Raw genomic sequence first — 57,507 nt, 5'->3', positions numbered from 1 at the left:
TCCCGATGTTCGAAGATGACGGCGAAGGCGGCCTGGCGGCGATGCACCACCCGTTCACCGCGCCGCGCGATATGTCGCCGACAGAACTGGAAGCCAACCCGACAGCCGCTATCGCCAATGCGTACGACATGGTGCTGAACGGTTACGAAGTCGGCGGCGGTTCGGTGCGTATTCACCGCAGTGAGATGCAACAGACGGTATTCCGTATCCTTGGTATTGACGAGCGGCAGCAGCGCGAAAAATTTGGCTTCCTGCTGGATGCCCTGAAGTTCGGCACCCCGCCGCACGCCGGTCTGGCTTTTGGCCTCGACCGACTGGTGATGCTGCTGACTGGCACCGACAATATTCGCGACGTGATTGCGTTCCCGAAAACCACGGCGGCCGCCTGCCTGATGACCGAAGCACCGAGCTTCGCGAACCCGTCCGCGTTGGATGAGCTGTCCATCGCGGTGGTGGGCAAGGGGAAAGCCGCTCAGGACGCAGAGAATCAGTAAGATGAACTATAAGCGACCCGTTTCGGTGCTGGTGGTGATTTATGCCCGGAATACCGGACGGGTGCTCATGCTTCAGCGGCGCGATGATCCGGATTTCTGGCAGTCGGTCACCGGCAGCCTGGAGGAGGATGAAAGCGCGCGATGTGCCGCACAGCGTGAAGTGAAAGAAGAAGTTAACATCGACATCGCTGCTGAGGCGCTGACGCTGGTTGACTGTCAACGCAGTGTGGAGTTTGAGCTTTTTGCTCATTTGAGACGTCGCTATGCCCCTGGTGTCACGCATAATCTGGAGCACTGGTTTTGCCTGGCGTTACCTGATGAACGCCCGGTGGAGATCAGTGAACATCTGGCTTACCAGTGGCTGGGTGCGCCCGATGCGGCGCGGTTGACCAAATCCTGGAGCAACCGGCAGGCGATTGAAGAATTTGTTATTTGTCCAGTCTAGCCCGATAGATTTCGCGTTGCGGCAAAGCAGCGACCGAGTAAATCCTGGTGCTTACCCGTTGTAAGCGAGCAGGGTAAACGAGGGTGCCAACGCCACGGCGGCTCGAAAGATGAAGGGAATTACAGGCTTTTTTCGGAGATTTTTATGGCAGGTCATAGTAAGTGGGCCAACACTAAGCATCGCAAAGCAGCACAGGACGCCAAACGCGGCAAGATTTTTACCAAGATCATCCGCGAACTGGTTACCGCAGCCCGTTTGGGCGGCGGCGATCCCGGCTCCAACCCCCGCCTGCGTGCTGCCATTGATAAAGCGCTGTCCAACAACATGACGCGTGACACCTTGAACCGGGCGATTGCGCGCGGCGTGGGTGGCGATGAAGACAACAACATGGAAACCATCATTTATGAAGGCTACGGTCCGGGTGGCACCGCGGTGATGGTTGAGTGTCTGAGCGACAACCGTAACCGTACCGTGTCTGAAGTGCGTCATGCCTTCACTAAATGCGGCGGCAACCTGGGAACCGACGGTTCTGTGTCCTACCTGTTTGCCAAAAAAGGCGTGATTTCCTATGCGCCGGGTCTGGATGAAGATACGGTGATGGATGCGGCACTGGAAGCAGGCGCTGACGACGTGGTGTCCTATGACGATGGCGCGATCGACGTGTTTACGCTGTGGGAAATTTTCGGACAGGTAAAAGATGCGCTGGACGCCGCCGGTCTGGTGGCTGAGTCGGCCGAAGTGTCGATGATTCCGTCCACCAAAGCGGACATGGACGCGGACACCGCACCGAAACTGATGCGTCTTATCGACATGCTGGAAGACTGTGACGACGTGCAGGAGGTTTACCACAACGGTGAGATCTCCGACGAGGTAGCGGCACTGCTGTAATGGCCGTTTTCCTGGCTCAGCAGGTAACCGGGGGAGAGCGATGAGTATTATTCTTGGCATCGACCCCGGTTCTCGCATCACTGGCTATGGCATTGTCCGTCAGCAAGGACGGCAGATTAGTTATCTGGGTAGCGGTTGCATCCGTACCGCGGTGGATGATCTGCCCACTCGCCTCAAACTGATTTATGCCGGTGTCAGTGAAATTATCACCCAGTTTCAGCCGGATTATTTCGCTATCGAGCAGGTTTTTATGGCACGCAATGCTGACTCGGCATTGAAGCTGGGGCAGGCGCGCGGCGCGGCGATCGTCGCGGCGGTGAACCAGTCGTTGCCGGTGTTTGAATACGCCGCGCGGCAGGTGAAACAAACGGTGGTCGGCACCGGTGCGGCAGAAAAAAGCCAGGTGCAACACATGGTGAAAACGCTGCTCAAATTGCCCGCCAGCCCGCAGGCCGACGCCGCCGACGCCTTGGCGATTGCCATTACGCATTGCCATTTCAGCCAAAATTTGTCACGTATCAGCCATGACAAACTGACGCTGGCACGTGGGCGTCTTCGCTGACGGTGATATTTCAGTTCCGGCGGTTGTCTGAAACGCAGTTTTCCATCAGATAACCGCCGGTTTTATTACTTCTCTTCTCCTGATGTATTTCTCTTCTGATGTGCTCCTCAGCTATTTGTCGTAACCGTTTCCTGTTTTGATCTGGGATAACACCGCGTTGTATGAACAATTTATAAAATCTCACACTCGCAATTTACCCGACGGCGCAAATCCGCCGGATTGATACTGAGGTATTGCATGTTATCGCTTTTGTTCAGGAATAATCCCCGTGCTGTGGTGATAGTCGGCGGCCTGGTGGTGGTTAACGTGATGGTGTGGCTGCTGGCGTGGGGGATATTCCATGACCACGCTACCTTGATGGCGACCAGCTTGCTGGCCTGGTGCTACGGTTTACGTCATGCAGTAGATGCGGATCATATCGCCGCTATCGACAACGTTACCCGTAAAATGATGCAGGAAGGGAAGACGCCGTTAGGGGTAGGTGCCTGGTTCTCATTGGGGCATTCCTCCATTGTGATTTTAGCGTCGCTGGCGTTGGCGGCGACAGCTGCCGCATTACAGGACGACATGGCATGGTTTCATGATGTCGGCGGTGTTATCGGTACATCCGTTTCCGCCGGATTCTTGCTGCTGATGGCCCTGGTGAATATGGTGATTCTGCGCGGGGTTTGGGCGCGTTTTCAGCAGTTCAAGCAGGGGAAACGGGAAGCGCTTAGCCAGTCCGATGATGTGCCGGTTGCCGGTGTGATGGGGAGGATATTTCGCACCACATTTCAGCTGGTGAACAAAAGCTGGCATATGTATCTGGTTGGTCTGCTGTTTGGACTGGGGTTTGATACCGCTACCGAGATAGGTGTATTGGGAATATCCGCTGCGGGCGCTTCGCAGGGGATGTCGATCTGGTCAATCATGATTTTTCCGGCGTTGTTTACCTGTGGAATGGCATTGGTGGACACACTGGACAATGTATTGATGGTAGGGGCATATGGTTGGGCGTTCAATAAACCTCAGCGTAAGCTCTATTACAACCTGACCATCACGGCGACATCGGTTGTCGTGGCGATGGCTATCGGTGGTATGGAAGCACTTGGATTACTGGCGGATAAACTGGATCTACACACCGGATGGTGGCGTGTGGCTGATGCTTTCAACGAGCAACTCGGCAACGCCGGGTTCTATGTTGTGGCACTGTTTGTCGCCTGCTGGGTGATCTCATGGTGTAACTACCGCTGGAAAAATTACGATGCGTTGAATAGCCCGGTGGTGTAATCGTGTTCCCGGCCGGTTTCTTCGGCCGGATGAGAAACGGCTCGTACATTTTCGCCGGTGTTGCACGGTTCTCAGGTCGACACTGGAGATACTTCACTGCGCTGTCTATATCTGGATATGCATCCAGCTTTTCTGTATCCACCTCTTTTTTTGTGTTATAAGCTATACGCCAACGTTTTGGTGCTAATGAAAAGGAAACATCGCGTGATAGGTCGTCTGAGAGGCATCGTATTAGAAAAACAGCCGCCGCTGGTGCTGATTGAAGCCAACGGTGTGGGATATGAAGTTCATATGCCGATGACCTGCTTTTACGAGTTGCCGGAGCTCGGCCAGAAAGCGGTGATTTTTACCCACTTTGTAGTACGTGAAGACGCACAATTATTGTTTGGCTTCAACAATAAACAAGAGCGCTCTCTGTTCCGTGAACTGATCAAAGTCAATGGCGTAGGGCCGAAACTGGCGCTGGCGATTTTGTCCGGCATGTCGGCCCAGCAGTTCGTCAGCGCGGTAGAGCGCCAGGAAATCAACGCGCTGGTGAAATTGCCGGGCGTGGGCAAGAAAACGGCAGAGCGTCTGGTTGTGGAAATGAAAGACCGCTTTAAAGGGTTGAACGGCGATCTGTTCAACGTCGCCAGCGATATTGCCTTGCCGACCGCGACGGGCAACACAGAGCCGGACGCTGATCCGCAGGCAGAGGCCGAAGCGGCGCTGGTTGCCCTAGGTTATAAACCGCAGGAGGCCAGCCGAATGGTCAGCAAAGTGGCGCGGCCGGGGGCCGACTGTGAAACCTTGATCAGGGAAGCGCTGCGCGCTGCGCTGTGAGGTATGTATGATTGAAGCCGATCGTCTGATTTCACCTGGTGTTGTTGCTGACGAAGAACTACAGGATCGCGCGATCCGTCCAAAACAGCTGTCAGAGTACGTCGGGCAGCCGGTAGTCCGCGAGCAGATGGAAATTTTTATCGAGGCGGCCCGCAAGCGCGGTGATGCGCTCGATCATCTGCTAATTTTCGGGCCGCCGGGGTTGGGTAAAACCACGCTGGCTAACATCGTTGCCAACGAAATGGGTGTGAATTTGCGCACAACCTCTGGTCCGGTGCTGGAAAAAGCGGGTGATCTGGCAGCGCTGCTCACTAACCTTGAACCGCACGACGTGTTGTTCATCGACGAAATTCATCGGCTGTCGCCAGTGGTGGAAGAAGTGCTCTACCCGGCGATGGAAGATTACCAACTGGATATTATGATCGGCGAAGGGCCGGCGGCGCGTTCCATCAAACTGGATTTACCACCGTTTACTCTGGTCGGGGCGACAACACGTGCTGGCTCACTGACGTCTCCGTTGCGCGATCGTTTCGGCATTGTGCAGCGCCTCGAATTCTATCAGGTTGCCGATTTACAACATATCGTACAACGTAGTGCCCAGTGTCTGGGGCTGGAGATGACGGAAGAAGGGGCATTGGAAGTGGCCCGCCGTTCGCGCGGTACGCCACGCATCGCCAACCGGTTGTTACGCCGGGTACGAGATTTCTCTGAAGTGAAATCAGATGGGGTCATTTCGGCTGAAGTGGCAATTCAGGCGCTGGATATGCTAGCGGTTGACGCCGAAGGGTTCGATTACATGGACCGCAAGTTGTTGCTGGCGGTGATCGACAAGTTTATGGGCGGCCCAGTGGGGCTGGACAACCTGGCGGCGGCGATCGGCGAAGAGCGTGAAACCATTGAAGATGTGCTGGAGCCCTATCTGATCCAGCAAGGGTTTCTGCAACGCACTCCGCGAGGCCGCATTGCTACGCAGCACGCCTATCGCCATTTTGGCCTGACCCGCGAAGAGTAAGACAAAGTAGGAAGCGTAGCAGGTCGCCTTTCATTGTTATCGCCAGCCCGTCGGCGGGCTGGCGATAAGTCCGATAACGTTAAAACACATCGATAGACTGATTTGTCTCTTTACTGATAGAAGATAATACGGTTGCATCAGGCCGCTTGTTTTTTCAGCAGACTAAGCATAAACAGCAGCGAAGCGCACAGGACCACGGAAGGACCGGCTGGCGTATTGGCTCCGGCTGAAAAAGCCAGTCCGCCGGTGACAGCCAGAATGCCGACGCCCATCGCGCAAATGGCCATTTGTTCTGGTGTGCGGGCAAATCGGCGTGCGGTAGCCGCTGGAATAATCAGCAGCGACGTGATGATCAGCGCGCCGACAAATTTCATCGCCAGACCGATGGTTAACGCGGTGACTAGCATTAACACCAGCTTGGTACGGGCGATAGCCACGCCGTCGACATGCGCCAGTTCCGGGCTGATGGTCATGGAGAGTAGGGCGCGCCATTGCCACCCCAGCACGCCGAGCACCAGCAATACGCCGGGAACAATCAGCCATAAGTCTTCACTGGTGACAGAGAGCAGATCGCCAAACAGGTAAGCCATCAAATCGACACGGACGTTATTCATCAGGCTGACCACTACCAGACCGAGCGACAGCGCGCTGTGCGCCATGATGCCGAGTAGGGTATCGATCGCCAATCCGGGGCGTCGTTCCAGCCAGACCAACCCGACGGCCAGCAGCAGAGTTATCGCAATCACCGCATAGAACAGATTGATGTCCAACAGCAGACCCAATGCAACGCCAAGCAATGAGGCGTGGGCAAGGGTATCGCCAAAATAGGACATACGACGCCACACCACGAAGGAACCGAGCGGCCCTGCCGCCACCGCCAGACACACCCCTGCCAGCCAGCCGGGCAACAACAACTCAATCATGCGTGATTACCATCCTGTCGTTTTAAAATGATTTTTCCGTTCAGATCGTGACGGTGATTGTGATGGTGCCGGTAGATTGCCAGTTGCCCGGCACCGCGATGACCGAACATAGCCAAAAACTCCGGGTGCAAGGACACCACTTCAGGCGTACCGGAACAGCAAATATGTTGATTGAGACACAGTACCTCGTCGGTTTTCGCCATCACCAGATGCAGGTCATGAGAAACCATCAGCACGCCGCATTGATATTCCTGCCGTAGCTGGTTGATCAACTCATACAGTGCCAACTGACCGTTGACGTCGACCCCCTGCGTGGGTTCATCCAATACCAGCAATTGCGGGCGGGCGAGGATGGCACGCGCCAGCAGAACTCGCTGGGTTTCGCCACCCGAGAGCTTTTGCATCGGTTGCTCAAGTAGATGTCCCGCCTGTACGCGCTTCAATGCTGGCATGATGTCCGACGTATTGACGCCGGGGCGCAACTGCATAAAGCGTTTGACGGTTAATGGGAGAGTTGGGTCCAGATGCAGTTTTTGCGGAACGTAGCCGATGCGAAGATTCGCCGCTCGGGTCAGCGTACCACGGGTTGGTGCCTGTAATCCCAGCACCACTCGGACCAGCGTGGATTTTCCCGCGCCATTAGGTCCGAGCAACGTCAGAATACGACCAGCCTGCAATGTGAGAGAAATATCATTAAGTACAGGTTTGTTGCCAAACTGCACGCCAATATTTTCCAGTGAAACCAGCGTTGACATAGAATTCTGTTTGCAGAGGGTGTGTGACGTTATAATATAACGCGTTTTTATTAATAAATCGACGGATGATTGGGTATGTTGCGAGTGACTCACTATAAATGGCTAAACATCGTACTTGCGGCTGGTGCGTTATTGGCTTCCTTGTTTGCTACACAGGCTGCCTCTGCTGCTGTAGTCACCTCTATTCGCCCGCTGGCGTTTATCGCTGCGGCAATCGCGGATGGCGTTACGCCCACAGAAGTGCTCTTGCCGGATGGCGCATCGCCACATGATTATGCACTACGTCCATCTGATATGCAGCGTCTTAAATCGGCAGATCTGGTGATTTGGATTGGGCCAGAAATGGAGACTTTCTTGCCAAAGGCGCTGCAATCGCTGCCAGCAGAGCGCCAAATTGCATTGGGGCTACAGCCTGCCGTCAAATCGCTATTGTTACGAGAGTCACATCCTGAGCAGACGGATGTGGAAAACGGTGAGCATCATGATTCCGATCATGATAGCCACGCCGATAACGGGCATGATCACAGTAATGATCCTGAAAATCATCAGCATAGCGACGATGACGGGCATCATCATGGTGAGTTCAATATGCATATCTGGCTGTCGCCGGAAATGGCACAGGCTTCTGCCGTCGCAATTCATGCAAAATTGCTGGAACTTATGCCGCAGAATAAAGACAAACTAGATGCAAATCTGCGTAAATTCACTGAGAAACTTGCGCAGACAGATAAAAATATTGTTAATATGCTGACGCCTGTGCGTGGCAAGGGTTACTTCGTGTTTCACGATGCCTATGGCTACTTCGAACAGCATTATGGGTTGGCTCCTCTGGGGCATTTTACTATCAACCCGTCAATTGCGCCCGGCGCACAGCGCTTAAACCAGATACGAACACAGTTGGTTGAGCATAAAGCGGTTTGCGTTTTTGCTGAGCCACAATTCAGGCCAGCAGTCATCAATGCTGTCGCCAAGGGAACTGACGTGCGCATTGGCGTGCTGGACCCGTTGGGAAGTGACATTGCTCCAGACAAGGACAGCTATACGCGGTTCCTGTTGCGACTGTCTGAACAGTATTTGAGCTGCCTGAAGGAAAAATAATGAGGATAGGAACAAGTGCAGCAGATAGTCCGAACTATCGCTCTGGCGTATAACAGCCTACCCCGGCCTCACCGCGTGATGCTGGGATCACTGACTGTCGTCACACTGGCCGCCGCGGTTTGGCGGCCGATGACATATCCCCCGGTCAATGACGCACCTGTTATCGTAAAAGACGCGGAAAGTGAAAAAAGTCAAATCCAGACTCTGAACCCCCCGGCCAGTGAACCTCTGGACAGCAATCCATTACCACCGGTAGCGACTTCACAACTCGCTGGTTCGGCACCGACGGCGGATGTTACCGAAGCCAACAGCGAACCCTTGGATCAGCCATCCACCACCAATGGCATTATCAAAGACGAACTCGACGATAAAGACGCCGACGACACCCATGAGTATGTGGTGTCTACCGGCGATACGCTGAGTAGCATTCTGACGCAATATGGTATTGATATGTCGGAGATTGCGGCGCTGGCGGATCGTAATACGGCGTTGCGGAATCTGAAAATCGGTCAGCAATTGACCTGGACGCTGGATAGCGATGGTGCACTACAAACCCTGACCTGGCAGGTGTCTCGCCGGGAAACCCGCACCTACACCCGTAGTGGCGATACATTCCGTGAAGAAATCGAGAATGTGGAAGGGGATTGGCAGAACAAGGTGCTGGTCGGTCGTCTGGATGGCAGTTTCGCCAGTAGTGCTCAGGCCGCCGGGTTGACCAGCAGCGAAGTGCGAGAGGTAATTCGTGCGCTGCAATGGCAACTGGATTTCCGCAAACTGCGTAAAGATGACAGTTTTGCCGTGCTGATTTCCCGTGAAATACTGGATGGTCGTAGCGAGCAGAGCGAACTGCAGGGGGTGCGGTTGCGTACCGGCGGGAAAAACTACTACGCGTTCCGCGCTGAAGACGGTAAATTTTATGACCGCGAGGCTTCCGGCCTGACCCGTGGCTTCTTGCGTTTCCCTACCATGAAGCAGTTCAAGGTATCCTCCAACTTCAATCCGCGCCGTCTTAATCCGGTAACCGGTCGTATCGCCCCGCATCGTGGCGTAGATTTCTCCATGCCAGTGGGAACGCCGGTGCTGGCTGTCGGTGATGGCGAGGTCGTGGTGGCTGAACGGGACAGTGAAGCTGGCAACTTTGTGGCTGTGCGACACGGGCGGCAATACACCACCCGTTACATGCACATGAACCGTTTGTTGGTTAAACCGGGGCAGAAGGTCAAGCGAGGCGATCGTATTGGTCTGTCCGGCAATACCGGGCGCTCCACCGGCCCGCATCTGCATTATGAACTGTGGGTTAACCAGCAAGCCGTCAATCCGCTTACAGCGAAACTGCCGCGCTCCGAAGGGCTGATGGGTAAAGAGCGTCGTGATTATCTGGCGCACGTGCGCGAAGTATTACCTCAACTGCAACTGGACTAATAATCGTTGTGGATAAGTGACAGTCGGCAGTTTGCGCTGCCGGCTGTTTTTTTTATGTCGCACGGGTAATATCAGACCAGTGCGTGTTCAATTGCAAAACGTCGGGTAGCGATTATCATTAACCCGATTTTGTGATGAAGAGTGGTTGCATGGAACAAGAGAAAAAAGAGAAGAAAACCAACGCCGAGTTTATCCCGCAATTTACGTCTGCCTTCTTTCACCCGCGTTACTGGGCACTCTGGCTGGCGGTGGGCGTGACCGCGTTGCTCGTCTGTATCCCCGCCCGCTTGCGTGACCCGATACTGGGTGCGTTAGGTCGATGGGTCGGGCGGTTTTCCAAAGGCGCAAGACGGCGTGCCCGCATCAATTTGCTGTTGTGTATGCCACAACTGTCAGAAATTGAACGCGAGCATATCATTGATCAGATGTTTGCGACCGCGCCGCAGGCGATGCTGATGATGGTGGAACTGGCGATATTACCTGCTCGTCGGGCTGAGCAGCGTGTCCGCTGGCATGGTATGGAGATTGTGGATGCATTGCGTGAACAGCAGCGTAACATTATTTTCATGGTGCCTCACGGCTGGGCCGTAGACGTTCCCGCCATGCTGATGAGCCTGCGCGGCCAGAAAATGGCTGCCATGATGCACAACCAGAAAAACCCGTTGCAGGATTATCTTTGGAATACCCTGCGCCGCCGTTTTGGTGGCCGTCTGCATACCCGTAACGATGGCATTAAGCCTTTTATCAGCTCAGTACGCGAGGGCTACTGGGGGTACTATCTGCCGGATCAGGATCATGGTGCCGAGCACAGCGAGTTCGTCGATTTTTTTGCGACGTATAAAGCCACATTGCCCGCAATTGGTCGGCTGATGAAGGTATGCCGTGCTGAAATCGTGCCACTGTTTCCTGTCTATGATGGCAAGACCTCTCAGCTACATGTCTATATTCGCCCCCCCATGAGCGATATTAATGGTGCCGATGATCACACGATTGCCCGCCGCATGAATGAAGAGGTCGAGCATCTGGTTACACCCAACCCGGCACAATACACCTGGATTTTAAAACTGTTGAAGACCCGTAAGCCGGGGGAAACCGAGCCTTATCTGCGTAAGGATCTGTACCCGCGCAAAAAATAGTGAAGCGTAAAGCGGCTACACAGTACAACAACAGAGGCGGAGCTGAAGCTCCGCTTTTTTTATCGGTGTCCGTTGCGGTATATACCAAGATAATTCGAGTTGCAGGAAAGCCAACACACCCCAGCGTTTATGTATTGCATAATCAATCTGTTATTTATTCAGATTCGATGAAACCTTGTCGGGAATTCATAACCTGTAACAGTTAAGTCTTATTTCATTTTATCCATGCCGGAACTTATAAAAAACTTTAAAAATAGCGTTGTTTACCCCTGATCTTTTCTCGGAGTATTCCATATTCTTTTTGTTATTGCTTTTGATTTAATAGCCCCCGAGGTCACTGCATGTATGACTTCAACCGTTAGCCACTGTAAATAACGCGTGATAGTTTATCCGCTTATTTAATTCAGGCTAATAAAAGAATCTTTGCTGAAGGATTTATATCATGAATCTGAAACCACTGTTTTTAGGCGTTTTACTGGCAACAACCTATGCAACTGCCAACGCAGCGACCACCACGGTGGAAAAAAGCGCAACTGACGCCACGGCAACCAGCGTAGTCCCGGCATCGGCCGAATCCGCGTTGGGCAAGGCGGTGGATAAAGCCAACACTGATGCTGCAGCCAAGGCTGAACGTGACGTTTCAGCGGTGAAAGCGAATGTCGACGGAAGTAACGTGGCGAAGACTGAAAAGGTTGCTGCGGAAACTCACGTGAAAGGTGAAGAGAAAACCGCGAAAAAGGTAGTGAAAAAGCATCACGCCGATAGCGCTAATACTAAGGGAAAAACCAAAGCCAGTACCGGGGAAAAGATGGACGATACGAAAAGTAAGAGTAGTGACACCCAAGAAAACCGTCCGCCAGTCAATGTACAATAAGATGAACATCGCGCGATAATAAAAGGAGTAGTAGTATTCGCGCAGATGCTAATTGTTGAACCGGTCAGGAAATAACAATATGGGTATTGTAAGATAACCAAAGCGTTATTCCTGACCGGTGAATCTGATTTATTCCTTTTGGAGAAAGGTTAAGTTTTATGAATAAATCACTTTTATGTCTTGCGTTACTGACTGCACACATTCCTTTTTCCCAGGCGGACAGCTGCCGGGCCAATTTGTCCGGTGGTCAGGACTGCCGTTATAGCGATGGTTCGACATCCACCAGCCGTGCCAACTTATCGGGTGGGTTTGATACCCGCTACAGTGATGGACGCACCAGCACCAGCCGGGCCAATCTGTCTGGCGGGTATGACACCCACTTTAGTGACGGCACCAACAGTACCAGCCGAGCCAATCTAGCGGGCGGGTTGGATACCCATTATAGCGATGGCAACACCAGCACCAGTCGGTCCAATCTCTCTGGCGGTTATGATGTTCGTTATAGTAATGGCAAGACCAGCTCCAGCCGGGCTAACCTGTCTGGTGGGCTGGATAGTCAATAAGCAGATGATTCGCGGCAGGTAGGGCATTAAGCCGCCAGAACACGATGTGTGATAACAAAGCAGGTGATAACAAAAACAAAGCGGGGCGATAATCGCGCCCCGCTTGAACGTTGTGGTATCGCGATTGCTACGCGATTATTCCACCCGCAGTACACGCACCGTATTGGTGGTGCCAACCGTTCCCATCACATCCCCCTGGGTCACGATAACCAGGTCACCGGACATCAGAAAACCCTTGTCGCGCAGCAGGAGCACGGCGTCGTTAGCCGCCGCTACGCCGTCAGTGTAGCTGGTGAACTGCACCGGGGTAACACCACGATAAAGCGCGGTCAGGTTCAGTGTGTGCTCGTGACGAGACATGGCGAAAATCGGCAGGCCGGAACTGATACGCGACATCATCAGTGCGGTGCGGCCGGACTCGGTCATGGCGATAATCGCGGTAACGCCGTTGAGGTGGTTGGCCGCGTACATGGCAGACATGGCAATCGACTCTTCCACGTTGTCAAACTGCACATCCAGACGGTGTTTGGATACGTTGATGCTGGGGATCTTTTCCGCGCCCAGACACACTTTCGCCATCGCGGCGACGGTTTCCGCTGGGTATTGACCGGCAGCAGTTTCCGCTGAGAGCATCACTGCATCGGTGCCATCCAGCACGGCGTTAGCGACATCCATCACTTCAGCGCGGGTTGGCATCGGGTTGGTGATCATCGACTCCATCATTTGCGTAGCGGTAATCACCGCACGGTTCAACTGACGAGCACGGCGAATCAATTTTTTCTGGATACCGACCAGTTCCGGGTCGCCGATTTCTACACCCAGATCGCCACGCGCGACCATCACGATATCGGAGGCAAGAATGATATCGTCCATGGCTTCGTCGGTTGACACTGCTTCTGCGCGTTCCACTTTAGAGACGATTTTGGCGTTGCTGCCCGCTTCGCGTGCCAGACGGCGAGCATAGTGCAGGTCTTCGCCGGTGCGCGGGAATGAGACAGCCAGAAAATCCACGCCGATTTTAGCTGCGGTAATGATGTCGGCCTTGTCTTTTTCAGTCAGCGCTTCCGCGGATAGACCACCACCCAGCTTGTTGATGCCTTTGTTGTTGGACAGCGGGCCGCCGACGGTGACTTCGGTGAACACTTTCATGTCATCCACTGCCAACACTTTCAACTGCACACGGCCATCATCCAGCAGCAGAACGTCACCGGGGACCACGTCGTTGGGCAATCCTTTGTAGTCGATTCCAACTTTTTCTTTATCGCCTTCGCCTTTGCCAAGGCTAGCGTCCAGCAGGAACTTGTCACCTACGTTAAGGAAGATTTTCCCTTCTTTGAAGGTGGACACTCGGATTTTTGGACCCTGGAGGTCGCCCAAAATAGCAACATGACGGCCAAGTTTAGCCGCAATTTCGCGAACTTTGTTGGCACGCAGAAGGTGATCTTCCGGCGAGCCATGAGAAAAGTTCAGGCGGACTACGTTTGCGCCTGCGGCAATGATCTTTTCCAGATTATTGTCGCGGTCCGTAGCCGGCCCCAGTGTAGTAACGATTTTGGTTCTTCTGAGCCGTCTGGACATGTATAACTCCGTTGACTGGTGAAGCTTGTTGTAATGTGGTAATGCCGTCAGGAGAGGACATAACATGGGTGCCGTCTTTGCCGCTCTGCACTGTCCGGATGCCGTGCCTGTAATTATGATTGAGTGACAGGATCTCTTCCCGCGGGCATCACCCCTTGCCACCCGATGTTATAACATAATTAGTTAAACGGGTTGCTGAATCGTTCTTCCTTATCAAATCGCGATTCGCGCAATGCTTCCTTGACCCGCTTCAAGTTATCACGGAATTTTGCGCCGCGCCGCAGGGTAAAACCGGTGGCTAACACATCAATCAGCGTGAGCTGGGCGATACGCGATACCATCGGCATGTAAACATCGGTGTCTTCCGGCACCTCGACGCGCAGCGTCAGCGACGCTTCCCGCGAGAGCGGGGAACCGTCCGAGGTAATGGCGATAACCGTGGCGTCGTTTTCCCGTGCCAGCCGCGCCATATCTACCAGACTTTTGGTTCGCCCGGTGTGTGAAATCAGCACCACCACGTCGCCTTCGCCGGAATTCATGCAGCTCATGCGCTGCATAACCAGGTCATCGAAGTAGACTACCGGAATATTGAAGCGAAAAAATTTGTTCATCGCGTCGTGGGCCACCGCTGCCGACGCGCCGAAGCCGAAGAAGGAAATCTTGCGCGCCTGGGTGAGCAAATCCACCGCGCGGTTGATAGCCTGAATGTCCAGGCAGGATTTCACATGTTCCAGCCCCGCCATGGTGGACTCGAAGATTTTGCTGGTATAAGACTCTACCGAATCGTCTTCTTCCACGTTGCGGTTTACATAAGGCGTGCCGTTGGCCAGACTCTGCGCCAGATGCAGTTTAAAATCGGGAAAGCCTTTGGTGTCCAGTCGGCGGCAGAAGCGGTTGACCGTCGGTTCGCTAACCTCAGCCACGCCAGCCAGAGTAGCGATACTGGAGTGGATGGCTGTTTGAGGTGAGGCCAGAATGACTTCTGCCACTTTGCGTTCCGATTTACTCAACAGTTCCAGATGACCCTGGATTTTTTCCAGCATATTCATATGACAACGACCATCTATGGTATTTTGGATTTCAGCCAAAGGTGAAACCGATGCGGATTTTGTGAAATATACTACGAGCCTGTAACGGTTGGCAGAGGTCGACACAATAAGTCATCGGCTTTTTTTGTCAGAATATGACCTGTGTCTAACTTTCAGAATAGTAACTGGCTGTCAGAAACGACGGAAAATTTCTCTTTTAGGCAGATGCCAGACCCGTTTTCTTCATCGGCACAATAGGTTCTAAGGCCTTGTGGTATCAGAATCAGTCGATAATGTGGTTTTATTACGGGTTTACTGGTTTGTGTCAAAAAGAGTACATTATTAATGTAATAAAATTACAGCGTCCTGCAATGAGGAGATTGAAAATGGCGGTAACGTCAACAGCCCAGGCGTGTGACCTGGTTATTTTCGGTGCGAAGGGCGACCTTGCACGCCGCAAATTGCTGCCTTCACTGTATCAACTGGAAAAAGCAGGCCATATTCATCCGGAAACCCGCATTATCGGTGTGGGACGGGCAGAGTGGGACCGAGACGCCTATATCAAAGTGGTGCGCGAAGCGCTGGAAACCTTTCTTAAGGAACCGCTCGACCCAGCATTGTGGACAACCCTGAGCGACCGGCTCGACTTTTGCAACCTGGATGTCGAAGACACCGAAGGGTTCAATCGACTGGGAACGATGCTCGATCAGCAAAATCGCACCACCATTAATTATTTCGCTATGCCGCCGAGCACCTTTGGTGCGATTTGTCGCGGCTTAGGGAAGGCTGGCCTGAACAAGGAGCCAGCACGTGTGGTAATGGAAAAACCACTGGGCACCGACCTGGCGTCGTCACGTGTTATCAACAATCAGGTGGCGGAGTTTTTCAACGAATGTCAGGTCTACCGCATCGACCACTATCTCGGCAAGGAAACCGTGCTGAATCTGCTGGCGCTGCGTTTCGCTAATTCCCTGTTTGCCAACAACTGGGATAATCGCACTATCGATCACGTGCAGATTACCGTGGCGGAAGAAGTAGGGATTGAAGGGCGTTGGGGATATTTCGATCAGGCTGGGCAAATGCGCGACATGATCCAGAATCACCTGTTGCAGATTCTGACCATGATCGCCATGTCGCCGCCAGCGGATCTGAGCACTGACCGTATCCGTGACGAAAAGGTTAAGGTGCTGCGTTCGCTGCGCCGTATCGATCGTTCTAATGTGCATGAAGTGACGGTACGCGGCCAGTACACCGGTGGTTTCGTGCAAGGCAAAAAAGTGCCGGGCTACCTGGAAGAAGACGGTGCCAATAAGACCAGCAATACCGAAACCTTTGTGGCCATCCGCGTTGATATCGACGACTGGCGCTGGTCCGGCGTGCCGTTTTACCTGCGTACCGGCAAGCGTCTGCCGTCAAAGTGCTCCGAAGTGGTGGTCTACTTTAAAAACCCGGCGCTCAACTTGTTCCACGACTCTTATCAGCAGTTGCCGCAGAACAAGCTGATCATCCGCCTGCAGCCGGACGAAGGGGTGGAAATTCAGATTTTGAACAAGATTCCGGGGCTGGACCACAAACATCGGTTGCAGACCACCAAGCTTGACCTGAGTTTCTCGGAAACCTTTAACCAGCAGCATCTGGCGGACGCTTATGAGCGCCTGTTGTTGGAAACCATGCGCGGTATTCAGGCACTGTTTGTGCGCCGCGACGAAGTAGAAGAAGCCTGGAAATGGGTGGACTCCATTATGGATGCCTGGGCAATGGACAATGATTCACCCAAGCCGTATCAGGCAGGAACCTGGGGGCCGGTTGCGTCCGTCGCCATGATTACCCGCGATGGCCGTTCCTGGAACGAAGTGGAATAAGCGGTTTTCCCCCGTCGTCAGGCGGGGGAAAACCGTTAGCGTTTTTTGGCTGACGGTGCGGTCGGACGTCCGTGGGTAACTGCGGATCCCTGTGGCAGGGGCGCGCCAGATCATTAATCGATGCCCGTTGGGCATGACTGGAGATTACCCTCGATGAAAAACTGGAAAACCAGTGCGGAACAGATTCTGACAGCCGGTCCGGTTGTTCCTGTGATTGTGATTAACAAACTGGAACACGCGGTGCCGATGGCGAAAGCCCTGGTAGCGGGTGGTGTGCGTGTACTGGAGTTGACGCTGCGTACCGACTGTGCGGTAGAGGCAATTCGCCTGATCGCGCAAGAAGTACCGGACGCTATCGTCGGTGCTGGCACGGTCACTAATCCGCAACAGCTGGCGGAAGTGACCGCAGCCGGTGCGCAGTTTGCCATCAGCCCCGGCCTGACTGAGCCGCTGCTGAAAGCCGCAACGGAAGGGACTATTCCGTTGATCCCAGGGATCAGCACCGTGTCCGAGCTGATGTTGGGGATGGATTACGGTTTGCGTGAATTTAAATTCTTCCCGGCGGAAGCTAACGGTGGGGTGAAAGCATTGCAGGCGATTGCTGGTCCGTTCGGCAAGATCCGTTTCTGCCCGACCGGCGGGATCTCGCTGAAGAATTACCGCGACTATCTGGCGCTGAAAAGCGTGCTGTGTGTTGGTGGTTCCTGGCTGGTGCCAGCCGATGCGCTGGAAAGCGGTGATTACGATCGCATCACGGCGTTGGCGCGTGAGGCCGTTGCTGGCGCGACAGCCTGACCGACCGACGTTTTCCTTTCTTAAGGCTTGCAGGCCCGCGTCAGCGGGCTTTTTTGTTCTTACTCGGTGGAGCGGTAAAGCGTTTTACCTTTGTTCGGGGCACTGCGGTCGTGACCATCAACAGCCGTCTGGTTCTGGTGGTCTTGGGGGAGGAGTCAGGCCCACGCGACAGCATGAGCCTGATGTCTATTAGCCGCTTACTTTAACGGCTGACGCGACGGTTTTTGCCAGTTGTACGGCGGTATCCGTATTATCGGCGGTCGCCAGCGCGACACCCATACGACGACGGCCGCTGATGTCCGGTTTGCCGAACAGACGAATCTGGGTATAGGGCTGCAATGCCTGCTCCAGCCCTTGATAACGTACATCGTTGCTGGTCAGTTCTGGCAGGATAACCGCGGAAGCTGACGGGCCGTACTGGCGGATCGCGCCAATCGGCAGGCCGAGAAACGCACGAACATGCAGCGCAAATTCGGACAGATCCTGCGAAATGAGCGTTACCATGCCGGTATCGTGTGGGCGTGGCGATACTTCACTGAAGATAACCTCGTCGCCACAAATAAACAGTTCCACACCAAACAGGCCGAAACCGCCCAGCGCTTTCACCACGTTACCGGCAATCTCTTTGGCCCGCGTTAGTGCCAGTTCACTCATCTGCTGCGGTTGCCAGGATTCGCGGTAATCACCGTCTTCCTGACGATGGCCGATCGGTTCGCAAAAGTGCAGACCGTCAGCCGCATGGATGGTCAGCAGCGTGATTTCGAAATCGAATTTCACTAACCCTTCCACAATCACTTTCCCGCCGCCAGCCCGACCGCCTTCCTGCGCATAGCGCCAGGCGTTGTCCAGCTGTTCTGGCGACCGGATCAGGCTCTGACCTTTCCCCGATGAACTCATCACTGGTTTGACGATACAGGGAAAACCCAGCTCATGGGCAGCCTGACGGAATGCGGTTTCGTCAGCGGCAAAACGATAACTGGACGTTGGCAGACCCAGCGTTTCCGCCGCCAGTCGACGGATACCTTCACGATTCATGGTCAAACGGGTCGCTTCTGCACACGGCACCACGCGCTGGCCTTGCTGTTCCAGTGCGACCAGCATATCTGTAGCGATAGCTTCGATTTCAGGCACGATATAATCTGGGCGCTCCTGCGCGACCAGTTGCTTCAGCGCTTCGCCATCCAGCATATTGATGACGTGGCTGCGGTGGGCGACTTGCATGGCCGGGGCATCGGCGTAACGATCGACTGCGATGACTTCAATACCCAGACGCTGACACTCAATCGCCACTTCTTTTCCCAGTTCGCCGGAGCCTAACAGCATAACGCGGGTGGCTCCGGGACGCAGGGCGGTTCCCATTGTTAACATAACCTGATACCTGATGGTGTTGTAAAAAAGAGCTTGCAGTAAAAACCGGGCAGACACGAGCCCGAGCGTAGCCGCAGTATAAACGAAAACGTTTGCGTTTGGCATTACTCGCGTGCCGGTACGCAAAAGCGCGTGAAAACTCATGCAGATCTCGGCACAAGCTGGATTCCCCCGATGATTCATGACAGGCTTTGTGCATTTGCCGTCTCGCCACCGCTGGCTTGCTAGCGCAGGGCGGGGTGTAAGGCAGAGCCTGATTAATGAATGGAAAGGAGTGACGTGGATGAAAGCGCCGCAAGCCGAAAAACGCCCGCATGTGATGTCGATGCATGGCGATACCCGCATCGATAATTACTACTGGCTGCGAGATGATGAACGCAATAACCCGGATGTACTGACCTGGCTGCAGGAAGAAAATCGCTATTGCGAGCAGGTCATGTCACCCCATGCTGCGCTGCGTCAGACGTTGTATGAGGAAATGGTCGCGCGAATCCCCGGTGAAGACGTCTCCGTGCCTTACGTGAAGCGTGGTTATCGTTACCAGAGCCGCTATGAACCCGGCAAGGATTACGCTATCTATCAGCGTCAACGGGAGCAGGAGACAGGAGACGACTCCTGGCAGGTCTTGCTGGATGGCAATCAGCGGGCGGCGGGCAGCGAGTTCTATAGTCTGGGCGCGCTGGGTGTCAGCCCTGACAACCGGTTGATGAGCGTGGCGGAAGATTTGCTGTCCCGTCGGCAGTATGTGGTGACGTTTCGCGACCTCGACACCGGCGAGTGGCTGGCGGATCGGCTGGAAAATGTTTCGGCGGGTAGCGAGTGGGCAGCAGACTCTCGTACTCTCTATTATGTGCGTAAAAATCCGCAGACCTTGCTGCCTTACCAGGTTTATCGGCACCGCTTGGGCGAAGATCCGCAGCAGGACGAACTGGTGTACGAAGAAACGGACGACGCGTTCTACCTCAGCCTGGATAAAACCACGTCCGAGCGCTATATCCTGATTTACCTCGACAGCACCACCAGCACGGAAATTTTGTTGCTGGACGCTACCGACCCGCAGGCAACGCCACGTGTTTTTGTGCCGCGGCGGCCGGATCACGAGTATGTGGTCGATCATTTCCGCGACGCGTTTTATGTCCGCTCCAACAAAGACGGCAAGACCTTTGGTTTCTACCGCGCCCACGACGCCAACGAGTCGGCATGGGATGCCTTGATTGCCCCGCGTCCTGAGCGAGTACTGGAAGGATTTTCGCTGTTTGACGACTGGTACGTGGTCGAAGAGCGCGAGCGCGGGCTGACGCACATTCGCTACATTCATTGGCAGACGCAAGCATCTCGTCAGATTGCCTTTAACGACCCGGCCTATGTGACCTGGCTGAGCTATAACCCGACGCCGGAAAGCACGCAATTGCGTTACGGCTATTCCTCGATGACCACACCGATGACCATTTATGAGCTGGATATGGCGACCGGCCTTCAGGTGGTGCTCAAGCAGTCTGAGGTGAAGAACTTTGATGCCGGAAACTACCGGAGCGAACGGTTGTGGGTGACGGCCCGCGATGGCGAATTGGTGCCAGTGTCACTGGTGTATCACAAAGACTGCGAACTGGGGCAAAGCCCGCTGTTAGTCTATGGCTACGGCGCTTATAGCAGCAGTATGGATCCGGAATTCAGCAGCAGTCGTCTTAGCTTGTTGGATCGCGGCTTTGTGTATGCGCTGGCGCATATTCGCGGCGGTGGCGAGCTGGGACAGCAATGGCACGACCAGGGGCGTCTGTTCAATAAAATGAATACCTTCACGGATTTCATTGATGTCACGCAGGCGTTGCTGGCGCGTGGTTACGGCGATCCAGCGAAAATATTTGCGATGGGGGGCAGTGCGGGTGGGTTACTGATGGGGGCGGTGATCAATCTGGCACCGTCGTTGTTCAGTGGCGTGGTGGCACAGGTGCCGTTTGTCGACGTGCTTACCACTATGCTGGATGAATCCATCCCACTCACCACCGGTGAATATGACGAGTGGGGCAACCCAAACAACGCACCGGATTACCAGTACATCAAGCAATACAGCCCTTATGATAATGTTTCGGCGCAGGCGTATCCGCACCTGTTGGTGACTACCGGTTTGCATGATTCGCAGGTTCAGTACTGGGAACCGGCCAAATGGGTTGCGAAATTGCGTGAACTGAAAACGGATGACCACTTATTACTGTTGCATACCGACATGGGGTCTGGGCATGGCGGAAAATCCGGCCGTTTGGCTCAATTCGAAGATATCGCACAGGAGTTCACCTTCCTGTTAATGGTGCTGGAGCGACCATTAACACCGAAGTAACGCCTGTACGTTGGGCAGCTAATGTCTCCTGATATTCTCAAGGTAGTGGGCTTGAGGAAATAAAGGCTCGACGGGGGAGTGTTTGAAACTGCGATCACCGGGTGTCAGGAGGCAGAGGGTGATCGCAGAGATGTTGCCTTAGCGATGATGTCATTCAGTTGTTCGGAAGAACGGCGGCAACTCAGTTGGTTTCAGGCTGCGGTTGAGCCCGTTTAGCCCGCTTTTCCGCCCGTTTTTGCGCGGCGGTTTTCAGCGGTTTTTTCTTGGCATTTTTCTTGCTGTCCATTCCTTTACTCATGTTGTGCCTCGCTTGGTAAAAGGTTGGTTTGCCTGTTTATTAACCTCCTGTTTGCGCAGAGATGCAAGGGGAAAAAGTATTTTTTTGATGGCGCGTTGTGCTGGGTGTTCGGCTCAGGCGAGATGGTATGAAACGGGAATCAGGCGGTAAACAAGCGCTACCGGGCTGTATCGATAGCGCTTGTTCCGTATCCCCAGGGGTGGGGCATTATTTACTGTTTGGGTCGTAAGGCAGGGTGGAGAACTGGTGAGACATCTCCCGATAGTAGCTGACCCTTTCCCGGAAATAGGTGCGCAGGTGCGCGGGTTGTTGCTGTTCAATTTCATCCAGGATCACCGGCATGTTGTAGCGTTCACGGAATGCTACGCCGGATGCTGCCAGATCCACATTGACCTTTTCCATTTCTTCATAAGGAAGTTCGGCCAGATTGTATCCCATAATTGCCTCCTCTGTGTTGCGCCACAAAATTAATGCAGAAGTGTGAAATTGGCAAATTCTGTTACCGTGCTGTACCTCGACAAGGCGATAAGGGACTCGTATCCTTGCCGCTGATGTTGGGTTTCCTGAATAAAAGGGATCACCATAAAGGATGAAATCATGTTGAATCGTAAAATTTTTCCGGCCCTGAAAGCAGTGGTATTGATGGGCAGTCTGGTTATTTCACACTCGGCACTGGCACATGCACACCTCAAAAGCCAGACACCGGTAGCGGATAACGATACCCCGCTGCAAAAAGTGCCTTCTTCTCTGACACTGCTTTTTTCTGAAGATATCGAACCGGCGTTCAGCGGTGTTGAATTGACGTTGGCAGGGCAGACCGTGCCTGTGGGGAAAGCGACAGTAGAAAGTGGCCATCGTAATGTTCTGGTGGTGCCGCTTGAGAAGGCGCTGACGAGTGGCAGTTATCAGGTTCACTGGCATGTGTTATCGGTTGATGGTCACAAAACGGAAGGTAGCTATCGTTTTGGCGTCAAGTAATCGATGATGCTGGAGTGGCTTTACGCGGTAGTACGCTTCGGGCATTTCGCCAGTCTCATGCTGCTGGTCAGCTCGGCCTGTTACTGCACATTGCTGGCTCCTCGCACGTATCGGGGTTGGCTGGCGTTACGGTTGCAGGGCTTGATGGCGATCAGTTGCGCGGCTGCGTTATTGACCGCCATAGCCATACTGACGGTGCAAACCGGTCTGATGAGTGGCGACTGGCGTAATACTGTCAATGCCGACATTTGGCGCGCCGTATTGGGCACCCGCTTCGGGGAAATATGGCTGTGGCAGCCTGCGTTAGCACTAGTGACCGGTGTGGTGTTTTTCTGGCATAGCCGCAGCCGACAAGTGAACGTGCTGGTGCTTGGCATACTGCAATTATGCGGCATGGGGTGGGTGGGGCACGCGGCGATGCTGGATGGATGGCCGGGTATATTGCATGGCATCAGTCAGATTGTGCATTTGCTGTCTGTGACGTTTTGGGTTGGAGGGCTGCTTCCACTGCTGTTTGTGTTGCAGGATGCGCGGCTGTCGCAGACACGCGCGGACGCTATCCTGACGATGATGCGTTTTTCCCGTTATGGTCATCTGGCGGTTGCATCGGCGATCCTGACCGGGTTGGTGAATACCAGGTTGATTCTCGGCTGGCCCTTATCGGCCGCCGGGCTGTATGGCGCGTTGCTGGCCGTGAAAATTCTGCTGGTAGCCGTAATGGTGTTACTGGCGTTATTCAATCGGTATTGGGTGGTGCCGCGTTTTCGGCAGGAAAATACCGTCGCGTATGGTTATTTTCTGCGACTCACCACCGTGGAGCTGGTGTTATCCACTCTGGTCATCGCATTGGTCAGTTTTTTTGCTACGTTATCGCCAACCTAAATCGTGCAGCGTAGGAAATATGCCATGCCATATTTCACAATAAAGGAGAATATCGATACCAATCTCCTGATAACCAGACTTGATAATGAAAATAATTATCAAATCATATTTGTGAGCGTTTTTCCCATAATGAAAAGCATTATCATGGATAAATGATAATGTTTTGAATTTACAACGTAATTATTCGCTTATTGGTTAATGAAATGTTTTAAATTTCATTATTTGCAGGCATAATGCAATTCATCAGTCACCTGCCAGTAAAATAAGGAATAGTCATGTTAAAAAAAGAAATGATTCAAAAGCTCAATGAGCAGCTTAATCTCGAATTCTACTCCGCCAATTTATACCTGCAGATGAGCGCCTGGTGTGGCGACAAAGGGTTTGAAGGCGCATCGACTTTCCTGAAATCGCATTCCCGTGAAGAAATGGAACACATGCAACGTTTGTTCGATTATCTGGACGATACCGGCAGCCTGCCTGTGCTGGGTGCCATCGCTGCGCCGCCGGTTGACTTCAACTCGCTGCAGGATGTGTTCAAACTGACCTATGAACATGAACAATTGATCACCAGCAAAATCAATGAACTGGCTCATGCAGCCATGACATTGCAGGATTACTCCACCTTCAACTTCCTGCAATGGTACGTAGCGGAACAGCATGAAGAAGAAAAACTGTTCAAGTCTATCCTCGACAAGATGGGCATGGTGAATGCTCAGGAAGGCGGTCTGTTCTTTATTGATCAGGATCTGAAGAAAATGGCGACATCCGTTACGCCTTCAGCCTGATAATAGTCGGGTGGCCGAATTTTTCGGCCACCCGATTGATTGTATTTCCCTCAGTTATATTCTCTTCTTGTTTTAAACGTCACGTCTAATAATACGCCAATTCTTATTTTGCAGTCAGGTATGATGACTCTGTGCTTAAGCGCGGCTTTCTCTCCGGGTATGAGCATGTTCTCTGTATCTGGAAATAATATTTTTGGCGCGATATCCCCCCATGCTGATGCGCTATTGGATGGATATTGTTGTTTGGTGAACGCGGAACGTACCGGATGGACACGATTATTGCGGCGGCCGACGTAATAATAGCGGTGTTTCCTGGAAAAGCCTGTCTGTGCCGCTATCGGTTAGCAGTAGCACGATGCGCAGATACTCAACAGGATGAATGGCATTCACCGTATTTCCGTAAGAGAGTGAGCTGATGGCATTAAAGCAACCGGTACGTTATATATTGTCTTTAATACTGATGATGGTATATATACCCGCACTGGCAGGTCAGTCATTATGTCCTGGTAAATTTATTAATGATGAAGCCCCCAATATTTATTATGACGAAGAGATTTGTTTCACTGAGTTTGCCGTGCTTTATAGCTATGCGAATAAAGCACCGTTCATTTCTGCACAGCGTTTAACCGCTGAGCGAGTCAAGGCGGCGGGCGATATTTCCCGGCGCGATTCATTTCATGTTGAGCCATTAATACCTCAGGCTATGCGATCAGCAACGGAAGATTACGAATATTCAGGATACGATCAGGGGCATATGACCCCAGCGGGGGATATGCCAAATTCTCTGGCGCAGCATGAGTCTTTTTCCATGTCGAATATGACGCCGCAGTTACCAAAACTGAACCGCGTATCCTGGCGTAAAATCGAAGCATCGGTGCGTAAACTGGCATTACAGGATGGCGAAGTATGGGTGGTAACGGGAGCCATATTCGGCAGCAAGAGAATCGGCAACGGTGTATCGGTGCCGACCCTGATCTATAAAGCGGTCAGGAGTCGGTCGGTCCAACGGGTATTTGTGGGGGATAACTCGACCGGCGTTGTCACCTGTCTGTCCATCAGCGACTTTTCCGCCAGGTATTCCATCGACCCGTTTCCGGTTCGGTAAATAGAGAGAACAGCCCTGAATACCGATGGCAGGAACAGCGCTGAATGCAGCCAATTTGTACGGCACTGCGGGTTAAACCGATCGGCGATAGCGATCAATTCCAATAAATTGATCTGTAAAAACGTCTATAAAATAACCGTTCATAATGACATGATATTACTGTTAAACGCTAATTTGAACGCCAGGGAAACGACCCACTGAGCAATCAGTGGGTTTTTAACATACCTGCTCGGTGATTACCGGACGGTTAATATCATAATGACTCATTTATTATAATGCCGAGCTATACCCGTCATACTTCAAGTTACAGATGCATTGGCTTTATTACTCGGCCCATCCCTGGGCCTCGCCCCTTCGGGGCCGCGGTAAACCGCGTTCAACGCTGCTCCCGGCAGCGTTGTCGCTCACCCTAGTCACTTACTTGTGTAAGCTCCTGGGGATTCGCTGCGTCGCCGCGTTACAAGGCTCATTCTGAGCCTTGCCCTAAAGGGCCAACGCGTTGCGTTGTTCAACACGCGAGCGTGTTGTCCTGCAACTCGAATTATTTTGGGGATAAGCAAATTTATCCGCGCTCAGCCTTTAATGTGGACTTAATAAATTCCCCCGATATGGTGCGCGGGTATATTGTCATGCCATAAAAAAAGACCGAACACGATTCCTGTGCCCGGTCTAGGGAAATGGCTCTTGGGAGAGAGCCGTGCGCTAAAAGTTGGCATTTGTTGCAGGCTGCATCACAGCCCGCACTTTAAGCGTAGACGACTCACTTTCGTTTTCCAGTCTGGCCCGATTTTTGACGGCCAATTCTGAAACAATCTGTACACTTTGTGACAACTAGCGCAAACCCGTATATTCGCGATCCACACTCTCTTCAGAAGTGCTATGGCGCTACTGGCAGAGGGTTTTGGCCCGATCGATAAAGGGCTGCAAACTCATCTTTTGTCCCGGATTCTGTGGGTCTTCCAGAAGAATGGTTTCCAGCGGGCGAGCGGCGACCTTGCCCGTCTTGACCTGTTCACGCGCCACGTCATTGAGCGGATATTGCACCAGTGTACTGGGATTGATCACGTACATCGCGTCACCGGGGCGGCAGATCAACTGAACTTCTTCACGATTGAACGCCCAGCGGGAACCATATTCCAGCTTGCTCAGGTTAGCCAACTGCGGCGCGGCCAATGCCTGAACAGACAGTACAGAGACAATCAGAGACAGCACTACTTTTTTCATTGTGATATTCCATGTAAAGCCCCCGGAGGGAGATGCCCGGCGGGCAAAACGAGGCGCGTCATGAACAGACGACGAGCCGCAAGCCTTAACGTGCGATCATAGCGGCGGGGTTTGATGAAGTCGAGTCAGCCAGACCCGCATTGATGTTATCCATGAGTCGGTGGCTTGCCGACTAAAAACAAACGCACGCGGCGTTATCTGGGGAACGCAGTTACCGGCAGTGATGTCCTGGTTTCCTGTCCGTACAAAGTGAGAATACGCGATATCTTCATCGTTATTACCTATTGAATAGATAATTATATTAAGAATGCGTGTTTGTTTACCTGGTTGATTATCTTTGTATAATTCACGCTAAGAATTTCAGGGAGATGATTGTTGATCATCAATAACGTTACATTAAATAGGGAGTCAAAGAGGCAATGAGTAAATTTAAACTATTTTTATTGATGACAATCGCATCGCTGATGCCGCTGAAAGGTATTGCAGAAACGTCAGCGAATCCTTCACGCATCCCGGCAATTAAACTTATCACCACGCCGGATAATCATTCAGCGTATCAGAAGGGAACTATTCCTGTATTGGATAAAATACCCTCACAGAACTTCTGGATTAATAACTCGGTTGAGGAGTGGGAAAAAAACACGCACCCCGCGCCGAGAAAACAATATGTCATTACACTGAAAGGTAAGCTGAAATTCAAAGTGAGTGATGGTTCTACGTTTATTCTGTCACCGGGAACGGTTCTGCTGGCTGAGGATACCAATGGCGAAGGGCACAGTTGGGAACTGATAGACGGTGACGAATGGGTCAGGGTTTATATTCCGATGACCGATAGTACTGATTATTTTGTCGCCGACAAATAATCGTTTCTGGTCTGCCGCAGGCGGATAGCATAGTTACCGTATTCATGTGGATACAGGTATTGGATGCGCTCTGAATGACTGTTCGGGCGCTTTTTTATTTCCCGTCAAAAAACGTCGTTATTCTTCTGCCTGGCGTGGTTGTCAATTTCTTGTCACTCCTTCATGACATTGTCTATTTTGCCGTGTTCGGTATCGGGCCATGACCGCCAGATACGGGGCATGACCACGGCACACGGCAAAGTAAGCGATGCATCTTGTGCTACGCTTTTATTGGCATAGCTAATCACTGCTGTTACACATCGATTGCGGAACACCGCCTAATGCGCGACTGACAGAGAGGACACAATGGGAATCATTTCATGGATTATTTTCGGTCTGATTGCCGGTATCCTGGCAAAGTGGATTATGCCGGGCAGGGATGGCGGTGGTTTTATCATGACCGTGTTGCTGGGGGTGGTCGGTGCGGTGGTCGGTGGCTGGATCAGCACGTTCTTTGGTTTTGGCAAAGTCGATGGTTTTAATATCGGCAGCTTTGCGGTGGCGGTAATCGGTGCCATTGTCGTGCTATGGATTTATCGTAGAGTGCGTAGCTGATGCAGAGGAGCGACAGTATTCCGCCAGATGGCCGCGTTTTTTGCCTGTCATAATCAACCGGATATTATTCGATAACAACAGGTTGTGCAATATTGCGCAACCTGTTGTTGCTGTTTAACGTCGTGACCCTTGGCTGAGCGAAACAGCCAGTATCGATAGCAGTATTAATGCGGCAACGGGCGGTAATACCGTCCAGACGGCGCGTTCGACGTAGGGCATTCCTTCCGCCAGTACTCGCCCCCATTCCGGTGTCGGCGGTTGTTCACCTAATCCCAGAAATCCTAGTGATGCTAATGACAGCGCGATGCCGGGCAAGCGGAGCATAGCATGGCGGGTGACCGGCCCGATCAGTGCGGGAATGACATAACGCATCAGGCTGCGGAAGCGGCTAAGGCCCAACAGCGGCGTGATGCGAATGTAGGGTTGGGCGGTGATTTCGGTTACCAGCGACGCGGTGTGTGTTGCCAGCGGAGCCCAGGCAACCAGCGCCACGGCAAGCGCCGCACCTGATATAGACGGGCCGTACAATGCGGCGACGACCATACCGACGATCACTGGCGGCATGGCGTTAGCGACTTCAGCCGGGCCGCAGAACAAGCGAGGAAACAACCCGAGGAACAGGCCGAGCAGCAGGCAGCAGAGTGTCACTGCCAGCGCGGTGAGCAGGGTGGATAGTGCGCCGTGCGCAACCCGCGCCAGCATGTCGCGGCCAGTGGCATCCGCGCCGAACGGCAACGACCAGCCAGGAGGTTGCAGGCGAGCAAAGTCAGAGCCAAAGGGATCACGCGGCAGGCCGGTAAGCACGATCGCCGCCAGCAGCAACGCCATGAACAGGGGAAGACGGTAATGACGGCGCGTCACGTTAATGACGCTAGCAGGCGTAGAAAGAGAGCCGTTTTCCAGCGCATGACCGAGCAGGCAGCGGCGCAGTAGTGTCGAGCCCATCCCGGTGATCACCGCGATAACCAGTAGAATCAGCACGCCGCATTGCAATGCCGGTAGATCCTGAGCCGCCGCTGCGCCCAGTGTCGCCCGCCCCAGTCCGGGAATGGCAAACACCTTTTCCACCGCGACCGCGCCGCCGGTCAGCCCGACCAGTACCAGACTGACCTGTGGCAGGACTGAGGGCAAGGCGCGACGAACAACGCCCAGCAGGCAGTCACGGCGGGAAAAGCCCGCCATATGCCAGGTCAGCAGCCAGGGTTCGCTGAATGTGGTGGTCAACGCATCGCTGAACAGTTTACCCAGCAAACCGCCTGCCGGAATACCTAACGCCAGCGCGGGGAGAATCAGGTGTTGCCATGATTGCCAGCCATAAGGCGGCAACAGCTTCAGCCAGACAGCACCGATGACCAGCAGAAACGACGCCAGCAGAAACTCTGGCATGGCGGTAAAGGTGGTGGCTAGTGCACCGTTGCTGCGTCGGTTATTGCCGAGCAGCCCGCGCTGTAGGGTTGACCCACTCAACAACAGGGCCAGCAGAAACGCTACCGCCAGGGCGGCCAACATCAGTGTGAGTGACACGCCTGCGGCATCCAGCATTCCGGGTAACACCGGCTTGCCAGATACCCAGGACAGGCCAGCATCGCCGTGCAATAAACCGGTTAACCAGTGCTTCAGCAACACCCACGGCCCCTGCGCCAGCCCCAGATGCTGCCGAATGGCATCCAGCGCTTCTGCCGTGGCTTCCTGTTCGCTGGAACGGGCACGCAGCAGACTGAGCGCCGGATCGGAATCAGATAGCCAGGGCAGCAGCCCGATCAGCACGATGATGGCCAGCACGGTCAACAGGCGAGAGATGATGACCAGCAGCGATGGTTGCAGGTCTGCCAGTAACCGAAACCGCGAATCACTCATGGCTTGGTGTGTGCTCCATCGATGTGCGTTTGTACGTCGATCAGGGTACGTTCACGCGGGTCCCGAATGGCCTGACGCAAGCGGGCGGACTCGCCCTGAATCACCCGTTCGTGCAGCAACGGAATGGCGGCATTTGTTGCCAGAATCCGGTTTTCGGCCGTCATGATCGCCTGGCGTCGTGCCTCTCCAGCCGGGGTGGCGGCAGCCTGTTTCAGTGCGTCATCCACCGTTGGATTACACAGTTGTGAAATATTGAATGAGCCTTTGCAGGAAAAGTCGCTATACAGGTACGCCACCGGATCGCCGGAGTCCAGCACGGTGGCTCGCGATAAAATAAAGGCATCGAAATGACCGGCCAGTGCATCTGCTTCTATTTGCGAGTACTCGCGGACTTCTTGCTTTACCGTGAAACCGGCGGCAGTCAATTGTTGAGCCAGATAGACTGCCACTTCCGGCAGTTCCGCCCGGTCGCTGAAGGTCGCCAACGTGATCGTTGCGCCATCAGGAGAGCGGGCTGCGGTGGGTGCTGCCACCGGTTGACGCAACGGCGCGGCCCATTGCACCGCCGGGCCAAGCAGCCCGGCTGCCACGTCGGCCCGGTTTTCATACACGTTCTTGACCAGAATATCCCGCTGGATCGCATCACGTGCCGCGGCCCGCAAGCTCGGATCGCTGAAAACGCCGCGTCGTGTGTTGAGGTACAGCGTGTTGGTGCGGGGCATCGGTACTTCATGTACCAGGTTTTGGTCCAGCAGTGGCGCTTGTGACACCGGTATTGCTTCCACCAGATCGGCCGTGCCGGTACGCAGCGCGGCGGTGCGGGCGGCGCTGTCTGGAACGAAGTCGACATCAATTCCCGGTGCGGTAGCTTTGCTGCCCCAGTAACCATCAAAACGATCCAGTCTGGCGCTGCTGGTGCCATTAACTTGTGTTAGCACAAACGGGCCAGTGCCGGTGTTGATCGGGCTGACCACGCCGTTGGCACCGTAAGCGGCAGGTGAGAGTAGGGTTAACTGAGGACTGGACAAGCGTTGCGGCAGCAACGGGTCACGGGTTGCGGTTTTAATCTGTACGGTGCGTGTGTCTTCCACTGTTACGTTGAGCGTCACGCCGTCAAGAATGCGTGGCTTAGGTGTCGCGCGTGTGGCAGCGGTCAGGGCATTGACCACGGCGCTGGCGTTGAAATCGCTACCGTCGTGAAACTTGACGCCGTCACGCAGGGTAAAACGCCAGGTTAGCTCATCTATCTGTTGCCAGTGGGTCGCCAGCGCGGGTTGTGCATCGCCGTTAGCGTCAAGCACCACTAGGGTTTCACCGGTGCGCCAGCGCGACAGTTTGAACGCATCATCACTGAAGGGTGACAACGCTGAACGCGGTGGCAGCAACATCGCCAGGCGAATACGCGGATTGTCCGCACCGGTGGTGGTCCCCTCCGGTTTGTCAAAACAACCGGCGAGTAACAGGGTGGATGCCAGCGTGGCGGCCATCGTCAGAGACGGGAAACGAAACATACGCATTCCTTGTGGTATTGGGAAAATCAGTCAAAAGCAGGTAGCGTTGGCACGGCCGCCAACAAAGCCTGAGTATGAAAATGGAACGGTTCGGCGAGTAAGTCAGGCAATGGACGGTCTTCCACCAGGTTGCCGTTGTACATGACCAGTACCCGCTGGCAGAGTGCCGCCACGACCGACAAGTCATGAGAAACCAGCAATAGCCCCATGCCATGACGGCGCGACAGCGTATCGAGCAGCGTGGTGATTTGTTGACGCACAGGCAGGTCAAGCCCGCTGACCGGCTCGTCCGCCAGCAGAAACGCCGGGCGCAGTGCAATGGCTCTGGCAATGGCGACCCGCTGGGCCTGGCCGCCAGATAGCGACTCGGCCCGCTGATGTAACAGGGTTAACGGTAAATCAACCTGCTCTAACACCTCACAGACCGTCTGTTTCAGGTTTTCAGTCATTCCAAGCTGGCGCAGCGGTTCGGCGATCAGCGTGAATACTGAGGCGTGTGGTGCCAGTGATCCCGCCGGGTCTTGTGGGATGTACTGCACCAGCCGCCGATACCAGCGCAATCGGGAAACGCTGCCCGAACGTACCTCGCGACCCTGACAATGCACCGAGCCCCGAATCGGCGACTCCAGCGCCAGCAGAATTTTCAGCAAGGTAGATTTGCCGCAGCCGGATGCGCCCACCAGCGCCACACGTTCCCCCGCGTGGAGATCGAGGCTGATGTGTTGCAGCGACGGGGTAGCCGCAGCCCGGCGAGTAAACACTCCTGCCGCTCGATAATGATGGCTGACCTGGTGAAGTTGCAAAAACGGGACGGCATTGAGAAGGCAAGCGGTTTGGCGCATAAGATCAACTGGCCTGTGACCATGATGCCGCGGGTGTGCGGCTCTGGCAGGGAAATGCCGTACCGACGGCGGCCTGACGCGCTGCGGACACCAGCGCACGGGTATAAGAATGACGAGGCTGTGTCAGCAACTGGCGCATGTCACCTTGCTCGACCAGTCGACCACCTTCCATCACCAGTGCACGCTGGCAGATCATGGCTGCGACCGTGATGTCGTGGGTGATGAACAGCAGGCTGGTGCGTGGGGAACATTGCAGCCGATCCTGTAAGGTTTGCAGAACCAGCGCTTGTGTGACCACATCCAGTGCGGTGGTGGGCTCGTCGGCAATCAATAACGGCCGCTCGCACAGTAACGCCAGCGCGATACAAAGGCGTTGACGCTGGCCGCCGGAGAGTTCGCCGGGGTAGCGCGTGAGCACGGCTTGCGGATCGGAAAAACCGACCGCACGCAGCAAGTCCGGTAGCGCCTGATAAGTTTGCTGGTGTTTTAGCGCCATACGCAGTTGCGCTTCAATCGTGAATAACGGGTTTAGCGACGTGGCCGAATCCTGAAAAATGGCCGCCGGGCGCTTACTAAGCGGGCGTTGTGACAACGGCAACCCCGCGACTTCATGACCCTCAAGACGGATACTGCCGCTGAGCTGACTGCCGATGGGCAGCGCGCCCAGCAGGCAACGCGCCGTCAGCGATTTACCGGAACCGGACCCCCCCAGCAGGCAAACGCGTTCGCCGGGGGCGAGGGAAAAACTGAGGTCATGAATCTTGTGCTCACCATCGATACAAAGCGCTAACTGCCTGACATCCAGCACCGGGTACTCCAAAAAGTGTGAAAATTTATTGCAATGATGTTTATGTTATAACATAACATTTAAAATAAAAACCCTTATTAAAAAGGGGAGAAAGCGGGGGCACGGCACGTGATTGGGACTGGATTGGTCGGCACGGTTTTCGGGCGGCTTTCAGCGCTGTTAACAACAGGAAAGGCATGATATAGCGAGGGGGAAAACAGCCAGCACGTGAACTGAACGGCTGGCTGGGGAGGTTAATTTTCGACGGTTTGTTTGTGGAATATTTCCCGGAAGACCGGATAGATATCGTCCTGATCGCGGATATGCTGCATGGCGAAATTGTCAAAACTGTCCTGCAACATTTCATATTCCCGCCACAGCGTCTGGTGCGAACGACGGGTAATTTCGATGTAGCTGTAGTAACGCACCACTGGCAGCAGGCGGGTGGCGAGTAATTCACGGCACAGCGGCGAATCGTCGGCCCAGTTGTCGCCGTCGGACGCTTGCGCGGCGTAAATGTTCCATTGTGCAGGGTCGTAGCGTTCTTTGACCACATCCTCCATCAGTTTCAGGGCGCTGGAGACGATGGTGCCGCCAGTTTCCTGAGAGTAGAAGAACTCCTGCTCGTCCACTTCCTTGGCCTGCGTATGGTGGCGGATATACACCACTTCCACGTTTTTATAGGTACGGCTCAGGAACAGATACAACAGGATGTAAAAACGTTTGGCGATGTCCTTGGTGGCTTGATCCATAGAACCGGACACGTCCATCAAACAGAACATTACCGCCTGACTTGACGGTTCCGGCCGACGTTCGTAGTTCTTGTAACGCAAATCAAACGTATCGATAAACGGTACGCTAGCAATGCGCTGGCGCAGCTCGGCGATTTCCTGCCGCAGTCGCTCCTCCTCCAGCAACTGGGCTGGCTCGGTGTTCTCCAGCAACGCCAGGTCGTCTTCCCGCTGGTGAAGTTCGCGTCGTTTACCCGCAGTCATCGCCATGCGGCGTGCCAGCGAGTTTTGCAGCGAACGCACCACGCTGATATTGGCGGGGACACCGTTGGCGGTGTACCCCGCACGGTGGGTTTTGTACTCATTGAGTTGCCGGTGTTCGGTTTTTTTCAGGTTGGGCAGTGCCAGATCCTCGAACAAGAGGTCAAGATATTCGTCTTTGGATATCTGGAACACGAAATCATCCTGGCCTTCACCATCCTGACCGGCGTCTCCCTGACCCGATCCGCCGCCTCCGCCACCACCTTGAGGCCGCTCGATCTTGTCGTTCTGCACGAAGTGGTCGTTACCGGGGTGTACCCGGTGACGAATTCCACCCCGGCCCTGATGGAACATCGGCTCACTGATATCCGAATTGGAGATCGAAATAGACTCTCCGTTTTCCACGTCGGTAACCGAACGCTTGTTGATGGCCCCGGCAATCGACTGTTTTATTTGCGACTTGTAGCGGCGCAAAAAGCGCTGGCGGTTAACCGCGCTTTTGTTTTTGCCGTTCAAACGCCGATCAATGAAATAGGCCATGTTTCCCCCAAACGACATGCCTGTCGATGTACAGCATCAGGATGACTTCCTCACACGCAAGTACCATTCGCACAGCAAACGCACCTGTTTGCGGGTGTAGCCTTTTTCCATCATGCGATCGACAAAGTCGTCGTGTTTTTTCTGCTCTTCCGTCGAGGTTTTGGTGTTGAACGAAATCACCGGCAACAGCTCTTCGGTATTGGAGAACATCTTCTTCTCAATGACCGTGCGCAGTTTTTCATAGCTGGTCCAGTTCGGATTGCGACCACTGTTGCTGGCGCGGGCGCGCAACACGAAGTTGACGATCTCGTTGCGGAAGTCTTTCGGGTTACTGATACCCGCCGGTTTTTCGATTTTCTCCAGTTCGGCGTTCAGAGACTCACGGTCAAACAGCTGGCCGGTGTCCGGATCGCGGTATTCCTGATCCTGAATCCAGAAGTCGGCATAGGTCACGTAGCGATCAAAAATGTTCTGACCGTATTCCGAGTAAGACTCAAGGTAGGCGGTCTGAATTTCCTTGCCGATAAACTCGGCGTATTTCGGAATCAGGTAGCCTTTCAGGTGCTCCAGGTATTTTTCCGCCACATCCTGCGGGAACTGTTCCCGTTCAATCTGCTGTTCCAGCACGTAAAACAGGTGAACCGGGTTGGCCGCCACTTCGCTATGATCAAAGTTGAACACGCGGGAGAGGATCTTGAAGGCGAAACGGGTGGAAAGCCCTTTCATGCCTTCGTCGACACCGGCGTAATCGCGGTATTCCTGATACGACTTGGCCTTCGGGTCGGTATCTTTCAGGCTTTCGCCATCGTATACCCGCATTTTGGAGTAGATACTGGAATTTTCCGGATCTTTCAGCCGGGACAGAATGGAAAAACGCGCCAGTGTTTCCAGTGTACCAGGCGCGCAGGGGGCGCGGCTCAGCTCACTGTTTATCAGCAATTTGTCGTAAATTCTGACTTCGTCGGAAACCCGCAGGCAGTAAGGCACTTTGACGATGTAGACACGGTCAAGGAACGCCTCGTTATTTTTGTTGTTGCGGAACTGTACCCATTCCGACTCGTTAGAGTGCGCCAGAATGATACCGTTGAACGGCAGGGCGGCGATACCTTCGGTGCCGTTGTAGTTGCCTTCCTGAGTTGCTGTCAGCAACGGGTGGAGCACCTTGATCGGCGCCTTGAACATTTCCACAAACTCCATCACGCCTTGGTTGGCCCGGCACAGCGCGCCAGAGTAACCATAGGCGTCTGGGTCGTTCTGGGCGAAATGCTCCAGCTTACGGATGTCCACTTTCCCGACCAGCGCTGAAATGTCCTGGTTGTTTTCATCACCCGGTTCGGTTTTGGCGATAGCCAGTTGAGCCAGAATGGATGGCCACACCTTAACGACGCGGAATTTGGTGATGTCGCCACCAAACTCCTGTAACCGTTTAGCGGCCCAGGGCGACATGATGGTGCCCAGATAACGGCGCGGGATACCGTATTCTTTTTCCAGAATCGAGGCATCTTCCTGCGGGTTAAACAGACTGAGTGGATGGTCGTTGACCGGGCTGCGCTCGCCGTTGGCACTCAGTATGTAGATGGGAACGCGCTGCATCAGCGATTTCAGCCGCTCAGCCAGTGAAGATTTACCACCACCGACCGGACCCAGCAGGTAGAGGATTTGCTTCTTCTCTTCGAGCCCTTGTGCAGCGTGCTTCAGATAGGAAACGATTTGTTCGATGGCTTCTTCCATACCATAGAACTCTTCGAACGCAGGGTAGCGGGCAATTACCCGATTAGAAAACAAACGAGACAGACGCGGTTCCTGAGCGGTGTCGACCATAATCGGTTCACCGATAGCCATTAACAATCGCTCAGCGGCGTTCGCATACGCACTGCGATCCTGCTGGCAGATAGTAAGGAACTCTTGCAGAGTGAACTCTTCGTCTTTGGCAGCGTCGTAACGCTGGCGATAATGATCAAATATGTTCATAGCGTTGCCCGTCCTTCGTCGATTAACACAGAGTAAGAGAGCGAATGGTATGTATACAGCCTGTTTAATGGATGGCTCTCCCGGAAGAAGACCGCTTGCTGATATGCAGCAACCCTTATGCCAACTTTATTTGGTGGGAAGGGGTGGGCAACTGGCACCCTGCTGCACTCAGTGGAAATCCTCATCCTTGTTTAAAGCGTAGTTTGCATCCATAAAATTTCCTCTATTCTTGCGTCGCATTTTTAAGATATTTCAATGACTCACTTCGGCACAGCGGCTTACAACCGGCTTTTTTATCCCTCAACGCAGCACTGATGCGGGATGCTGGCAGGCAGACGAAATCGTTATAACTTATGTATCTTTCACATTAATGTGATGTATGTAGGACTCCGGCGCTGCTATTCTGCCGGGTGCGATCAAATTAGGGTCACATCGAAGGGGAGCGACTACCGTGAAAAAGCACGTATTAACTTTCTTAACGGCGACACTGACTGGCGCTGTTGCGGTTCCCGCTGCATTGGCGGATGAATTTGCGCTGGGCGTGGGCGCGGTTGGCGGAACAGCAATATACCGTGGCGATAGCGGGCACGTTTATCCTTTTCCAATGGTGAACTACGACAGTGAGCGTTTTTATCTGCGTGGCTTGCAAGGGGGGTATTACCTGTGGAATGACGCGCAGAACAAATTGTCACTGACAGCGTATTACAACCCGTTAGGCTTCAAACCGGGTGATAGCGATGATGACCAGATGAAGCAGCTTGAACGTCGGCGCGGAACGCTGATGGCGGGGTTATCCTACCGCTACGATGCACAATGGGGCACGTTGCGCACCATGCTGGCGGGTGACACGCTGGATTACAGCAATGGACTGGTGTGGGACTCCGCTTATCTTCACCGCTTTAACGACGGCGACTGGAGCCTGACACCGGGCGTGGGGATTACCTGGTCGAGCGAAAACCAGAACCGCTACTATTATGGTGTCACCGGCGACGAGTCGGCCCGTTCGGGGCTACGCAGTTATCAGCCGAATGATGGCTGGTCACCCTATGTCGAGCTGAATGCTGGCTATAAGATCAATTCCAGTTGGAATACCTGGGTAAATGGGCGCTATGTCCGGTTATCAGATGAGATCAAAAACAGCCCAATGGTTGATAAAAATTATAACCTGATGCTAGGTGGTGGCGTCAGTTATACCTTCTAAAGTGTATTGCGCGGTGGTTGTGCATTGGCTGCACAAAAATGGGGTGGATTCACCCCATTTGCACATTAATGGAGCAGGTAAGATTTGCTACCCTGCGATAAGGGAGGAATAACATGACGAAACAGGTAACATTTCCGGATGGAAACACCGTTCCCGCTATTGGTCAGGGAACCTGGTTCATGGGAGAAAGCGCCCAACGGCGGAGCAGTGAAGTCAGCGCGTTACAGGCCGGTATCGACGCAGGAATGACGTTGATCGATACGGCGGAAATGTACGCTGATGGCGGCGCGGAAGACGTGGTGGGAGAGGCGATACGCGGCCGCCGCGACCGTGTCTATCTGGTATCCAAAGTGTATCCGCATAACGCGGGCGGCGAGCGGGCGATTGCTGCCTGTGAGCGTAGCCTGAAACGCCTGCAAACCGATTATATCGACCTCTATTTGCTGCACTGGCGCGGTGGCATTCCGCTGGTGGATACCATCGCTGCGATGGAGGCGTTGCAACAGGCAGGCAAGATTGGGCGCTGGGGTGTTTCTAATCTGGATATCGACGACATGGAAGAACTGTGGTCCTACCAGGGAGGGGAACAGTGTCAGACCAATCAAGTGCTGTATCATCTGGCATCGCGGGGCATTGAATATGACCTGCTACCCTGGTGCCTGCAACGTCGGCTTCCCGTCATGGCCTATTGTCCGCTGGCACAAGCAGGGCAATTACGTCATGACCTGTTTGCTCATCCGGCGGTTGTGCACGTGGCACAGCGACAGGCGCTGACGCCTGCACAAGTTCTGCTGGCCTGGGTAACGCGTCAGCCAGGTGTTATCGCCATTCCCAAAGCCAGTACGCTGGCGCATGTCAACGAAAACGCCACCGCGCTTGAAGTGACGTTGTCACCTGAAGATCTCGTCATACTGGATGAGGCCTATCCCGCCCCTCGCCGCAAACAGCCACTGGATGTGGTGTAATCGAAGCATGGCTGGCGAAAGCCAGCCATGAGCAGGCAGCAAAAATAGATTATTTACGCAAGCGAATGGTGGAGGTAAGGCGTGCCGGTGCCTGAGTCGTCGCCACGAGCGGCTGGGTAACGTGCGCGGTTTCAACGCAAACAAAAGTCTGGTAGCCGTCATCAGTCATGTCGCTGATGGTACGAGACAGTTCTGCGCCTGGGTTCCAGGCCACGACGTCGCTGTGGTGAGCATGATGCACTTCAATAGTGCGCTGCAACACCGGGTCTTCAATCAGGCTGAGTGATGCTGGCTGGGTATAAATGCGATCGGTACGGGTAGCAAACGTCAGGTCGCCCTGTTGGGTATCGGTTTTGCCGTCGTTAACCTTGTCGATAAAGGTGCTGCCCAGGCCGCCGATGCTGATTTTGCTGATGTCCCCAATCTGGAAATAGGTGTGCAGCGCGCTGGTAATGCTGTAGTCGCCGTGACATTCGAGTTCCATGCGGCATTCCTGTGCGCTTACATGGAAACGTGCCAGAACGGTAAACGCGTGCGGCCAGGCGGCGCGTGTTTGTTCGGAATCACGCAGCGTGAAGGTGAGGGTAACGCCGTTCGTATCTTCGCTGTGAGAGGTGAATTCCCACGCCAGCAGGCGTCCGAAGCCGTGATTAGGTTGTGCGGCCGGGCCAAACCAGGGGAAACAGATGGGCACGCCGCCACGAATCGCCACACCGTTTTCGAATGGTGTGTTGTCGCTCAGCCACAGCACCGGTTGTTCGCCTTTGGGCTGCCAGCTGAGCAGATGGGCACCTTGCAATGCGATAGCCGCACGCACTTGCGGATGATCCACCACGATAATCGGCAGTTGGTCCAACTGACGCTGGCTAAGGTGTGTGGTGATCACGTTATTGATGGGAAGTGAATAAATTTTATCGTTCATGGTATTGGTTTTGCCTTGATGGTCTTGTTGTAGCCCCAATAAAAAAAAGGGCGACTCATGTCGCCCTTTCATCATCTGTTCATCGCCACATTATTTGGAGATGTGGGCGATCAGATCCAGAACCTTGTTAGAGTAGCCGGTTTCGTTGTCATACCAGGAAACCAGTTTCACGAAGGTGTCGCTCAGTGCGATACCAGCTTTGGCATCGAACACAGAAGTCAGTTTTTCGCCGTTGAAATCGGTGGATACCACGTCATCTTCGGTGTAACCCAGAACGCCTTTCAGCTCGCCTTCAGAAGCGGCTTTGATAGCAGCACAAATTTCTTTGTAAGTAGCCGGTTTTTCCAGACGGGCGGTCAGGTCAACCACGGATACGTTCGGGGTCGGTACGCGGAACGCCATACCAGTCAGTTTACCGTTCAGAGCCGGGATAACTTTACCTACCGCTTTAGCTGCACCGGTAGAAGACGGGATGATGTTCTGAGCAGCGCCGCGGCCGCCGCGCCAGTCTTTGTGAGACGGGCCATCAACGGTTTTCTGAGTAGCGGTAGTGGCGTGAACGGTGGTCATCAGTGCTTCAACGATACCGAATTTGTCGTTGATAACTTTTGCCAGCGGTGCCAGGCAGTTGGTGGTGCAGGAAGCGTTGGAAACGATTTCCTGACCTGCATAAGCGGTGTGGTTAACACCCATAACGAACATCGGGGTATCGTCTTTGGACGGACCGGTCAGAACCACTTTCTTGGCACCAGCCTGAATGTGTTTACGCGCGGTTTCGTCGGTCAGGAAGATACCGGTTGCTTCAGCAACCACGTCAACACCAACTTCGTTCCACTTCAGGTTAGCCGGATCTCTCTCAGCGGTAACACGGATGGTTTTGCCGTTGACAACCAGGTGACCGTCTTTCACTTCAACGGTGCCGTTGAAACGACCGTGGGTGGAGTCATATTTCAGCATGTATGCCATGTAATCCGCATCCAGCAAATCGTTGATAGCAACGATTTCGATGTCAGAACGTTCCTGGGCAGCGCGGAAAACGATACGGCCAATACGGCCAAACCCGTTGATACCTACTTTGATAGTCATATATTCCACCAGCTATTGGTTTGTGAATAAAAGGTTGGTTGTAAAATTACAAAAACCTTACTGAGCGTCAAGCGGAATCGTGTCAATCGTTGCGGTAAGTCAAAAGTCCGTTCAACAGTTGCGCGATAAACAGCTATCAGCCTAACTAAAGTGCATAACCTAATCATATGAGGAATACACAGGCATGAAAACACCCGCCATAGGTGTAATTGTGATTGAGATCACAATTAAAAGTGCCTTTGTCGCATAGGACTCAGTGTAGGTCAAAATAGGCTGTGACGGTGTTAACTTTTTGTTAGAATTATGCTTCATCGCGCTGGCGAAAAAACCGTGTTTCAGTGAGAACCTGATGACCAAGATAACTGCTTCACCACGTAATCTGGACGAGTTAACCGACCTGCAACGGCATGTCACGCAGCAGCGTGGGACGGAAAGTCCGTATACCGGCAAGCTGCTACACAACAAGCGCACCGGGGTTTACCACTGCCTGTGCTGTCATCAGCCGTTATTTTATTCCGACCATAAATATGACTCCGGCTGCGGCTGGCCGAGCTTCGACCGCCCGGTCGCGGAAGATGCCATCCGCTATCTGGAAGACAATTCCCACCATATGCAACGCATCGAAATCCGCTGTGGTCATTGTGATGCACATCTGGGGCATGTGTTCCCCGATGGTCCGCAGGACACCACCGGTGAACGTTATTGCGTGAACTCTGTATCGCTCAGCTTTATCGATACAGAAAATGGTCAACAAACGGATGGTTAACGGCGTTAATGCAATACTTTGACTTGAAACGTTTCAGCTAAAATCTGACTTCAGGGAGAAAAACATGCAGCTGGATGATTTGATAAACAGCATGACCCCGGAAATTTATCAGCGCCTGGTGACGGCGGTGGAGCTGGGAAAATGGCCGGACGGGGTGACCCTGACGGCAGAACAAAAGGAAAATGCGTTGCAAATGGTCATGCTGTGGCAGGCGCGCAATAACGCCGAGGCGGACCACATGACGATCAACACACGGGGTGAGATCGAAATGAAAAGCAAACAGGAACTCAAGCAGCGTTTTGCCGGAGACACCGTGTCGGCTTCAGCGCCTGCCGCAACCTTAAAACCGATTACTACGCTGAAACCGCAAGACTAAATGTACTCACGCCAGCACCGATAACTGGCGTGATGCGTGCATGAATTACCGGCTGAGCGACGCGGTAAACGTGGGTAAATCCATTAGCGTAGCGCCGTGTTTCTCCATGACATCCAGCGCTTGCTGGCTGTCTTTCGGATGCAGATTTACGCCGCGACAGCCATCCGTCAGCACCTCGGTCTGATAACCCAATGCCAGTGCATCCAGCACGGTATATTTGACACAGTAATCGGTTGCCAGCCCCATGATGGTCAACTGGGTAATATCTCTGGCTTTTAACCAATCATAAAGCTCGGTGCGGGTGCGGCGGCCGTTGTCGAAAAACGCGCTGTAGCTGTCGATAAAAGGATGCGTTCCTTTGCGGACCACCCAGCTTATCGCCTGCTGATTCAGCCGGGGATGAAAATCGGCACCGGGGGAGCCCTGCACGCAATGCACAGGCCACCAGATCTGTGGTAAGCCGTCCAGCTCTCCCTGATCGCCTACGCGGGTGCCGGAATTAACGGCAAAGCTGCGGTGATCCGCCGGGTGCCAGTCCTGACAGGCAATGACGATTATCCCAGCCTGTTGACAGGCGGCGATAGCCTGGTTCGCCACCGCGACCACGCTATCGCCATCCGAGACGGCTAATGCTCCGCCTGCACAGAAGTCGTTTTGGATATCCACCAGTAAGAGTGCTCTGTTCATATGGTGTTCTCCTTATTAACATTTTTATGTTCTGGATGCTGTGTGTTGGTCGCTGGTGATTCAATCTTTGTCGCTCAGTTCCCCACGTAGGTTTTGTTGCATGAGCTGGCGAATCTGGTCAGGGGAAAGATCGTTCCTGCTTAACAGATAATGCAGTTTCGTCAGTGCCGCTTCAACCGTCATATCAAACCCGCTGATGACCCCAGCCTGAGCCAGTGCATTGCCGGTGGCGTAACCTTCCATGTTGACCCGTCCTGAAATGCATTGTGTCAGGTTAACCACCACGATACCGCGTTCAGACGCGCGGCGCAGTTCATCAAGCAGGCCTGAGCTTTGAGGCGCGTTGCCGACGCCATACGAACGCAGAATCAGCGCTTTTACCGGTTGAAGCAGGAAATTACTCACCACATCAGCGGAGATGCCGGGGTAGATCGTCACCACGCCAATCGGCTGCGGAGTGATGGCATGTACGATCAACGATCTGTCCATCGGGGTAGGGTTAGCCGGTGTCAGGCGGCGGATATGGATACCGGCCTCCAGCAGCGGCGGAAAATTCGGCGAGGCGAAGGCGTCAAAACCGTCGGCGTGCGCTTTGGTGGTACGGTTGCCGCGTAGCAGTTTGTTGTTGAAGAACAGGCTAACTTCGTTGACCGGGTGATTGGCTGCGACATATAGCGCATTGAGCAGGTTGGTTTGCCCGTCGGAGCGCAGTTCCGCCAGTGGAATTTGTGACCCTGTCACAATAACCGGTTTTGACAGATTTTCCAGCATGAAAGACAGGGCGGAAGCGGTGAATGCCATGGTATCGGTGCCATGCAGAATCACGAAGCCATCGTACTGGTCATAGTGCTGTTGAATGTCGTTCGCAATCGATTGCCAGTCTGACGGTGTCATATCGGATGAGTCGATCAGCGGCGTATATTCGTGAATAGTGAACGAAGGCATCTCCGGACGATGAAATTCCGGCATTTGCGCCAACTGTTGTTGCAGGTGGCCGGAAACCGGGATGTAGCCGTGGGCGGAACGTTGCATACCGATGGTGCCGCCGGTATAGGCGACATAAATGGATTTCTTTTGCATGGATAGTCTGGTCGGGGCTCGTTGGTTAGAGAAACAGTTAGCCGTCAAAGGACAGGATTATAAAAAGGTTCAGGGGTAAATAAAAAGGTTTCGGTGGTAAAAACAGCCCGGCAAAGCCGGGCTGTTCAGGATAATGTTAACGCACGTCGCCGCAATTCAGGCACAGCGCGTAACGATTTTGCGGATCGTTCAACGTATCCAGCACCGACGTTTGTGCACGAACCGTCTGCGCCAGTTGAGCCATCGGTGCGGGCACCAGGGCTTGCAGCGCAGAAGGCAACATGGTGTAGACCGAGCTTCTGACCTGGTTGAACATCGCGTCAAGCAGGTCTGGTTCACCGGAATACCAGCTCAATTGATAGTGTTCCAGTTTGGCGAGTTCCGCTGCTTTCTTCACGGCATCGTCAAAGTCGCCCAGTTGATCCACCAGTCCGTTGGTTTTGGCATCGCTGCCCACCCAAACATGACCTTGCGCGATGGCATCCACTTCCTGCGGCGTCTTCTTACGCGACTCCGCTACCAGTGAAATAAAGTTCTGATAGCCGCGCTCAATATTAAGTTGCATCAGTTGGCTGGCTTCTGGTGGCAGCGCTCGGGTCTGGGATAGTGCAGCCAATGGCGAGGTAGCGACGCCGTCGGTGTGTACGCCGATGCTATCCAGCGAATTTTCGAAGGTGGTGATAACGCCGAAAATCCCGATCGAGCCAGTCAGAGTACTTGGGCTGGCGATGATGACGTTGGCCGGTGTGGAAATCCAGTAGCCGCCAGAAGCTGCCATACCGCCCATGGAAACCACCACGGGTTTACCCGCCTGCCGCGCCGCTGCCAGTTCCGAACGAATCAGCTCAGAAGCGGTGACACTACCACCAGGACTGTTTACCCGCAGGATGATGGCTTTGACTTTCGGGTCCAGTCGAGCATCGCGAATTTGCGCCGCGGTGGTATCGCCACCGACATATCCCGGAGTTTCCTTGCCGTCGACGATGGTGCCGCTGGCGAATACCACGGCGATTTCATTGGCATTGGTTACCGGTGGGGTCGGTGCATAATCATAGATGCTGGTGAAGTTGAAGTTTTTGTTTTTGGCATCCCATCCGAAGGCCTTGATGAGTGACTGTTCAATCACCGAACGGGATGCAACTTCGTCTACCAGTTTGTTTTCTAACGCATAGCGGGCGGTGTCGCCGTTCAGCGCTTGCAAGCCGGTAAGCAGAGTTTCGGCACCGGGGAACAGCTGTTGTGGGGTGATTTGGCGGTTGGCCGCTACCGTATCCAGATAGTGCTGCCACAGGGTAGAAATCCAACGGCTATCGGCCTCACGGGCGGCTGGCGACATGTCATCGCGGATGAACGGTTCGACGGCCGACTTGTACGTGCCAACGCGGAAGATATGCGTGGTAACCTTCAGCTTGTCCAGCAGCGTCTTATAGTAAAGGTTATTAGTGGCGAAGCCGTGCAGGTCAATACTTCCCTGCGGAGTCAGGTAGATTTTGTTGGCAAAACTGGCCAGATAGTATTGCGTTTGGTTGAAGTTGTCGCCAACGGCGAAGATGGGTTTACCTGCATCACGGAATTCACGCAGTGCCTTGCCGATGTACTGTAGCGAAGGTTGATCTGCGCTGACGAAATCAGACAGGTCCATCACCATACCGGTAATGTTGCTGTCGTCTTTGGCCTGTCGGATGCTGTCGACAATATCAAACAACGCATTTTCCTGATGACGGTTGGCGGATACGCCGAAGAACTCCCGCCCGAATTGACGCAGTTTGTTGTTAACGGACGGCTTATCCACCACCACGCCCGTCAGATCCAGCAGTAACGCCCCTCGCACAGGTTCAGCCTGCGGCGTTTTGAGCTGGCTATAGACCCCGACACCAACCAGGATCAAAAACACCAGAAAGAGGTTGAGGATAAATTCGCGGATAAAATTCAGCAGGCGCCATCCCCATCTGAATATTCCACTGAAAATTCGCCACATTGTGCGCATGTCCACTCCGTCAAAAGAAAACTGGGTTTAAGCGGCACCTCGATTTACCGGGTGACACACTGCCAAAAAAGTATCAGTGCGATCACGCCCGCACGCGGGGCACTGGCGGTATCCTAATGAGCGACAGGATAAAAGTCAGCTATTTATCTTGCCACGGTATTGGCCGCAGGGCGCTAACTTGTAACAAATCTTCTACCTGTGCTACCGTGGCGCGCAATCGGATCTTATTCACCGACAGCAGATTTTCATGACAGGAGAGATGTGATGGATGCTCTGGAATTGCTACTGAATCGTCGTTCAGCGTCCCGTTTGGCTGCACCTGCGCCGACGGGCGACGTGCTGGAGAATATCCTGCGTGCGGGCTTGCGGGCACCCGACCATGGCGCGCTGCAACCGTGGCGTTTCTCTATTATTCAGGATGAAGGGTTATCCCGCTTCAGCGATCTGTTGGTCAAGGCGGCATTGCAGGATAATCAGGATGAGGCTGCCGTCGAAAAAGCGCGACAGGCACCATTCCGCGCGCCGATGATCATTACCGTGGTGGCGCATTGTGAGGAACACCATAAGGTTCCGCATTGGGAGCAGGTGGTGTCCGCTGGCTGCGCAGTGCAGGCAATGCAAATGGCGGCGTTGGCTCAGGGCTTTAACGGCATCTGGCGTAGCGGTGCCTGGACTCACCATCCGTTGGTGCGTGAGGCGTTTGGTTGCCGTTCCCAGGATGAAATTGTCGGTTTCCTTTATTTAGGGACGCCTCAGCTTAAAGCCTCCGCCGCGATCACGCCCGTTGATAGCGCGAAGTTCGTCAGCTATTTCTAATTTCTGTATTAATGATGTTTCTCCTGGCTTGCGCTTTTGACGGCGTATGCCAGGAAATATCTGTTCTGCCTTGCGGTGTGACATGCGACTGTTTATTGCGGAAAAACCCAGTCTTGCCAGAGCCATTGCCGATGTGTTGCCTAAACCGCAGCGACGTGGTGATGGTTTTATTGCCTGTGGCGAGCAAGACGTTGTGACCTGGTGCGTGGGGCACCTGCTGGAACAGGCGCAACCGGATGCGTACGACACGCGCTATGCCCGCTGGTCGCTGGCCGACCTGCCAATTGTGCCGCAGAAATGGCTGTTGCAACCGCGGCCGTCTGTCAGCAAGCAGCTGAATGTTATAAAAAAACTACTGACTCAGGCTGATGAAGTCATTCATGCCGGTGACCCGGATCGCGAGGGGCAGTTACTGGTGGACGAAGTGCTGGAGTATCTGGCGCTGCCGGAAGAAAAGCGTCAGCGTGTGAGCCGTTGTCTGGTCAACGACCTGAATCCGCAGGCGGTAGAACGGGCGGTGTCGCGCCTGCGTGAAAACCGGGAATTCGTTCCGCTGTGTGTCTCCGCGCTGGCCCGCTCGCGCGCCGACTGGCTGTACGGCATCAACATGACCCGTGCTTATACTCTGCTGGGGCGAAATGCCGGTTACGAAGGTGTGTTGTCGGTTGGTCGGGTGCAGACGCCGGTGCTGGGGCTGGTGGTGCGGCGTGACGAAGAAATCGACAATTTTGTGGCCCGCGACTATTTCGAGGTTAAGGCGCATATCGTCACCCCGGCCGACGAGCGGTTTGTCGCCCTGTGGCAGCCCAGTGAGTCCTGCGAACCGTATCAGGATGAAGAAGGGCGATTACTGCATCGCCCGCTGGCCGAGCACGTCGTCAAACGCATCGAAGGCCAACCGGCGCGGGTTACCGCCTATAATGATAAACGGGAATCGGAAACCGCGCCGCTGCCGTATTCGCTTTCCGCCTTGCAGATTGAAGCCGCCAAACGCTTTGGTCTGAGTGCCCAACAGGTGCTGGATGTTTGCCAGCGGCTGTATGAAACGCACAAGTTGATCACCTATCCGCGTTCGGATTGTCGTTATCTGCCGGAAGAGCATTTTGCCGGGCGACAGGCGGTGCTAAACGCGATTGCTGTGCATCAGCCGGATTTGCTGCCGCAGCCTGCGGTTGATCCCGAGCGCCGCAACCGTTGCTGGGATGACGGCAAGGTTGACGCCCACCACGCCATTATCCCCACCGCGCGTAGTGCCCGTACCACGTTGACGGAACATGAAAGCCAGGTCTATGGGCTGATCGCCCGGCAGTATCTGATGCAGTTTTGCGCGGACGCGGTGTTTCGTAAATGCGTTATCGATCTGGATATCGTCGGCGGTAAGTTTGTCGCCAAGGCACGATTTCTGGCTGAGGCAGGCTGGCGGACGCTGCTTGGCAATAAGGAGCGGGATGAGGAAAACGAAGGGATGCCGTTGCCGGTGGTGGCGAAAGACGATGAACTGCTGTGTGAGCGGGGCGAGGTGGTGGAGCGGCAGACTCAGCCGCCCCGACACTTCACGGATGCGACCCTGCTGTCTGCCATGACGGGTATCGCTCGCTTTGTGCAGGATAAGGCGCTGAAGAAAATCCTGCGCGAAACCGACGGGTTGGGCACCGAAGCCACACGCGCAGGCATTATTGAGCTTTTGTTTAAGCGCGCGTTTTTAGTCAAAAAAGGGCGTTATATTCATTCCACTGATACGGGTAAGGCATTGATCCACGCTTTGCCACCGGTGGCCGCCCACCCGGATATGACCGCGCACTGGGAAGCTACACTGACGCAGATCAGCGAAAAGCGCTGCCGCTATCAGGATTTCATGCAGCCCTTGACCCAGTCGCTGTACGAACTTATTCAGCAAGCCCGGCAAAGTGGTAATATCACTGCATTCAGAGGATTACCACCGGTTAAACGTTCTCCACCCGCAGGGCGGAAACGTCGCCAGTCACGTTCAGCCAGCACAAAGGAGTAACGCAGATGAAAGCATGGGGCACCTTCCTGATGGCAACAGGCTTGTTGTTATCTTCCGCTGCGCAGGCGGCGACGCAGACCACGGTGATTACGCAGGGAAATCCTGTGGTGTTGCCGGGTAATAACAGTAGTACGCACGGTACGGTATCCACAACGCAGGGCAGCACCAACACCGAGGTGGTGGTGCCGGTTCCTCCTCAGGTTATCTGGGGAAACGGCAATGGCGGCAACGTGCAGCGTGAAGCTCAGGTTAATTGCATGAGCTGTTGCATCTATCAGAACAGAAACTACTCTGAAGGCTCGATGGTGAGGGCAGAAGGCGTGTTGCTGCAATGTCAGCGCGATAAGGCTAACCTCGGCACTAATAATCTGGTGTGGCGTATCATCAAGGAACAGCAGTAAGCGTTGGCGTGATAGCGGGGCTGCAAGCAGCCCCGAATGCGTCATCAGATCGTGAACTCCGCCCACACTGGCGCGTGGTCTGAAGGTTTTTCCATTCCCCGGATCGCATAATCGATACCCGTAGCCGTGCAGCGGCTGGCGAGTGGTGCTGAGGCCATGATCAGGTCGATGCGCAGGCCGCGGTTATCGTCAAACCCGGACGAGCGGTAGTCGAACCATGAAAAGCGGTCCTGACTCTCAGGGTTGGCGGCGCGGAAGGTATCGACCAGTCCCCAGTTTTTCAGCCGCTCCATCCATTCGCGCTCTTCTGGCAGGAATGAACACTTACCGGTGCGCAGCCAGCGTTTACGACTGTCCTCGCCAATCCCGATATCCAGATCGGTCGGGCTGATGTTCATGTCACCCATAATCAGCACTGGCTGGTCCGCCTGATGGTGCTGCTCAAGATAATGCTGCAAATCCTGATAGAAACGGGTCTTGGCTGGGAATTTCACCGGGTGGTCGCGGCTTTCACCTTGTGGAAAGTAGCCGTTGACCACGGTCAGCGTGCCAAGCGGCGTCGCCAGGTCTGCCATGATAATACGGCGCTGGGCGTCTTCTTCGTCTGTAGGGAAGCCACGACGGACCGCCAGCGGCTCGGCTTTGGTCAGCAGCGCCACGCCGTAGTGGCCTTTCTGTCCGTGGTAGAAGACGTGATAGCCAAACTGTTTCACCTCTTCGAGCGGAAACATATCGTCGTGGACTTTGGTTTCCTGCAGACCGATCACATCAGGCTGATGTTGTTCGATGATTGCGGCCAACTGGTGTGGTCGGGCGCGCAGCCCGTTGATATTGAAAGAGACAAACTTCATATTCGCTGCCGTTGTGAAAAAAACGTGCCCCGATGTTAGCAGAAAGGCGGGAGTTGAGTCACGGCGGCGACGCGACGGTATCGGCAGTCATAACTATCGGTGATGACTGGTTGAAGCGGGCCGCGTTAGTCCGTATACTCCGCGGCTTGCAGGAGAGCGGAAGGCACTACATGTCACGAATGTCACATGTCACGACACGCCTTCCCGCCGAAGGCGCAAACTCCCATAATCGCTCAGGCTACCTTACTGCACATTTCTATGACGCCAACTGGAGAGCGGTTGCCAGACAACCCACCGAAGGGGCAAGCGGTTTTACCGCGTAAACTCTCAGGTAAAAGGACAGAGGGAGGGGCACATTTCACAAGGGTACGTGTGTGCTGACCTATATCTATCTGATCGCTATTACCGCTGAGGGCATGTCCGGTGCGCTGGCTGCTGGCCGCCGCAACATGGACATTTTCGGTGTTTCGATGATCGCTTTTATTACCGCGCTGGGCGGCGGTACGGTGCGCGATATTCTGCTGGGTAACTATCCCATCGTCTGGACTCAGCATCCTGTCTATATCTACCTTACGATTAGCGCTGGACTGTTGGCGGTGCTGGCTGCACGTGTGATGCACCATTTGCACCGGCTGTTTCTGGTGCTGGACGCCATGGGGCTGGTGGCATTCACCATCATCGGTTGCAATGTCGCGATTGAGTTGGGCTATTCGCCGACTGTGGTGGTGATGGCGGGGATTACCACCGGTATTTTCGGCGGGATCTTGCGGGACATTTTCTGCAACCGGACGCCGATGGTGCTGCGCAAAGAGCTGTACGCTTGCGTGTCATTGCTGGTAGCACTGGTTTATCTTGGCCTGCGCGAAATCGGCATCAACCACGATCTCAACCAGCTGATCTCTTTCTCTGTCGGGTTAGCGCTGCGTCTGGCGGCTATTTTCTGGTCCTGGCAGTTGCCGGTATTCAGTTATATGCCGGAACGCTGGAAAGAGTAATCACGCTATTCTGCTGTGCTATCACCGCGACATCGGTATGTGAATATCGCAGAGTCATCACGGCGATTTCTCATGGTGCGATAAATCGGTTTAGGCGACGTCGCGATATGTTTTTCTTGCTGCGCTTTCGGGTGATTTTCTGTTTGAGGGTGAAGTTATGCAGTGAGGATATGTCGTAGCGACTAGAGAGATGGTGGTGGGGGAAGGATTCGAACCTTCGAAGTCTGTGACGGCAGATTTACAGTCTGCTCCCTTTGGCCGCTCGGGAACCCCACCACTGGCCTGATTGCTCTTTCGTATCGAGCGGGGCGCATCATACCAAATGCCGCGCCCCTGTAAAGACCGAAAAAACAAAAACAAGTTCGTTTGCTGGTTTTTTATGCCGCCCGCTGCAATTGTAGGCGAAGGGCGGCGAAGTGCTAATCAACGCAGAATAATTGTGCGGTTGCCGTAAACGAATACCCGTTGAGCCAGCACATGGTACAACGCCCGGCTGAGTACGTTTTTTTCCACGTCGCGACCAGCGCGCATCATGTCATCTGCGGTGTAAGTGTGATCGACGTGAATCACGTCCTGCATGATGATTGGGCCTTCATCCAGACTGTCATTCACGTAATGGGCGGTGGCACCGATGATCTTCACACCGCGCTCGTAAGCCTGATGGTACGGGCGTGCACCGATAAACGCTGGCAGGAACGAATGATGGATATTGATGACCCGGTTAGGGTAGTGCTGAACAAAGGCAGGCGTCAGTACACGCATATATTTCGCCAGTACCACATAATCAGGCTTGTATTGGTCGATCTGCGTGATCATTTTCAGGTCGTGCTCTTCGCGCGTCAGACCTTCATGGCTGACCAGATGGAACGGAATATCAAAGCGCTCTACCAGCGTACGCAGCGTTTCGTGGTTACCGATTATCGCCGCGATCTCGACATCCAGACCGCCATAGGCACTTTTCATTAGCAGATCGCCAAGACAGTGAGCTTCCTTGGTAACCAGAATCACGACACGGCGACGCCCGGCGCTGCTCAATTCGCGCACGGAACCTTCCGGTAAGGCGCTGTCCAGGTCGGCCTGCAGCGTGGTGTCGTTGAAGATGCCTTCCAATTCCGTCCGCATGAAGAAACGACCGGTGCGGTGATCAACGTATTCCGAGTTCTGCACGATATTCAGTTCATGCTTGTAACAGATGTTGGTGATCTTGGCGATAAGCCCTTTTGCGTCAGGGCAGATTGTCCGTAAAATTTTTCGTTGGATATTCTGGGATTGCATGGAATTGGGATCCTGTCCAAAACATAAATCAGATGTTGCCGTTACGCGATGCCGGAATCATCGCGGTAATCGAGAGTATTATTGTCCGCAGCACTTTTTGTATTTTTTGCCGGAGCCGCACGGACAGACATCGTTCCTGCCCGTTTGCAGGTGAACGCCGTCGACATAGTACCAGCGATCGCAATAATGAAGGAAGCGCGAACGCTCCCTCATCAGTACCCGACGTTCTGAATGTTCGGTTGTACTGTAGCTGGCCGCGAATTCGACGTAGCCTTCTTCCGCCGTTTTTCCCGGCGCGACGTTCAGTATATGCAGACCGAGCCAGTGTGTATCGGCGCAACTGGCGGCGATGTCGGCTCGCCAGTTTTCCGCGTGGCAATCTGGATGCCAGGTAGCGACCAGATAATCGACATCCTGTTTCACGTAGGCGCTATAGCGTGAACGCATCAGCAGATCGGGGCGCGAAGCGTGGGTATCACCGCGCAAATAGGGCTGACAGCAGTGTTCGTAAGGCTGATCACTACCGCACGGGCAACATTCGGACACAATATCTCCTGCAAAATTCTGCAATAAGGTTAAATAATTGAGACGCCACTGATAAGGCGTGCGCTATGTTACCCAATAGGGTTCATGTATCGCAATAATCCTACCTGGCGGGTACATAACAGCAGGTAGCGCCTAGAATTAGAAACAGGAGAAGCACCATGCGGAAGGTCACAGTGGGTCTGGCATTGGGGTCCGGTGCAGCGAAAGGATGGGCACATATTGGCGTGCTGAAGGCGCTGGAGGATATGGGGATTGTGCCTGACGTGGTGGCAGGCTGCTCGGTGGGTGCGCTGGTCGGTGCGGCTTACGCTACTCATCAACTGGACAGCATGACGCACTGGGTGTGTGGCTTTCGTTACTGGGATGTTATCCGGTTGATGGACTTTTCCTGGCGGCGTGGCGGATTATTGCGGGGGGATCGCGTTTTCAACCATGTAAAGCATTTGCTACATACGCAACATATTGAGGACTGTGCTATCAAATATGGAACAGTGGCAACTAATCTCAGTACAGGTAGGGAACTTTGGCTGACAAAAGGGGACTTACATTTGGCTGTTCGCGCCTCCTGCAGTATGCCGGGGTTATTGTCCCCTGTACAATTCAATGGTTACTGGCTGGTGGATGGGGCTGTCGTGAATCCGGTTCCCGTCTCATTGACTCGTGCAATGGGCGCGGATGTGGTAATTGCGGTGGACTTGCAGCACGACGCCAGCTTGCAACAGCATAATTTGCTGTCTGCCAGGCCATCGGTTCAGACGGACACGATGGCTGCACCGCGCGGCTGGCATCAGCGGCTCCGATATCGTCTGTCTCACCGTTTTCGCCGACAGACGGAGGCGACGCCTACTGCGATGGAGATCATGAGCACATCTATACAGGTATTGGAGAATCGCCTGAAAATGAATCGTATGGCGGGCGATCCTCCAGATGTATTAATTCAACCCTATTGTCCGCAAATTGCCACGCTGGATTTTCATCGGGCGCAAGAGGCTATTGAAGCTGGCAGACTGGCGGTGGAAAAGCAGCGGGAATTGTTGTTGCCGTTGGTGAACCGGGATGTGTAGGGTTATTTCCGATTTAGGATTCGGCAACGAATGATGATGAGCAGTACAAGGGGTCATTGATGGCACAACCGCTGACGGGAAAACACATTTTGGTTGTTGAGGATGAGGCTGTTTTCCGTTCCGTGCTGGCCGGTTATCTGACATCCCTGGGTGCAGACGTCCATGAGGCGGATAACGGCAAGGATGCGCTGGAAAAAATGGCTCATCAGTCACCTGATCTGATTATTTGCGATCTCAACATGCCCATGATGGGCGGTTTCGAGTTCGTCGAACGGTTACGACTGCACGATATCACCACACCTATACTGGTGGTGTCCGCCACCAGTCATCTGGCGGATGTCGCCAGAATACTGCGCCTTGGTGTTCAGGATGTATTGCTCAAACCTATCCATGACTACACCCGCTTGCGCGAGTCGGTGATGGCTTGCCTGTACCCGACGATGTTTACTTCACAGGCTAATGAAGTCGAGCAACTGATGCGCGATTTGGACTCGTTAAACCAGTCACCCGGTGCGGCCTTGAAACTGCTTGAGCAGTTACAGCCGCCGGTTCAGCAGACGCTGGCGCGCTGTCGGGTTAATTATCGACAACTGATGGCGGTGGACCGTCCAGGGCTGGTGCTTGATATCGCGGCGCTGTCTGGGGACGATCTGGCGTTTTATTGTCTCGATATAACACAGGCGGCCAATAATCACGGTGTGCTGGCGGCATTATTGTTACGGTCGTTGTTCAACAGCTTGTTGCAGGAGCATCTGGTGCATCAGCAGCGTCGGTTGCCCGAATTGCCGGTATTGCTCAATCAGGTGAACCAATTATTGCGTCAGGCCAATCTGCAAGGACAGTTTCCTTTGCTGGTTGGTTACTATCACCGGGAATTGAAACGACTGATTCTGATTTCGGCAGGATTACATGCCACCCTGAGTGTGGAAGAGCAACGTATTGGGCTCAATAACGGGGTGCCGTTAGGTACGCTGGAAGCGGCTTATCTTAATCAACTGAGTTACCAGTGCGAGTCGTGGCAATGCCAGATGTGGGGTAGCGGCGGTCGTCTGCGCCTGATGTTGTCTACAGACTAATCCGATAGCTGCGAATTTCCCCACACTTCAGACTAGGTATGTCTACCGTTATTATTTTTTATTCCCTAGTATGTGGCCTATGATTTTTAATCACGAATCCAGATTGGTCGAGCATCGCGCATTGAACCTGATATACTTTCGCGGTTTTATGCACCGGACAAATAAAGCTCATTATTTGAACGATATATACGAGGTTGTTTATGTCAACTGTTAATAAAAAAGTAAAAAAAGCGGTCATTCCAGTGGCTGGATTGGGGACGCGTATGTTGCCTGCTACTAAGGCTATTCCCAAAGAAATGCTGCCGCTGGTTGATAAGCCGTTAATCCAGTATGTGGTTAATGAATGTATTGCTGCCGGTATCAATGAAATAATTTTAGTTACACATTCTTCTAAGAATTCAATAGAAAACCATTTTGATACCAGCTTTGAGCTGGAAGCGATGCTGGAAAAACGTGTTCAGCGCCAGTTACTGAAAGAAGTTCAGGCTATTTGTCCGGAGCATGTCACTATTATGCAGGTTCGTCAGGGGCTGGCGAAGGGATTGGGGCACGCAGTACTTTGTGCTCATCCGCTGGTGGGTGATGAGCCGGTGGCGGTTATTTTGCCGGACGTGATCATTGACGAATATGAATCTGATCTGAAAAAAGACAACCTCAGCGAAATGCTGCAACGCTTTTATAGCACAGGCCATAGCCAGATTATGGTTGAGCCGGTGGAGAATGTTAGCAGTTACGGCGTGGTAGATTGCAAAGGCGTGGAATTAAAACCGGGCGACAGCGCACCAATGGTTGGCGTGGTGGAAAAACCCAAGGCCTCGGAAGCGCCGTCTAATTTGGCGGTCGTTGGGCGTTATGTGCTGTCTGAGCAGATCTGGGATCTATTGAAGAAAACAGAACCGGGTGCCGGTAATGAAATTCAGCTGACCGACGCTATCGCCATGCTGATGGATAAAGAAACCGTTGAGGCCTATCACCTAAAAGGGATAAGCCATGACTGTGGTAATAAGCTGGGATACATGACCGCTTTTGTGGAATATGGTATTCGTCACGATGCGCTGGGTGAGGACTTTACTCAGTGGCTGAAAGAGGCGATAGAGGAAGACGCCAATTAATCTTCTTCCCCTGTACTTTTAGTGAGTACAGGGGAGTGCCTGAATCTGGGCATAAAAAAACACCCCTTTGAGAGGGGTGTTTTTGTTTATTCTCAAGCTATGAATTACAGCAGGAAGTCATCCAGAGACTTACCTTGTTCTTCGATTGCTTTCTTGATGACTGCCGGGGTGCGGCCCTGGCCGGTCCAGGTTTTCAGCTCACCGTTTTCGTCGGTGTACTGATATTTAGCCGGACGTGCAGCACGTTTGGCTTTACCGGCAACTTTGCTTGCACCCAGAGATTGCAGTAATTCGTTCGGGTCAATGCCATCGGCAATAAGCATTTCACGATACTGCTGTAATTTGCGTGTGCGTTCTTCAATTTCTGCCTGGGCCTGGTTTTCTTCTTCGCGGCGCTCGTTCACCACGACTTCCAGCTTTTCCAGCATTTCTTCCAGCGTTTCGAGGCTGCATTCTCTTGCCTGGGCGCGCAGGGTGCGGATGTTGTTTAGAATCTTAAGTGCTTCGCTCATTGGATTAATCTCAAAATAAATATTATTGGTGACAGTACAGAGATAATAGAGTGCCGTTTTATTTTCTGCAATAGGTAAAATTGTCAGGTTGTTAAAATTTAGCAAATTTAAAACGGAAATCACGCGTTGACTGACCAATATAAATTCCAGACAAACCCGGTAATACATTCTGTTAGCACGATCTGTAGCAGAAATAGCCATGTGGAGCGTATCGATAGTTTCTTTGAGTTCCCATGATGGAACTATCTATATTACTAAACCACTGAATGATTCAGTGTGCTTGCAGTGAAGGCCCGTTGTGACTCAAGCCTCGTCAGTTGCGATACCTATGTTACAATAAATTTTAACGATCACTGACCGGCGAATGCCGTTGAACGAGGAGCCATGGCACAGCTTTATTTTTATTATTCCGCGATGAATGCAGGGAAATCCACCGCACTGTTACAGTCTTCATATAACTATCAGGAAAGAGGAATGCGCACCCTGGTGTTTACGGCTGAAATAGATGACCGTTCCGGGCAAAGCGGCATCGTCAGTTCTCGCATCGGCCTTTCCTCACCGGCGTTATTGTTTAACGAGCAGACAGATTTATTCCAGGCGCTGGAGGTGGCGCATCGTCAGCAAACTATTCACTGTGTGTTAATTGATGAAAGTCAGTTTTTGACACGAGAACAAGTGAATGCGTTATGTGATGTTGTCGATCAATTAGACATTCCAGTTCTTTGTTATGGCCTGCGTACTGATTTTCGCGGGGAATTGTTCAGCGGAAGTCATTATTTATTGGCGTGGGCAGACAAACTGATAGAACTTAAAACCGTTTGCCATTGTGGGCGTAAAGCGAATCACGTATTGCGGGTGGATTCGCATGGCAAGCCTGTCATTGAAGGCGAGCAAGTTGTTATCGGTGGAAATGAGAGTTACGTGTCGGTGTGTCGAAAGCATTATAAAATCGCGCTGGGATTGACCCGGCCAGAAACGGAATAATCCATATCTATACCCTAAATAATTCGCGTTGCGGGAAGGCGGCAAGCGAGTGAATCCCCAGTCACTTACATAAGTAAGTGGTTGGGAGAGAGAGGGCAGCCAACACACTTGCAACCTGAAGTCTGACGAGTATATATAGGCTAAGTATTTAGCTGGGCTTATTAATAACCGGGTGGTGGGCTCGATTATCCGGTTATCGCCACTGGTAAAAATTGATAATATATACCCAAAATAATTCGAGTTGCAGGACAAAACGTATTGCGTTTTGAACAACGCGAAGCGTTGGCCCTTCAGGGCGAGGCCCATGAAATGGGCCGAGTAAGAGGGTGTAATTAAAAT

General features: G+C 53.5%; 55 protein-coding genes, 1 tRNA gene and 1 riboswitch (1 of these 57 only partly in view). Of the genes, 33 read left to right on the top strand and 23 right to left on the bottom strand.

All coding sequences use genetic code 11. The features are described from left to right. The 7 genes from aspS to ruvB form a co-directional block, all read left to right on the top strand. On the top strand, positions 1-494 hold the 3' portion of the coding sequence (gene aspS, locus OB87_RS13970; RefSeq protein ID WP_033570038.1) for an aspartate--tRNA ligase. The gene continues 1,297 nt to the left of window position 1, outside the view; the window shows 494 of its 1,791 coding nt (coding positions 1,298-1,791); its start codon lies beyond the left edge, outside the window; the stop codon is at positions 492-494. Between the two features lies 1 nt (position 495). Then, a complete protein-coding gene (nudB, locus tag OB87_RS13965) occupies positions 496-939 on the top strand; it encodes a dihydroneopterin triphosphate diphosphatase (protein ID WP_033570037.1) in 444 nt (147 codons plus the stop codon). A gap of 144 nt (positions 940-1,083) precedes the next feature. Beyond that, positions 1,084-1,827 (top strand): YebC/PmpR family DNA-binding transcriptional regulator, encoded by a 744-nt coding sequence (locus OB87_RS13960; RefSeq protein ID WP_033570036.1) that lies wholly within the window; start codon positions 1,084-1,086, stop codon positions 1,825-1,827. Between the two features lie 40 nt (positions 1,828-1,867). Beyond that, the gene (gene ruvC, locus OB87_RS13955) at positions 1,868-2,389 is read left to right on the top strand and encodes a crossover junction endodeoxyribonuclease RuvC (RefSeq protein ID WP_033570035.1); all 522 of its coding nucleotides are present in this window, start codon (positions 1,868-1,870) and stop codon (positions 2,387-2,389) included. Between the two features lie 237 nt (positions 2,390-2,626). Beyond that, positions 2,627-3,658, top strand: a complete 1,032-nt coding sequence (locus tag OB87_RS13950; RefSeq protein ID WP_033570034.1) for a HoxN/HupN/NixA family nickel/cobalt transporter — start codon at positions 2,627-2,629, stop codon at positions 3,656-3,658. A gap of 204 nt (positions 3,659-3,862) precedes the next feature. Further along, on the top strand, positions 3,863-4,480 hold the full coding sequence (ruvA, locus tag OB87_RS13945; RefSeq protein ID WP_033570033.1) for a Holliday junction branch migration protein RuvA: 618 nt from the start codon (positions 3,863-3,865) through the stop codon (positions 4,478-4,480). A 7-nt stretch (positions 4,481-4,487) separates the two neighbouring features. Then, on the top strand, positions 4,488-5,492 hold the full coding sequence (ruvB, locus tag OB87_RS13940; RefSeq protein ID WP_033570032.1) for a Holliday junction branch migration DNA helicase RuvB: 1,005 nt from the start codon (positions 4,488-4,490) through the stop codon (positions 5,490-5,492). A 137-nt stretch (positions 5,493-5,629) separates the two neighbouring features. Here the strand turns inward: ruvB and znuB are convergent, their stop codons facing one another. After that, positions 5,630-6,415 (bottom strand): zinc ABC transporter permease subunit ZnuB, encoded by a 786-nt coding sequence (gene znuB, locus OB87_RS13935; protein ID WP_033570031.1) that lies wholly within the window; start codon positions 6,413-6,415, stop codon positions 5,630-5,632. Next, positions 6,412-7,170, bottom strand: a complete 759-nt coding sequence (gene znuC / locus OB87_RS13930) for a zinc ABC transporter ATP-binding protein ZnuC (protein WP_033570030.1) — start codon at positions 7,168-7,170, stop codon at positions 6,412-6,414. The genes znuB and znuC overlap by 4 nt, the downstream gene beginning before the upstream one ends. Before the next feature lie 75 nt (positions 7,171-7,245). Between znuC and znuA the strand changes: the two genes are divergently transcribed. From znuA to OB87_RS13905, 5 genes are all read left to right on the top strand, one after another. Further along, positions 7,246-8,268 (top strand): zinc ABC transporter substrate-binding protein ZnuA, encoded by a 1,023-nt coding sequence (gene znuA, locus OB87_RS13925; RefSeq protein WP_033570029.1) that lies wholly within the window; start codon positions 7,246-7,248, stop codon positions 8,266-8,268. Between the two features lie 15 nt (positions 8,269-8,283). Next, positions 8,284-9,690, top strand: coding sequence for a murein DD-endopeptidase MepM (gene mepM, locus OB87_RS13920; RefSeq protein WP_033570028.1), 1,407 nt, complete (start codon positions 8,284-8,286; stop codon positions 9,688-9,690). A gap of 149 nt (positions 9,691-9,839) precedes the next feature. Next, on the top strand, positions 9,840-10,826 hold the full coding sequence (lpxM, locus tag OB87_RS13915) for a lauroyl-Kdo(2)-lipid IV(A) myristoyltransferase (protein WP_033570027.1): 987 nt from the start codon (positions 9,840-9,842) through the stop codon (positions 10,824-10,826). A gap of 442 nt (positions 10,827-11,268) precedes the next feature. Beyond that, on the top strand, positions 11,269-11,700 hold the full coding sequence (locus OB87_RS13910) for a hypothetical protein (RefSeq protein ID WP_033570026.1): 432 nt from the start codon (positions 11,269-11,271) through the stop codon (positions 11,698-11,700). Between the two features lie 158 nt (positions 11,701-11,858). Beyond that, positions 11,859-12,263, top strand: coding sequence for a hypothetical protein (locus OB87_RS13905; RefSeq protein ID WP_033570025.1), 405 nt, complete (start codon positions 11,859-11,861; stop codon positions 12,261-12,263). 135 nt (positions 12,264-12,398) lie between these two features. On the opposite strand, the gene pyk is transcribed toward OB87_RS13905, so the two are convergent. Both pyk and OB87_RS13895 read right to left on the bottom strand, forming a co-directional pair. Further along, on the bottom strand, positions 12,399-13,841 hold the full coding sequence (gene pyk / locus OB87_RS13900) for a pyruvate kinase (RefSeq protein WP_033570024.1): 1,443 nt from the start codon (positions 13,839-13,841) through the stop codon (positions 12,399-12,401). A gap of 179 nt (positions 13,842-14,020) precedes the next feature. Then, positions 14,021-14,890, bottom strand: coding sequence for a MurR/RpiR family transcriptional regulator (locus OB87_RS13895; protein WP_033570023.1), 870 nt, complete (start codon positions 14,888-14,890; stop codon positions 14,021-14,023). Positions 14,891-15,255: 365 nt separating this feature from the next. On the opposite strand from OB87_RS13895, the gene zwf reads away from it, so the two are divergent. Then, complete coding sequence (zwf, locus tag OB87_RS13890) at positions 15,256-16,731, top strand: glucose-6-phosphate dehydrogenase (RefSeq protein ID WP_033570022.1); 1,476 nt, start codon at positions 15,256-15,258, stop codon at positions 16,729-16,731. A gap of 153 nt (positions 16,732-16,884) precedes the next feature. After that, positions 16,885-17,526 carry a bifunctional 4-hydroxy-2-oxoglutarate aldolase/2-dehydro-3-deoxy-phosphogluconate aldolase gene (locus OB87_RS13885; protein WP_012884856.1) on the top strand — a complete coding sequence of 214 codons (642 nt, stop codon included), beginning with the start codon at positions 16,885-16,887 and terminating at the stop codon, positions 17,524-17,526. Between the two features lie 189 nt (positions 17,527-17,715). Here the strand turns inward: OB87_RS13885 and purT are convergent, their stop codons facing one another. Beyond that, a complete protein-coding gene (gene purT, locus OB87_RS13880; protein ID WP_033570021.1) occupies positions 17,716-18,894 on the bottom strand; it encodes a formate-dependent phosphoribosylglycinamide formyltransferase in 1,179 nt (392 codons plus the stop codon). Positions 18,895-19,177: 283 nt separating this feature from the next. Between purT and OB87_RS13875 the strand changes: the two genes are divergently transcribed. Further along, positions 19,178-21,229 carry a S9 family peptidase gene (locus tag OB87_RS13875; RefSeq protein ID WP_033570020.1) on the top strand — a complete coding sequence of 684 codons (2,052 nt, stop codon included), beginning with the start codon at positions 19,178-19,180 and terminating at the stop codon, positions 21,227-21,229. A 505-nt stretch (positions 21,230-21,734) separates the two neighbouring features. Here OB87_RS13875 and OB87_RS13870 read toward each other — a convergent pair. Further along, positions 21,735-21,965, bottom strand: a complete 231-nt coding sequence (locus tag OB87_RS13870) for a DNA polymerase III subunit theta (protein WP_033570019.1) — start codon at positions 21,963-21,965, stop codon at positions 21,735-21,737. A gap of 159 nt (positions 21,966-22,124) precedes the next feature. Between OB87_RS13870 and copC the strand changes: the two genes are divergently transcribed. The 4 genes from copC (at position 22,125) to OB87_RS13850 (ending at position 25,277) form a co-directional block, all read left to right on the top strand. Next, positions 22,125-22,505 carry a copper homeostasis periplasmic binding protein CopC gene (gene copC, locus OB87_RS13865; RefSeq protein ID WP_033570018.1) on the top strand — a complete coding sequence of 127 codons (381 nt, stop codon included), beginning with the start codon at positions 22,125-22,127 and terminating at the stop codon, positions 22,503-22,505. 3 nt (positions 22,506-22,508) lie between these two features. After that, positions 22,509-23,387 (top strand): copper homeostasis membrane protein CopD, encoded by an 879-nt coding sequence (copD, locus tag OB87_RS13860; RefSeq protein WP_033570017.1) that lies wholly within the window; start codon positions 22,509-22,511, stop codon positions 23,385-23,387. A 275-nt stretch (positions 23,388-23,662) separates the two neighbouring features. After that, the gene (gene ftnA, locus OB87_RS13855; protein ID WP_033570016.1) at positions 23,663-24,172 is read left to right on the top strand and encodes a non-heme ferritin; all 510 of its coding nucleotides are present in this window, start codon (positions 23,663-23,665) and stop codon (positions 24,170-24,172) included. Positions 24,173-24,587: 415 nt separating this feature from the next. Beyond that, the gene (locus tag OB87_RS13850; protein ID WP_033570015.1) at positions 24,588-25,277 is read left to right on the top strand and encodes a DNA/RNA non-specific endonuclease; all 690 of its coding nucleotides are present in this window, start codon (positions 24,588-24,590) and stop codon (positions 25,275-25,277) included. An 885-nt stretch (positions 25,278-26,162) separates the two neighbouring features. Here OB87_RS13850 and OB87_RS13845 read toward each other — a convergent pair. Continuing rightward, a complete protein-coding gene (locus tag OB87_RS13845) occupies positions 26,163-26,501 on the bottom strand; it encodes a YebY family protein (RefSeq protein ID WP_033570014.1) in 339 nt (112 codons plus the stop codon). Positions 26,502-26,920: 419 nt separating this feature from the next. Here OB87_RS13845 and OB87_RS13840 point away from each other — a divergent pair, with 419 nt between their 5' ends. Both OB87_RS13840 and OB87_RS13835 read left to right on the top strand, forming a co-directional pair. Beyond that, the gene (locus tag OB87_RS13840) at positions 26,921-27,364 is read left to right on the top strand and encodes a cupin domain-containing protein (protein WP_033570013.1); all 444 of its coding nucleotides are present in this window, start codon (positions 26,921-26,923) and stop codon (positions 27,362-27,364) included. Positions 27,365-27,709: 345 nt separating this feature from the next. Continuing rightward, positions 27,710-27,958: a GlsB/YeaQ/YmgE family stress response membrane protein gene (locus OB87_RS13835; RefSeq protein WP_033570012.1), complete on the top strand. Its 249-nt coding sequence runs from the start codon at positions 27,710-27,712 to the stop codon at positions 27,956-27,958. A 114-nt stretch (positions 27,959-28,072) separates the two neighbouring features. Here the strand turns inward: OB87_RS13835 and OB87_RS13830 are convergent, their stop codons facing one another. From OB87_RS13830 to yeaG, 6 genes are all read right to left on the bottom strand, one after another. Further along, positions 28,073-29,815 (bottom strand): ABC transporter permease subunit, encoded by a 1,743-nt coding sequence (locus OB87_RS13830; protein ID WP_033570011.1) that lies wholly within the window; start codon positions 29,813-29,815, stop codon positions 28,073-28,075. Next, positions 29,812-31,326, bottom strand: a complete 1,515-nt coding sequence (locus OB87_RS13825; RefSeq protein ID WP_123252177.1) for an ABC transporter substrate-binding protein — start codon at positions 31,324-31,326, stop codon at positions 29,812-29,814. Before OB87_RS13825 ends, OB87_RS13830 begins: the two co-directional genes overlap by 4 nt. Before the next feature lie 26 nt (positions 31,327-31,352). Beyond that, positions 31,353-32,168, bottom strand: a complete 816-nt coding sequence (locus OB87_RS13820; RefSeq protein ID WP_033570009.1) for an ABC transporter ATP-binding protein — start codon at positions 32,166-32,168, stop codon at positions 31,353-31,355. Between the two features lie 4 nt (positions 32,169-32,172). Next, entirely contained in the window at positions 32,173-32,976 is an 804-nt protein-coding gene (locus tag OB87_RS13815) for an ATP-binding cassette domain-containing protein (protein ID WP_050515722.1), read from the bottom strand. 233 nt (positions 32,977-33,209) lie between these two features. Beyond that, complete coding sequence (locus OB87_RS13810; protein WP_033570046.1) at positions 33,210-34,487, bottom strand: YeaH/YhbH family protein; 1,278 nt, start codon at positions 34,485-34,487, stop codon at positions 33,210-33,212. A gap of 36 nt (positions 34,488-34,523) precedes the next feature. Next, positions 34,524-36,458 (bottom strand): protein kinase YeaG, encoded by a 1,935-nt coding sequence (yeaG, locus tag OB87_RS13805; RefSeq protein WP_033570008.1) that lies wholly within the window; start codon positions 36,456-36,458, stop codon positions 34,524-34,526. A 451-nt stretch (positions 36,459-36,909) separates the two neighbouring features. Between yeaG and OB87_RS13800 the strand changes: the two genes are divergently transcribed. Both OB87_RS13800 and OB87_RS13795 read left to right on the top strand, forming a co-directional pair. Beyond that, positions 36,910-37,659 carry a MipA/OmpV family protein gene (locus tag OB87_RS13800; RefSeq protein ID WP_033570007.1) on the top strand — a complete coding sequence of 250 codons (750 nt, stop codon included), beginning with the start codon at positions 36,910-36,912 and terminating at the stop codon, positions 37,657-37,659. A gap of 113 nt (positions 37,660-37,772) precedes the next feature. Then, the gene (locus OB87_RS13795; RefSeq protein WP_033570006.1) at positions 37,773-38,624 is read left to right on the top strand and encodes an aldo/keto reductase; all 852 of its coding nucleotides are present in this window, start codon (positions 37,773-37,775) and stop codon (positions 38,622-38,624) included. Positions 38,625-38,673: 49 nt separating this feature from the next. On the opposite strand, the gene OB87_RS13790 is transcribed toward OB87_RS13795, so the two are convergent. Continuing rightward, positions 38,674-39,546 (bottom strand): D-hexose-6-phosphate mutarotase, encoded by an 873-nt coding sequence (locus OB87_RS13790; RefSeq protein WP_033570045.1) that lies wholly within the window; start codon positions 39,544-39,546, stop codon positions 38,674-38,676. Positions 39,547-39,636: 90 nt separating this feature from the next. Continuing rightward, positions 39,637-40,632 (bottom strand): glyceraldehyde-3-phosphate dehydrogenase, encoded by a 996-nt coding sequence (gapA, locus tag OB87_RS13785; RefSeq protein ID WP_033570005.1) that lies wholly within the window; start codon positions 40,630-40,632, stop codon positions 39,637-39,639. A 349-nt stretch (positions 40,633-40,981) separates the two neighbouring features. Between gapA and msrB the strand changes: the two genes are divergently transcribed. Both msrB and OB87_RS13775 read left to right on the top strand, forming a co-directional pair. Further along, on the top strand, positions 40,982-41,398 hold the full coding sequence (gene msrB, locus OB87_RS13780) for a peptide-methionine (R)-S-oxide reductase MsrB (RefSeq protein ID WP_033570044.1): 417 nt from the start codon (positions 40,982-40,984) through the stop codon (positions 41,396-41,398). A gap of 64 nt (positions 41,399-41,462) precedes the next feature. Further along, positions 41,463-41,774, top strand: coding sequence for a YeaC family protein (locus tag OB87_RS13775; RefSeq protein ID WP_033570004.1), 312 nt, complete (start codon positions 41,463-41,465; stop codon positions 41,772-41,774). 45 nt (positions 41,775-41,819) lie between these two features. Here the strand turns inward: OB87_RS13775 and pncA are convergent, their stop codons facing one another. The 3 genes from pncA to sppA form a co-directional block, all read right to left on the bottom strand. Beyond that, on the bottom strand, positions 41,820-42,461 hold the full coding sequence (pncA, locus tag OB87_RS13770) for a bifunctional nicotinamidase/pyrazinamidase (RefSeq protein WP_033570003.1): 642 nt from the start codon (positions 42,459-42,461) through the stop codon (positions 41,820-41,822). A gap of 60 nt (positions 42,462-42,521) precedes the next feature. Further along, on the bottom strand, positions 42,522-43,541 hold the full coding sequence (gene ansA / locus OB87_RS13765; protein ID WP_033570002.1) for an asparaginase: 1,020 nt from the start codon (positions 43,539-43,541) through the stop codon (positions 42,522-42,524). A 136-nt stretch (positions 43,542-43,677) separates the two neighbouring features. After that, positions 43,678-45,528: a signal peptide peptidase SppA gene (gene sppA / locus OB87_RS13760; RefSeq protein ID WP_033570001.1), complete on the bottom strand. Its 1,851-nt coding sequence runs from the start codon at positions 45,526-45,528 to the stop codon at positions 43,678-43,680. Between the two features lie 264 nt (positions 45,529-45,792). Between sppA and OB87_RS13755 the strand changes: the two genes are divergently transcribed. The 3 genes from OB87_RS13755 (at position 45,793) to OB87_RS13745 (ending at position 48,753) form a co-directional block, all read left to right on the top strand. Further along, a complete protein-coding gene (locus OB87_RS13755; RefSeq protein ID WP_033570000.1) occupies positions 45,793-46,344 on the top strand; it encodes an NAD(P)H nitroreductase in 552 nt (183 codons plus the stop codon). Positions 46,345-46,426: 82 nt separating this feature from the next. Next, positions 46,427-48,352: a DNA topoisomerase III gene (locus OB87_RS13750; RefSeq protein ID WP_033569999.1), complete on the top strand. Its 1,926-nt coding sequence runs from the start codon at positions 46,427-46,429 to the stop codon at positions 48,350-48,352. A gap of 5 nt (positions 48,353-48,357) precedes the next feature. Beyond that, positions 48,358-48,753, top strand: coding sequence for a DUF1496 domain-containing protein (locus OB87_RS13745; protein WP_033569998.1), 396 nt, complete (start codon positions 48,358-48,360; stop codon positions 48,751-48,753). Between the two features lie 44 nt (positions 48,754-48,797). On the opposite strand, the gene xthA is transcribed toward OB87_RS13745, so the two are convergent. Continuing rightward, positions 48,798-49,604 carry an exodeoxyribonuclease III gene (gene xthA, locus OB87_RS13740; RefSeq protein WP_033569997.1) on the bottom strand — a complete coding sequence of 269 codons (807 nt, stop codon included), beginning with the start codon at positions 49,602-49,604 and terminating at the stop codon, positions 48,798-48,800. Between the two features lie 258 nt (positions 49,605-49,862). Continuing rightward, positions 49,863-49,957: riboswitch (glycine riboswitch) on the top strand. A gap of 21 nt (positions 49,958-49,978) precedes the next feature. On the opposite strand from xthA, the gene OB87_RS13735 reads away from it, so the two are divergent. After that, complete coding sequence (locus tag OB87_RS13735; protein WP_033569996.1) at positions 49,979-50,599, top strand: trimeric intracellular cation channel family protein; 621 nt, start codon at positions 49,979-49,981, stop codon at positions 50,597-50,599. A gap of 191 nt (positions 50,600-50,790) precedes the next feature. On the opposite strand, the gene OB87_RS13730 is transcribed toward OB87_RS13735, so the two are convergent. From OB87_RS13730 to OB87_RS13720, 3 genes are all read right to left on the bottom strand, one after another. Next, a tRNA-Tyr gene (locus OB87_RS13730) sits at positions 50,791-50,875 on the bottom strand. A gap of 147 nt (positions 50,876-51,022) precedes the next feature. Beyond that, positions 51,023-51,874, bottom strand: a complete 852-nt coding sequence (purU, locus tag OB87_RS13725) for a formyltetrahydrofolate deformylase (protein ID WP_033569995.1) — start codon at positions 51,872-51,874, stop codon at positions 51,023-51,025. A gap of 78 nt (positions 51,875-51,952) precedes the next feature. Next, positions 51,953-52,420, bottom strand: coding sequence for a YchJ family protein (locus tag OB87_RS13720; protein WP_033569994.1), 468 nt, complete (start codon positions 52,418-52,420; stop codon positions 51,953-51,955). Between the two features lie 158 nt (positions 52,421-52,578). On the opposite strand from OB87_RS13720, the gene rssA reads away from it, so the two are divergent. The 3 genes from rssA (at position 52,579) to galU (ending at position 55,672) form a co-directional block, all read left to right on the top strand. After that, the gene (gene rssA / locus OB87_RS13715; protein ID WP_033569993.1) at positions 52,579-53,484 is read left to right on the top strand and encodes a patatin-like phospholipase RssA; all 906 of its coding nucleotides are present in this window, start codon (positions 52,579-52,581) and stop codon (positions 53,482-53,484) included. A gap of 59 nt (positions 53,485-53,543) precedes the next feature. Continuing rightward, positions 53,544-54,560, top strand: a complete 1,017-nt coding sequence (gene rssB, locus OB87_RS13710) for a two-component system response regulator RssB (RefSeq protein ID WP_033569992.1) — start codon at positions 53,544-53,546, stop codon at positions 54,558-54,560. Positions 54,561-54,760: 200 nt separating this feature from the next. Continuing rightward, positions 54,761-55,672, top strand: coding sequence for a UTP--glucose-1-phosphate uridylyltransferase GalU (gene galU / locus OB87_RS13705; protein WP_033569991.1), 912 nt, complete (start codon positions 54,761-54,763; stop codon positions 55,670-55,672). 104 nt (positions 55,673-55,776) lie between these two features. Here the strand turns inward: galU and hns are convergent, their stop codons facing one another. Further along, a complete protein-coding gene (gene hns / locus OB87_RS13700; RefSeq protein WP_029456333.1) occupies positions 55,777-56,184 on the bottom strand; it encodes a histone-like nucleoid-structuring protein H-NS in 408 nt (135 codons plus the stop codon). A gap of 384 nt (positions 56,185-56,568) precedes the next feature. On the opposite strand from hns, the gene OB87_RS13695 reads away from it, so the two are divergent. Then, positions 56,569-57,168 (top strand): thymidine kinase, encoded by a 600-nt coding sequence (locus OB87_RS13695; protein ID WP_033569990.1) that lies wholly within the window; start codon positions 56,569-56,571, stop codon positions 57,166-57,168. Positions 57,169-57,507 lie beyond the last annotated feature (339 nt).

This window comes from Dickeya undicola, assembly GCF_000784735.1.
Classification (GTDB): Bacteria; Pseudomonadota; Gammaproteobacteria; order Enterobacterales; family Enterobacteriaceae; genus Dickeya; species Dickeya undicola.
Note: the sequence above shows the minus strand (reverse complement) of the source record. Positions and strands in the feature narration are given on the sequence as shown.

Excerpts from the sequence above, each read along its gene's own strand:
- purU (WP_033569995.1), bottom strand. The coding sequence starts at position 51,874 with ATGCAATCCCAGAATATCCAACGAAAAATTTTACGGACAATCTGCCCT.
- OB87_RS13850 (WP_033570015.1), top strand. The coding sequence starts at position 24,588 with ATGGCATTAAAGCAACCGGTACGTTATATATTGTCTTTAATACTGATG.
- OB87_RS13755 (WP_033570000.1), top strand. The coding sequence starts at position 45,793 with ATGGATGCTCTGGAATTGCTACTGAATCGTCGTTCAGCGTCCCGTTTG.
- OB87_RS13960 (WP_033570036.1), top strand. The coding sequence starts at position 1,084 with ATGGCAGGTCATAGTAAGTGGGCCAACACTAAGCATCGCAAAGCAGCA.
- gapA (WP_033570005.1), bottom strand. The coding sequence starts at position 40,632 with ATGACTATCAAAGTAGGTATCAACGGGTTTGGCCGTATTGGCCGTATC.
- OB87_RS13750 (WP_033569999.1), top strand. The coding sequence starts at position 46,427 with ATGCGACTGTTTATTGCGGAAAAACCCAGTCTTGCCAGAGCCATTGCC.
- hns (WP_029456333.1), bottom strand. The coding sequence starts at position 56,184 with ATGAGCGAAGCACTTAAGATTCTAAACAACATCCGCACCCTGCGCGCC.
- OB87_RS13835 (WP_033570012.1), top strand. The coding sequence starts at position 27,710 with ATGGGAATCATTTCATGGATTATTTTCGGTCTGATTGCCGGTATCCTG.
- ruvB (WP_033570032.1), top strand. The coding sequence starts at position 4,488 with ATGATTGAAGCCGATCGTCTGATTTCACCTGGTGTTGTTGCTGACGAA.
- zwf (WP_033570022.1), top strand. The coding sequence starts at position 15,256 with ATGGCGGTAACGTCAACAGCCCAGGCGTGTGACCTGGTTATTTTCGGT.
- pncA (WP_033570003.1), bottom strand. The coding sequence starts at position 42,461 with ATGAACAGAGCACTCTTACTGGTGGATATCCAAAACGACTTCTGTGCA.
- OB87_RS13695 (WP_033569990.1), top strand. The coding sequence starts at position 56,569 with ATGGCACAGCTTTATTTTTATTATTCCGCGATGAATGCAGGGAAATCC.
- OB87_RS13840 (WP_033570013.1), top strand. The coding sequence starts at position 26,921 with ATGAGTAAATTTAAACTATTTTTATTGATGACAATCGCATCGCTGATG.
- yeaG (WP_033570008.1), bottom strand. The coding sequence starts at position 36,458 with ATGAACATATTTGATCATTATCGCCAGCGTTACGACGCTGCCAAAGAC.
- ansA (WP_033570002.1), bottom strand. The coding sequence starts at position 43,541 with ATGCAAAAGAAATCCATTTATGTCGCCTATACCGGCGGCACCATCGGT.
- nudB (WP_033570037.1), top strand. The coding sequence starts at position 496 with ATGAACTATAAGCGACCCGTTTCGGTGCTGGTGGTGATTTATGCCCGG.
- xthA (WP_033569997.1), bottom strand. The coding sequence starts at position 49,604 with ATGAAGTTTGTCTCTTTCAATATCAACGGGCTGCGCGCCCGACCACAC.
- OB87_RS13795 (WP_033570006.1), top strand. The coding sequence starts at position 37,773 with ATGACGAAACAGGTAACATTTCCGGATGGAAACACCGTTCCCGCTATT.
- OB87_RS13875 (WP_033570020.1), top strand. The coding sequence starts at position 19,178 with ATGAAAGCGCCGCAAGCCGAAAAACGCCCGCATGTGATGTCGATGCAT.
- znuC (WP_033570030.1), bottom strand. The coding sequence starts at position 7,170 with ATGTCAACGCTGGTTTCACTGGAAAATATTGGCGTGCAGTTTGGCAAC.
- OB87_RS13905 (WP_033570025.1), top strand. The coding sequence starts at position 11,859 with ATGAATAAATCACTTTTATGTCTTGCGTTACTGACTGCACACATTCCT.
- OB87_RS13790 (WP_033570045.1), bottom strand. The coding sequence starts at position 39,546 with ATGAACGATAAAATTTATTCACTTCCCATCAATAACGTGATCACCACA.
- msrB (WP_033570044.1), top strand. The coding sequence starts at position 40,982 with ATGACCAAGATAACTGCTTCACCACGTAATCTGGACGAGTTAACCGAC.
- znuB (WP_033570031.1), bottom strand. The coding sequence starts at position 6,415 with ATGATTGAGTTGTTGTTGCCCGGCTGGCTGGCAGGGGTGTGTCTGGCG.
- OB87_RS13810 (WP_033570046.1), bottom strand. The coding sequence starts at position 34,487 with ATGGCCTATTTCATTGATCGGCGTTTGAACGGCAAAAACAAAAGCGCG.
- OB87_RS13910 (WP_033570026.1), top strand. The coding sequence starts at position 11,269 with ATGAATCTGAAACCACTGTTTTTAGGCGTTTTACTGGCAACAACCTAT.
- OB87_RS13775 (WP_033570004.1), top strand. The coding sequence starts at position 41,463 with ATGCAGCTGGATGATTTGATAAACAGCATGACCCCGGAAATTTATCAG.
- copD (WP_033570017.1), top strand. The coding sequence starts at position 22,509 with ATGATGCTGGAGTGGCTTTACGCGGTAGTACGCTTCGGGCATTTCGCC.
- OB87_RS13820 (WP_033570009.1), bottom strand. The coding sequence starts at position 32,168 with ATGCGCCAAACCGCTTGCCTTCTCAATGCCGTCCCGTTTTTGCAACTT.
- galU (WP_033569991.1), top strand. The coding sequence starts at position 54,761 with ATGTCAACTGTTAATAAAAAAGTAAAAAAAGCGGTCATTCCAGTGGCT.
- OB87_RS13950 (WP_033570034.1), top strand. The coding sequence starts at position 2,627 with ATGTTATCGCTTTTGTTCAGGAATAATCCCCGTGCTGTGGTGATAGTC.
- pyk (WP_033570024.1), bottom strand. The coding sequence starts at position 13,841 with ATGTCCAGACGGCTCAGAAGAACCAAAATCGTTACTACACTGGGGCCG.
- OB87_RS13825 (WP_123252177.1), bottom strand. The coding sequence starts at position 31,326 with ATGTTTCGTTTCCCGTCTCTGACGATGGCCGCCACGCTGGCATCCACC.
- znuA (WP_033570029.1), top strand. The coding sequence starts at position 7,246 with ATGTTGCGAGTGACTCACTATAAATGGCTAAACATCGTACTTGCGGCT.
- OB87_RS13895 (WP_033570023.1), bottom strand. The coding sequence starts at position 14,890 with ATGAATATGCTGGAAAAAATCCAGGGTCATCTGGAACTGTTGAGTAAA.
- OB87_RS13830 (WP_033570011.1), bottom strand. The coding sequence starts at position 29,815 with ATGAGTGATTCGCGGTTTCGGTTACTGGCAGACCTGCAACCATCGCTG.
- rssA (WP_033569993.1), top strand. The coding sequence starts at position 52,579 with ATGCGGAAGGTCACAGTGGGTCTGGCATTGGGGTCCGGTGCAGCGAAA.
- OB87_RS13845 (WP_033570014.1), bottom strand. The coding sequence starts at position 26,501 with ATGAAAAAAGTAGTGCTGTCTCTGATTGTCTCTGTACTGTCTGTTCAG.
- sppA (WP_033570001.1), bottom strand. The coding sequence starts at position 45,528 with ATGCGCACAATGTGGCGAATTTTCAGTGGAATATTCAGATGGGGATGG.
- copC (WP_033570018.1), top strand. The coding sequence starts at position 22,125 with ATGTTGAATCGTAAAATTTTTCCGGCCCTGAAAGCAGTGGTATTGATG.
- ruvC (WP_033570035.1), top strand. The coding sequence starts at position 1,868 with ATGAGTATTATTCTTGGCATCGACCCCGGTTCTCGCATCACTGGCTAT.
- purT (WP_033570021.1), bottom strand. The coding sequence starts at position 18,894 with ATGTTAACAATGGGAACCGCCCTGCGTCCCGGAGCCACCCGCGTTATG.
- rssB (WP_033569992.1), top strand. The coding sequence starts at position 53,544 with ATGGCACAACCGCTGACGGGAAAACACATTTTGGTTGTTGAGGATGAG.
- ftnA (WP_033570016.1), top strand. The coding sequence starts at position 23,663 with ATGTTAAAAAAAGAAATGATTCAAAAGCTCAATGAGCAGCTTAATCTC.
- lpxM (WP_033570027.1), top strand. The coding sequence starts at position 9,840 with ATGGAACAAGAGAAAAAAGAGAAGAAAACCAACGCCGAGTTTATCCCG.
- OB87_RS13870 (WP_033570019.1), bottom strand. The coding sequence starts at position 21,965 with ATGGGATACAATCTGGCCGAACTTCCTTATGAAGAAATGGAAAAGGTC.
- OB87_RS13745 (WP_033569998.1), top strand. The coding sequence starts at position 48,358 with ATGAAAGCATGGGGCACCTTCCTGATGGCAACAGGCTTGTTGTTATCT.
- OB87_RS13885 (WP_012884856.1), top strand. The coding sequence starts at position 16,885 with ATGAAAAACTGGAAAACCAGTGCGGAACAGATTCTGACAGCCGGTCCG.